Annotated in this window: 53 protein-coding genes, 2 tRNA genes and 1 pseudogene (2 of these 56 running past the window's edge); 31 read left to right on the top strand and 25 right to left on the bottom strand. The window is 58.2% G+C overall.

The annotated features are described in order from the left end of the window. The 4 genes from WC811_RS03150 to WC811_RS03135 form a co-directional block, all read left to right on the top strand. A protein-coding gene (locus tag WC811_RS03150; RefSeq protein WP_372640885.1) for a phytoene/squalene synthase family protein crosses the window boundary here: on the top strand, nt 1–402 show its final stretch. It extends 681 nt beyond the left edge of the window; only the last 402 of its 1,083 coding nucleotides appear in the window; its start codon lies off the left edge, out of view; its stop codon occupies nt 400–402. 24 nt (nt 403–426) lie between these two features. Next, nucleotides 427–2,367: a 1-deoxy-D-xylulose-5-phosphate synthase gene (dxs, locus tag WC811_RS03145; protein WP_372640883.1), complete on the top strand. Its 1,941-nt coding sequence runs from the start codon at nt 427–429 to the stop codon at nt 2,365–2,367. Between the two features lie 10 nt (nt 2,368–2,377). Beyond that, entirely contained in the window at nt 2,378–2,536 is a 159-nt protein-coding gene (locus WC811_RS03140) for a hypothetical protein (protein ID WP_372640881.1), read from the top strand. A gap of 160 nt (nt 2,537–2,696) precedes the next feature. After that, nucleotides 2,697–3,179, top strand: coding sequence for a hypothetical protein (locus WC811_RS03135; RefSeq protein WP_372640879.1), 483 nt, complete (start codon nt 2,697–2,699; stop codon nt 3,177–3,179). A gap of 69 nt (nt 3,180–3,248) precedes the next feature. Here WC811_RS03135 and WC811_RS03130 read toward each other — a convergent pair whose 3' ends face one another. Then, entirely contained in the window at nt 3,249–3,959 is a 711-nt protein-coding gene (locus WC811_RS03130) for a hypothetical protein (RefSeq protein ID WP_372640877.1), read from the bottom strand. A 201-nt stretch (nt 3,960–4,160) separates the two neighbouring features. Here WC811_RS03130 and WC811_RS03125 point away from each other — a divergent pair, with 201 nt between their 5' ends. Both WC811_RS03125 and WC811_RS03120 read left to right on the top strand, forming a co-directional pair. Further along, entirely contained in the window at nt 4,161–5,156 is a 996-nt protein-coding gene (locus WC811_RS03125; RefSeq protein WP_372640875.1) for an NAD(P)H-binding protein, read from the top strand. 202 nt (nt 5,157–5,358) lie between these two features. After that, the gene (locus WC811_RS03120; protein WP_372640873.1) at nt 5,359–5,847 is read left to right on the top strand and encodes a CBS domain-containing protein; all 489 of its coding nucleotides are present in this window, start codon (nt 5,359–5,361) and stop codon (nt 5,845–5,847) included. Nucleotides 5,848–5,964: 117 nt separating this feature from the next. Here the strand turns inward: WC811_RS03120 and WC811_RS03115 are convergent, their stop codons facing one another. The 5 genes from WC811_RS03115 to WC811_RS03095 form a co-directional block, all read right to left on the bottom strand. Then, on the bottom strand, nt 5,965–6,879 hold the full coding sequence (locus WC811_RS03115; RefSeq protein WP_372640871.1) for an alpha/beta fold hydrolase: 915 nt from the start codon (nt 6,877–6,879) through the stop codon (nt 5,965–5,967). 84 nt (nt 6,880–6,963) lie between these two features. After that, complete coding sequence (locus WC811_RS03110; RefSeq protein ID WP_372640868.1) at nt 6,964–7,425, bottom strand: TspO/MBR family protein; 462 nt, start codon at nt 7,423–7,425, stop codon at nt 6,964–6,966. Nucleotides 7,426–7,528: 103 nt separating this feature from the next. After that, entirely contained in the window at nt 7,529–8,734 is a 1,206-nt protein-coding gene (locus WC811_RS03105) for a class I SAM-dependent methyltransferase (protein WP_372640866.1), read from the bottom strand. Beyond that, a complete protein-coding gene (locus tag WC811_RS03100; RefSeq protein ID WP_372640865.1) occupies nt 8,731–9,507 on the bottom strand; it encodes a DUF1365 domain-containing protein in 777 nt (258 codons plus the stop codon). Before WC811_RS03100 ends, WC811_RS03105 begins: the two co-directional genes overlap by 4 nt. Then, the gene (locus WC811_RS03095; protein ID WP_372640863.1) at nt 9,504–10,847 is read right to left on the bottom strand and encodes an NAD(P)/FAD-dependent oxidoreductase; all 1,344 of its coding nucleotides are present in this window, start codon (nt 10,845–10,847) and stop codon (nt 9,504–9,506) included. Before WC811_RS03095 ends, WC811_RS03100 begins: the two co-directional genes overlap by 4 nt. 188 nt (nt 10,848–11,035) lie before the next feature. Between WC811_RS03095 and WC811_RS03090 the strand changes: the two genes are divergently transcribed. Continuing rightward, on the top strand, nt 11,036–11,836 hold the full coding sequence (locus tag WC811_RS03090) for a DUF1295 domain-containing protein (protein ID WP_372640861.1): 801 nt from the start codon (nt 11,036–11,038) through the stop codon (nt 11,834–11,836). A 72-nt stretch (nt 11,837–11,908) separates the two neighbouring features. Here the strand turns inward: WC811_RS03090 and WC811_RS03085 are convergent, their stop codons facing one another. The 5 genes from WC811_RS03085 to WC811_RS03065 form a co-directional block, all read right to left on the bottom strand. Continuing rightward, nucleotides 11,909–12,307 (bottom strand): DUF2177 family protein, encoded by a 399-nt coding sequence (locus WC811_RS03085; RefSeq protein ID WP_372640859.1) that lies wholly within the window; start codon nt 12,305–12,307, stop codon nt 11,909–11,911. 594 nt (nt 12,308–12,901) lie between these two features. After that, a complete protein-coding gene (locus tag WC811_RS03080; RefSeq protein ID WP_372640857.1) occupies nt 12,902–13,300 on the bottom strand; it encodes a hypothetical protein in 399 nt (132 codons plus the stop codon). 123 nt (nt 13,301–13,423) lie between these two features. Then, the gene (locus WC811_RS03075) at nt 13,424–14,059 is read right to left on the bottom strand and encodes a ChrR family anti-sigma-E factor (protein ID WP_372640855.1); all 636 of its coding nucleotides are present in this window, start codon (nt 14,057–14,059) and stop codon (nt 13,424–13,426) included. Beyond that, nucleotides 14,056–14,598: a sigma-70 family RNA polymerase sigma factor gene (locus WC811_RS03070; protein WP_372640852.1), complete on the bottom strand. Its 543-nt coding sequence runs from the start codon at nt 14,596–14,598 to the stop codon at nt 14,056–14,058. The genes WC811_RS03075 and WC811_RS03070 overlap by 4 nt, the downstream gene beginning before the upstream one ends. A gap of 191 nt (nt 14,599–14,789) precedes the next feature. Beyond that, nucleotides 14,790–15,404, bottom strand: a complete 615-nt coding sequence (locus WC811_RS03065; RefSeq protein ID WP_372640850.1) for an ArsB/NhaD family transporter — start codon at nt 15,402–15,404, stop codon at nt 14,790–14,792. 377 nt (nt 15,405–15,781) lie between these two features. Here WC811_RS03065 and WC811_RS03060 point away from each other — a divergent pair, with 377 nt between their 5' ends. The 3 genes from WC811_RS03060 (at nt 15,782) to WC811_RS03050 (ending at nt 18,913) form a co-directional block, all read left to right on the top strand. Continuing rightward, nucleotides 15,782–16,249 carry a response regulator gene (locus WC811_RS03060; protein ID WP_372640847.1) on the top strand — a complete coding sequence of 156 codons (468 nt, stop codon included), beginning with the start codon at nt 15,782–15,784 and terminating at the stop codon, nt 16,247–16,249. Next, the gene (locus WC811_RS03055) at nt 16,203–17,420 is read left to right on the top strand and encodes a sensor histidine kinase (RefSeq protein WP_372640844.1); all 1,218 of its coding nucleotides are present in this window, start codon (nt 16,203–16,205) and stop codon (nt 17,418–17,420) included. Before WC811_RS03060 ends, WC811_RS03055 begins: the two co-directional genes overlap by 47 nt. 902 nt (nt 17,421–18,322) lie before the next feature. After that, a complete protein-coding gene (locus tag WC811_RS03050) occupies nt 18,323–18,913 on the top strand; it encodes a hypothetical protein (RefSeq protein WP_372640841.1) in 591 nt (196 codons plus the stop codon). A 436-nt stretch (nt 18,914–19,349) separates the two neighbouring features. Here WC811_RS03050 and WC811_RS03045 read toward each other — a convergent pair whose 3' ends face one another. Continuing rightward, on the bottom strand, nt 19,350–19,700 hold the full coding sequence (locus WC811_RS03045; RefSeq protein ID WP_372640839.1) for a hypothetical protein: 351 nt from the start codon (nt 19,698–19,700) through the stop codon (nt 19,350–19,352). Nucleotides 19,701–20,022: 322 nt separating this feature from the next. On the opposite strand from WC811_RS03045, the gene WC811_RS03040 reads away from it, so the two are divergent. The 3 genes and pseudogenes from WC811_RS03040 to WC811_RS03030 all read left to right on the top strand — a co-directional run. Next, nucleotides 20,023–20,748 (top strand): hypothetical protein, encoded by a 726-nt coding sequence (locus WC811_RS03040; RefSeq protein ID WP_372640837.1) that lies wholly within the window; start codon nt 20,023–20,025, stop codon nt 20,746–20,748. 639 nt (nt 20,749–21,387) lie between these two features. Further along, a complete protein-coding gene (locus WC811_RS03035; RefSeq protein WP_372640835.1) occupies nt 21,388–23,031 on the top strand; it encodes a tyrosine-type recombinase/integrase in 1,644 nt (547 codons plus the stop codon). A gap of 361 nt (nt 23,032–23,392) precedes the next feature. Then, nucleotides 23,393–23,791, top strand: a pseudogene (locus WC811_RS03030) (AAA family ATPase); the annotation flags it as partial. A gap of 120 nt (nt 23,792–23,911) precedes the next feature. On the opposite strand, the gene WC811_RS03025 reads toward WC811_RS03030, so the two are convergent. Together WC811_RS03025 and WC811_RS03020 are read right to left on the bottom strand one after the other, a co-directional pair. Continuing rightward, the gene (locus tag WC811_RS03025; RefSeq protein WP_372640832.1) at nt 23,912–25,111 is read right to left on the bottom strand and encodes a tyrosine-type recombinase/integrase; all 1,200 of its coding nucleotides are present in this window, start codon (nt 25,109–25,111) and stop codon (nt 23,912–23,914) included. 203 nt (nt 25,112–25,314) lie between these two features. Then, nucleotides 25,315–25,404: transfer RNA gene (locus WC811_RS03020), tRNA-Ser, on the bottom strand. A gap of 135 nt (nt 25,405–25,539) precedes the next feature. Between WC811_RS03020 and WC811_RS03015 the strand changes: the two genes are divergently transcribed. Together WC811_RS03015 and msrA are read left to right on the top strand one after the other, a co-directional pair. Next, nucleotides 25,540–26,031, top strand: a complete 492-nt coding sequence (locus tag WC811_RS03015) for a hypothetical protein (RefSeq protein ID WP_372640829.1) — start codon at nt 25,540–25,542, stop codon at nt 26,029–26,031. Between the two features lie 116 nt (nt 26,032–26,147). Beyond that, nucleotides 26,148–26,822, top strand: coding sequence for a peptide-methionine (S)-S-oxide reductase MsrA (gene msrA / locus WC811_RS03010; RefSeq protein WP_372640826.1), 675 nt, complete (start codon nt 26,148–26,150; stop codon nt 26,820–26,822). Nucleotides 26,823–26,891: 69 nt separating this feature from the next. On the opposite strand, the gene mepA is transcribed toward msrA, so the two are convergent. Beyond that, nucleotides 26,892–28,412: a penicillin-insensitive murein endopeptidase gene (mepA, locus tag WC811_RS03005; RefSeq protein ID WP_372640824.1), complete on the bottom strand. Its 1,521-nt coding sequence runs from the start codon at nt 28,410–28,412 to the stop codon at nt 26,892–26,894. Between the two features lie 276 nt (nt 28,413–28,688). Between mepA and WC811_RS03000 the strand changes: the two genes are divergently transcribed. Both WC811_RS03000 and WC811_RS02995 read left to right on the top strand, forming a co-directional pair. Further along, complete coding sequence (locus WC811_RS03000; RefSeq protein ID WP_372641742.1) at nt 28,689–29,300, top strand: alpha/beta family hydrolase; 612 nt, start codon at nt 28,689–28,691, stop codon at nt 29,298–29,300. A gap of 104 nt (nt 29,301–29,404) precedes the next feature. After that, the gene (locus WC811_RS02995) at nt 29,405–31,057 is read left to right on the top strand and encodes a lysine--tRNA ligase (RefSeq protein ID WP_372640822.1); all 1,653 of its coding nucleotides are present in this window, start codon (nt 29,405–29,407) and stop codon (nt 31,055–31,057) included. Nucleotides 31,058–31,107: 50 nt separating this feature from the next. Here WC811_RS02995 and WC811_RS02990 read toward each other — a convergent pair whose 3' ends face one another. Further along, a complete protein-coding gene (locus WC811_RS02990) occupies nt 31,108–32,898 on the bottom strand; it encodes a DUF262 domain-containing protein (RefSeq protein WP_372640820.1) in 1,791 nt (596 codons plus the stop codon). Between the two features lie 196 nt (nt 32,899–33,094). On the opposite strand from WC811_RS02990, the gene WC811_RS02985 reads away from it, so the two are divergent. From WC811_RS02985 to pdeM, 4 genes are all read left to right on the top strand, one after another. Further along, on the top strand, nt 33,095–33,448 hold the full coding sequence (locus WC811_RS02985) for a DUF952 domain-containing protein (protein WP_372640817.1): 354 nt from the start codon (nt 33,095–33,097) through the stop codon (nt 33,446–33,448). Next, entirely contained in the window at nt 33,442–34,530 is a 1,089-nt protein-coding gene (locus WC811_RS02980) for a quinone-dependent dihydroorotate dehydrogenase (RefSeq protein WP_372640814.1), read from the top strand. Before WC811_RS02985 ends, WC811_RS02980 begins: the two co-directional genes overlap by 7 nt. 123 nt (nt 34,531–34,653) lie before the next feature. After that, nucleotides 34,654–37,191, top strand: coding sequence for a ligase-associated DNA damage response DEXH box helicase (locus tag WC811_RS02975; RefSeq protein WP_372641740.1), 2,538 nt, complete (start codon nt 34,654–34,656; stop codon nt 37,189–37,191). Further along, on the top strand, nt 37,188–37,910 hold the full coding sequence (gene pdeM, locus WC811_RS02970) for a ligase-associated DNA damage response endonuclease PdeM (RefSeq protein ID WP_372640812.1): 723 nt from the start codon (nt 37,188–37,190) through the stop codon (nt 37,908–37,910). Before WC811_RS02975 ends, pdeM begins: the two co-directional genes overlap by 4 nt. 1 nt (nt 37,911) lies before the next feature. On the opposite strand, the gene WC811_RS02965 is transcribed toward pdeM, so the two are convergent. The 3 genes from WC811_RS02965 to WC811_RS02955 form a co-directional block, all read right to left on the bottom strand. Next, complete coding sequence (locus WC811_RS02965) at nt 37,912–38,706, bottom strand: TIGR02186 family protein (RefSeq protein WP_372640810.1); 795 nt, start codon at nt 38,704–38,706, stop codon at nt 37,912–37,914. Next, nucleotides 38,706–39,632 carry a sulfite exporter TauE/SafE family protein gene (locus WC811_RS02960; RefSeq protein WP_372640808.1) on the bottom strand — a complete coding sequence of 309 codons (927 nt, stop codon included), beginning with the start codon at nt 39,630–39,632 and terminating at the stop codon, nt 38,706–38,708. The genes WC811_RS02965 and WC811_RS02960 overlap by 1 nt, the downstream gene beginning before the upstream one ends. Before the next feature lie 181 nt (nt 39,633–39,813). After that, nucleotides 39,814–42,474, bottom strand: coding sequence for a sel1 repeat family protein (locus WC811_RS02955; protein WP_372640806.1), 2,661 nt, complete (start codon nt 42,472–42,474; stop codon nt 39,814–39,816). A 353-nt stretch (nt 42,475–42,827) separates the two neighbouring features. Between WC811_RS02955 and WC811_RS02950 the strand changes: the two genes are divergently transcribed. Beyond that, nucleotides 42,828–43,370: a hypothetical protein gene (locus tag WC811_RS02950; protein ID WP_372640803.1), complete on the top strand. Its 543-nt coding sequence runs from the start codon at nt 42,828–42,830 to the stop codon at nt 43,368–43,370. Between the two features lie 9 nt (nt 43,371–43,379). Here the strand turns inward: WC811_RS02950 and pip are convergent, their stop codons facing one another. From pip to WC811_RS02935, 3 genes are all read right to left on the bottom strand, one after another. Continuing rightward, complete coding sequence (gene pip / locus WC811_RS02945) at nt 43,380–44,339, bottom strand: prolyl aminopeptidase (protein WP_372640801.1); 960 nt, start codon at nt 44,337–44,339, stop codon at nt 43,380–43,382. Between the two features lie 89 nt (nt 44,340–44,428). Further along, nucleotides 44,429–46,264 (bottom strand): cation acetate symporter, encoded by a 1,836-nt coding sequence (locus WC811_RS02940; protein ID WP_372640799.1) that lies wholly within the window; start codon nt 46,262–46,264, stop codon nt 44,429–44,431. A gap of 8 nt (nt 46,265–46,272) precedes the next feature. After that, nucleotides 46,273–46,533 (bottom strand): DUF4212 domain-containing protein, encoded by a 261-nt coding sequence (locus WC811_RS02935; protein WP_372640797.1) that lies wholly within the window; start codon nt 46,531–46,533, stop codon nt 46,273–46,275. A gap of 250 nt (nt 46,534–46,783) precedes the next feature. Here WC811_RS02935 and mscL point away from each other — a divergent pair, with 250 nt between their 5' ends. Next, complete coding sequence (gene mscL / locus WC811_RS02930; RefSeq protein WP_372640795.1) at nt 46,784–47,170, top strand: large-conductance mechanosensitive channel protein MscL; 387 nt, start codon at nt 46,784–46,786, stop codon at nt 47,168–47,170. Between the two features lie 126 nt (nt 47,171–47,296). On the opposite strand, the gene WC811_RS02925 is transcribed toward mscL, so the two are convergent. Continuing rightward, nucleotides 47,297–47,602 carry a hypothetical protein gene (locus WC811_RS02925; RefSeq protein ID WP_372640793.1) on the bottom strand — a complete coding sequence of 102 codons (306 nt, stop codon included), beginning with the start codon at nt 47,600–47,602 and terminating at the stop codon, nt 47,297–47,299. 252 nt (nt 47,603–47,854) lie between these two features. On the opposite strand from WC811_RS02925, the gene WC811_RS02920 reads away from it, so the two are divergent. From WC811_RS02920 to WC811_RS02910, 3 genes are all read left to right on the top strand, one after another. Further along, a tRNA-Gly gene (locus tag WC811_RS02920) sits at nt 47,855–47,928 on the top strand. A 237-nt stretch (nt 47,929–48,165) separates the two neighbouring features. Beyond that, nucleotides 48,166–49,476: an FAD-dependent oxidoreductase gene (locus WC811_RS02915; protein ID WP_372640791.1), complete on the top strand. Its 1,311-nt coding sequence runs from the start codon at nt 48,166–48,168 to the stop codon at nt 49,474–49,476. Nucleotides 49,477–50,014: 538 nt separating this feature from the next. Beyond that, nucleotides 50,015–51,835: a methanol/ethanol family PQQ-dependent dehydrogenase gene (locus WC811_RS02910; protein WP_372640789.1), complete on the top strand. Its 1,821-nt coding sequence runs from the start codon at nt 50,015–50,017 to the stop codon at nt 51,833–51,835. Between the two features lie 145 nt (nt 51,836–51,980). On the opposite strand, the gene WC811_RS02905 is transcribed toward WC811_RS02910, so the two are convergent. Together WC811_RS02905 and WC811_RS02900 are read right to left on the bottom strand one after the other, a co-directional pair. Beyond that, a complete protein-coding gene (locus tag WC811_RS02905) occupies nt 51,981–52,157 on the bottom strand; it encodes a hypothetical protein (protein ID WP_372640787.1) in 177 nt (58 codons plus the stop codon). 149 nt (nt 52,158–52,306) lie between these two features. After that, on the bottom strand, nt 52,307–53,239 hold the full coding sequence (locus WC811_RS02900) for a LysR family transcriptional regulator (RefSeq protein ID WP_372640785.1): 933 nt from the start codon (nt 53,237–53,239) through the stop codon (nt 52,307–52,309). A 130-nt stretch (nt 53,240–53,369) separates the two neighbouring features. Here WC811_RS02900 and WC811_RS02895 point away from each other — a divergent pair, with 130 nt between their 5' ends. The 5 genes in view from WC811_RS02895 to WC811_RS02875 are tightly spaced (at most 32 nt apart) and all read left to right on the top strand, a layout consistent with a single transcriptional unit that may run on beyond the window. Further along, the gene (locus tag WC811_RS02895; protein WP_372640783.1) at nt 53,370–54,398 is read left to right on the top strand and encodes an ABC transporter substrate-binding protein; all 1,029 of its coding nucleotides are present in this window, start codon (nt 53,370–53,372) and stop codon (nt 54,396–54,398) included. Nucleotides 54,399–54,430: 32 nt separating this feature from the next. Next, nucleotides 54,431–55,306 (top strand): ABC transporter permease, encoded by an 876-nt coding sequence (locus WC811_RS02890; protein ID WP_372640781.1) that lies wholly within the window; start codon nt 54,431–54,433, stop codon nt 55,304–55,306. A 10-nt stretch (nt 55,307–55,316) separates the two neighbouring features. Beyond that, a complete protein-coding gene (locus tag WC811_RS02885) occupies nt 55,317–56,096 on the top strand; it encodes an ABC transporter ATP-binding protein (protein WP_372640779.1) in 780 nt (259 codons plus the stop codon). Nucleotides 56,097–56,122: 26 nt separating this feature from the next. Further along, nucleotides 56,123–56,896 (top strand): SDR family NAD(P)-dependent oxidoreductase, encoded by a 774-nt coding sequence (locus WC811_RS02880; RefSeq protein ID WP_372640777.1) that lies wholly within the window; start codon nt 56,123–56,125, stop codon nt 56,894–56,896. After that, nucleotides 56,893–56,929, top strand: partial view of an SDR family NAD(P)-dependent oxidoreductase gene (locus WC811_RS02875; RefSeq protein WP_372640775.1) — the start only. It continues 677 nt past the right edge of the window; only the first 37 of its 714 coding nucleotides appear in the window; it begins with the start codon at nt 56,893–56,895; the stop codon falls past the right edge of the window. The genes WC811_RS02880 and WC811_RS02875 overlap by 4 nt, the downstream gene beginning before the upstream one ends.

Below are 56,929 nucleotides of genomic sequence, written 5' to 3'. Positions count from 1 at the left end.
CGAGCAGATCCGGCCATTGCGGCACTACCGTTGTCATGCCGCCCAGGCATCAGAGCAGCACGGCTTCTCTACGCGGAAATCGGCAACGAACTGCGCCGAAAAGGCTTCGATTCTGTCTCGTCCAGAGTTTCCGTGTCGACGCAGCGCAAACTGCAGCTGTGCTGGGAAGCTCTGTCAGCCATCCAATCACGCCCAACCCCAATGTTGGGCGGCCACCTCAGTGAGGCAGAATTTGTGGTCACAGCTGTGACGTCAGCTCACGCCGCGCGTTGGCGCGACGAACCGCCTGGCTGGTGGAATATCCGCGGCCGCGCACTGCGGTTGATCGACATCTTCGAACAACTAGAGCGCAGAGAACGCACCGAACTCCGTGAACTGACCGATAAAGAACTCGTCGCGTAGTTTGGGCGAACGTGGGGTCGCAAAATGAAAGACTATGAAGCAGTAAGTGAACCCTCAACGACGCCGATACTCGACAAAGTCAGAACGCCGGGCGATCTTCGTCGACTCCCGCAGGCGTCGCTCGCACAGCTTGCCAGCGAGCTGCGCCGCGAAACGATCGAAGCGGTCTCGGTGACCGGCGGTCACCTCGGCGCCGGACTTGGCGTAGTGGAATTGACCGTCGCCCTGCACTACGTCTTCAATACTCCAGACGATCGCCTGATCTGGGACGTCGGCCACCAAGCCTACCCGCACAAAATCCTCACAGGGCGCCGAGACCGAATTCGAACGCTCCGCCAGACGGGCGGTCTCTCGGGATTTACAAAACGTAGCGAAAGTCCATTCGATCCCTTCGGCGCGGCGCATTCGTCGACGTCAATTTCGGCGGGATTGGGAATGAGCATCGCTCGCGACCTCAAAGGCGATGCCAATAACGTGATCTGCGTGATCGGCGATGGCGCGATGAGCGCCGGCATGGCTTACGAAGCGATGAATAACGCCGGGACGCTCGACGCCCGCCTCATCGTGATCCTCAACGATAACGATATGTCGATTGCGCCCCCAAGCGGGGCTCTCTCGAAATATCTGGCGCGAACGACCTCGAGCGGGACCTACATACATCTTCGAGACATCGCGAAGCAACTTGCAAAGAAGCTTCCCAAACAATGGGAGCGGCGCGCAGCGCGACTGGAAGAAATGTCACGCACATATTGGTCCGGGGGCGCATTGTTCGAAGAGCTGGGCTTTTACTACGTCGGTCCGGTGGATGGGCATGACATCGAACAGTTACTGCCGGTTCTCAAAAACGTCAGAGACACGAAGCAAGGTCCTATCCTCGTTCACGTCGTCACCAAGAAAGGCAAAGGTTACGTACCCGCAGAAGCGGCCCCAGATAAATATCACGGCGTCGTCAAATTCGACGTCATATCCGGAGCGCAAGCCAAATCGAAGGCGCAGGCGCCGTCCTATACGCGCGTTTTTGCCGACAGCCTTATCGCTGAAGGCAGAAAAGATGAACGCATCGTCGCGATTTCTGCCGCCATGCCCGAAGGAACTGGGATCGATCTTTTCGCCCGGGAATTTCCAAATCGAGCGTTCGATGTCGGCATCGCAGAGCAACACGCTGTAACGTTTGCGGCGGGACTCGCAGCTGAAGGTATGAAACCATTTGCTGCGATCTATTCAACCTTCCTGCAGCGGGCCTACGATCAAGTTGTTCACGACGTCGCGATTCAACGATTGCCTGTGAGATTTGCAATCGATCGGGCCGGATACGTCGGAGCCGACGGACCAACACATGCGGGAACGTTCGACCTAACGTTTCTAGGCTGTCTTCCGAATTTCACCATTATGGCTCCCTCTGACGAAGCGGAGCTTTACCATATGGTCGCGACGGCAGCCTCGATCGATGACGGACCTTCTGCGTTCCGCTATCCGCGCGGCGAAGGGAGCGGCGTAGCCCTCCCTGTCGAAGGTGTGCCGCTTCCAATCGGTAAAGGACGCATCCTCCGCGAAGGATCAAAAATAGCCCTACTATCTCTTGGCGGACGTTTGGGGGAATGCCTCATAGCGGCCGATTTACTTGCCGCAGCGGGATTATCCACGACCGTTGCCGACGCTCGCTTTGCCAAGCCCATCGACCAAGACCTCATCACACAACTGGCACATCACCATGAAGTGCTGATCACGGTCGAAGAAGGTGCCATTGGAGGATTTGGCTCACACGTGATGCAGTTCCTAAGCATCAACGGCATGTTAGACGGCAAAATTCGCATGCGATCACTGATTATGCCGGACGTTTTCGTCGAGCAGGACAGTCCGACTGTGATGTATTCAAACTCTGGCCTCGATGCAAAAGGGATTGTGTCGGCTGTCTTCAACGCCTTGGGGCGGGAGACGATAACAACAGGTCTTCACGCTTCATAGGCGGGACAAAATGAGCTTCGGCGTGATTGAAATGGCTCTTGTTTTCGGCGCTGCGCTCGCGTTCGGCTTCTGGGAATTGTTCAAGATACGGCGCGAAGTCCGTCGCGGCAGAAAGCGAGTAGAGGTCGGCCATCAGGCGACGCGCGATACCAATTCCGCCGGCGACTGAGAAGTCTCGCTGAGATCTGCGGTGAATTCATAAGCCCGACGAACACAAAGAGACCACAACCCCAATCGCATTTTAATGCCTACCCGTATTGACGACTGCCGCAGTTTGGGACGAACCTACACGATCTTCGATATATCGACTGCTCCAAGGAGTGATACACATGGCCCTGGCGTCGAGTTACAATTTTTGGAGCGTAGGTGGATTGATCTACGCGCTCGCGGGTATCGCGCTTATTTGCAATGCGGTATTTCTCACTCCGCCGCCGTCGCGACTGATTAAAACGACAAGCGCCGGTGAGATATCCGCGGAACTAAGGCGGATGTCGAGGCAGTGGCTGGACACCCGCGTGGGCGCAGCATTGCTCGTCGTCGGATTTTTTCTCCAAGCAACGGGCGCAGTTGGCACTTCGACTTTAAACACGCCGGCTGTCTTCGTTTTGCTCGCGCTGGCAGTTTTCGCAGGCTATTACGCGCTGTCGAGAGACCTTATGGCAGAAGCTTTGATACTGGCCGGAACGCCTCCCGCAGTGTCCGAAGCAACTGATGATCCAGTAACGATTGTGCCGTCTACCGCCGATATTACGGCGGACACGTCGTCATCAGACTTTCCCCTTGAAGAGCGGCAAAGCCAAACTGCGGCCTAATCAAATTCAATAGGCTCAATGAACCTCGGCCGCTTGTACGCGGCTTGGAAATTGGCCCATCGAGCGTGACTACCTCCGTTCAGGAACGTGCGACCCGCCGCTGCCCATCGCGCTGTTGGGGCCTCCAATTCCATTTAGGAAGAAAATGCCGGCAGCATTTGCCACAATGATCCATAACCATAGAGCAAGTCCGCTGCGCTCGCCCTCGCCTGATCCGGATACAGCTGGCGTTTCACCTTCAGACGAAACGGCGGTCTCGGATTTTGGCATTGTATTGTTCCCGCTTGGCGGAGCTACCTCGCCGAGCTGCGCCACGATATCTCCCTGTTGATCGACGGCAACCGGCTTCTTTTTGCCATCCGCCATCGCGGTTCCGCGCCAAATGCCTTTATCATCGAGTGAAAGATTGCGAACGTCCTTGAAACCGCTCGCTTCGAACTTCTTCATCGCGTCCTCTTTCGCAAGCGGATGTGTGCCCGGCGTCAAATCGCCTTTTCCAAAATCCTTGGTGTTCGCAGGGCTCTGCGTCGCGACTCCCGAGAAATCGGTTTTGCAGTACGAAAGAAATTCATCACGAGACAGCGTGTCCGGTTGAAGAAGATGGCCGCCACCCTTTTCCACCGAAGCGATATAGCTGTTTTTATCTTCAGATCGCGAGAGCGAACCATTAGCGTCGACGTCGGCCGTCTTCCAAAGACTCTGACACTGTTGGTCAGTTGCAGCGCTTACGGGGCTCGTGACCAGCATAAGTGCAGGCAAAACGATGATGCTGCGAGACATGATGAATCTCCGTTGCTCTCGAACTCGCAACATCGCCTGCTCACAAATTGTTCCGCAGGCTTCGCAAAAAGGTGAGCGACGCGACGAATAGGAAATCTCAAGTGATGACGTCGTGCCTAAGCGTTGTCGTCTGTCGCCTAGACGTTCGTCATGGTCAGTGCAAAAATGAACCTTCCTTCTTCTTGGTAATTGGCGAATCTAGTGGCCTCTTCTCGACGCGTCATCGTTCTAGGAGGGACAGGCACGGCCGGCCGCGCGGCCGTACGAGCATTGCTGCGCCGCAACCACGAAGTGGTGTGTTTCTTGCGCCTCGACGGCGCAAGCGAGAGAATGAGATCGGACGACGATGTCGCCAATTCTCTCGCAGGCGCAACGCTTCGCTATGGCGATGTAACGAATCCAATATCGCTATCTAGCGATGGGTTTTGCGGTGAGAAGTTCGATGTGCTGGTTTCGTGCCTTGCGTCGCGAACCGGAGTACCACGAGACGCATGGTCCATCGATTATCAAGCGCACATTTCCGCTCTGAACGAGGCAAAAAAAGCCCGCGTTTCGCACATCATTCTACTATCAGCAATCTGCGTTCAAAAACCACTATTGGCGTTTCAATATGCCAAGCTTGCGTTTGAAAAGGCACTGATCGGATCCGGTCCCACATACTCGATCGTCAGGCCTACCGCCTTCTTCAAGTCGCTCTCCGGTCAGATCGATCGCGTAAGAAAGGGTAAATCCTTTCTGCTATTTGGCGATGGGATGCTGACGGCATGCAAACCAATTAGCGATGACGATCTGGGCGAATTTCTTGCCGGATGCATCGAAGATGAAAGCCGTCACAATTGCATTCTGCCTGTTGGAGGCCCAGGACAAGCGACCACGCCGAAGCAGCAAGGCGAGCAACTGTTTCGTTTGCTGGGATACGAGCCAAAGTTCCGATATGTGCCTGTCCCCGCCATGGATGCCATTGCTTGGACACTGACTGCAGTCGGACGCATCCTTCCTTCTATAGCCGAAAAAGCCGAGTTGGCGCGCATCGGGCGATACTACGCCACTGAATCAATGCTGGTTTGGGACCCGGTGACAGAACGCTATGATGCCGCCGCTACTCCTTCCATCGGCACCGAAACGTTATTTGATTTTTACGCGCGCGTGATCAGAGACGACGTCTCCGTCGAACGTGGCGATCACGCCGTGTTTTGAATTTCGCCGCAATAACTCTTCTTGTGCAACCGCACACAAGAACCAATTCGATCGGGAATTTTCTTAAACAATGGTGCGACGCAAATAAACTTTTCCGAGCTAATGGCCGACGCCGGCTCGCGATCATACTGACCATGTGTAAATAAGTTTATTCACTTCTCTTGTAACGAACACTTGACGAAAAGATCCAATGAGGCTTCGAATGTCATTTCTTACGAAACTTGGGCAACAGGCACAGGAAAATCGGGAGAAAACAATGAAGGTTTCAGACATTCTGGAGGAGAAGGGCAACGAGGTTATGACCGTGCGGCCCAATGATAGCATTTACGATATTGCGCGACGGTTGGAGCACGAAAAGGTAGGTGCACTTGTCGTTAGTGCGAATGGCGACTCGTTGGACGGAATTATCTCTGAGCGTGACATTTGCAAGGGCGTCGGTTTGTACGGCCCTAAAATCAGTTCATTGCTTGCGGCGGATCTCATGACCCGTGAGGTCATTACCTGCGGGTCCGATGATCGGATTTCAGACGTCGCAAGGGTGATGACCGAGCGTCGTATTCGGCACGTTCCTGTCAGAGACGGCGCGCGAATTGTCGGCATGATAAGTATTGGTGATATTTTGAAACACCGCCTCGACGAAGTTATTCTCGAGACGCGCGTTCTCCGGGACATTGCCATTTCGGGTCGATAAATTAAATCACGTTGCCATCGGCCGCGCGGATGCCACGTTCATGCAGCATCGGCCGGCCAGACTTTGGTTCCATGATTTTCTCGACCTATCGCTTATCAAAGTGCGACTTGATCTTCGTCATTTGTCGAGAAACGCCCGCACCGGCGACAAAGAACTCAATGGATCTTCTTCCTGCGGTACGTGTCCAAGATTGGGCAAGATGACGAGTTTTGCTTCCGGCATCGCTCTAATATAGTCAGCTGAATTCGAATCCGGTATCAGGTTATCCTTTTGCCCCCATACGATAAGCGTCGGCGCTTTTATAACTGCAAGCAGCGGCTCCGGCGGTTCTAATCTAGTCTGTTCCATTCTGGCAATCATCGCGCTGCGAACGCCAGGTGCCAACATCAAATCGTAGTAGCGGTCGACCATCGCGTCGGTTAGGCGACCAGGTTCGGCATACGCTGGAGCAAGGTTTGCCTTGAGAAATGTTCGAGGCAGCACATATTTCATCATCCTCGCCAACAAGGGAACCGCCGGTGCTTTCCCATACTCATATCCGGGGCTGGCAAAGCCGTCCGGCGAGATGAGAACAATCTTGTCGACTCTCTGCGGATATCGCGCCGCAAAGTGCCAAACGAGCCTGCCACCAATGGAGTTTCCGATCAGGCTCGCCCGTCGAACGGAGAGATTGTCCATCAAGGCCGCGAGAAGATGCACACCGCGTTCTTCCGTGTAGTCGCCCGTCGGGTCGGCGCCCGTTAATCCAAAGCCTGGAAGATCATACCGTATCACGCGATACTTGTCCGACAGTCCGCGCGCCCAAGGCTCCCAAGTGTGAAGGCTTGAGCCGAACCCGTGAATGAGAATGACAACCGGGGCATCTGGCGATCCACTTTCGCGAACATGAATGCGGAGCCCCTCAACGGCGAGATAGTCGGCCGGCGAACGGAGATACTTTGCCTCAAGAGTTGCCCGAGATTTATCAGGCGTCCAAAGCCATGCGCCGACTGCGAGGCATGTGACCGACGCCGCAGCTCCGATTCCGAGCAATATTGAATTCCTCCGCAACTTCGACTCATCATTTTAAAAGTTTGAAGCAACAGCCTTCGAAACCTACCGCGAATCGGCAGCCGATCAGGCCGCAGAACCGTTACGCTGCAGAATCTCGAAATTGAGCGCCGCGGCAAACGCGACCCAACCAAGATAGGGGATGAAGAGCAGGGCCGCAGTCGAGCTTATTGGCCGCGCGATAATGAGAAATGCCAGTATCGTTACAAGCATTGCCATGGCGTCCATGAACGCCCAGCCGATGCGATGACGACCAAACATCAGCCATGACCAAGCCGCGTTAAATCCCAAATTGAGACACCAAACTGCAAGAGCAACACCGGCCCCTTCGACGCTCCAAACCAGCCAACCGGCGACCGCGATCATGATATACAAAATAGTCCAAGCGGGCCCGAACAACCAATCGGGTGGTGTCCAGCTTGGCTTTTGAAGCGTCGAATACCAATGCCCTGGCATGAATTTAACGCCGCTCAGCGCAGCTGCAGCAACAATTCCTAAGAACGGAAACAAACTCAACCAATCGATCAATTCCGTCCTCCTGCACGTTTGGTCGGAGAACTCGGTTCGGATTGATATCATCGCCGTGTCCTCCCTAAGCTCGAACGCTGCGGGAGGCTCGGGCGTTGCGCGCTCACCGAACAAACTTAAAGAGGTTTACGTCTACCGACCCGGACCAGAAACCGACTTCACAATACGCAAGATAATATTCCCACATGCGTTTGAACCTTTGATCGAACCCCATGCTTTCAATATGCGGCCAGGCACGAAAAAAGCGGTGCTGCCATTCTGCGAGTGTCAAAGCATAACTCGTTCCAAACGCTTCTTGCTCGACAAGCTTCAAGCCATATGCACTTGCCAGTTCCTTGATTAGCGCTCCCGTCGGCAGCATCCCCCCCGGGAAGATATAACGCTGAATGAAGTCTGGGTTTTTCCGATAATTGATGAAGCGCTTTTCATCTATCGTAATGGCCTGCAAAACGGCGACCCCACCCTCCTTGAGAATACTGCTTATCTTCGCAAAATAAGCCGGCCAAAATCTCTCACCCACGGCTTCGATCATTTCGACGGAGGCGACGCGATCATAGCGCCCCACCACATCGCGGTAATCCTGTATTCGTAAGTCGGCAGCGTTTCTCGCATCCTTCATCCGACCATGTGCGTACGCGAGCTGTTCGCGCGATAGTGTCAGACCTGTAACATGGCATCCTTTACTGACGATGCGCTGCGCAAGCGCACCCCAACCAAAACCGATCTCAATAACGCGCTCGCCACCTTCAAGGCCGAGCAACTCGATCACGCGCTCGAGTTTGCGATTTTGCGCCAGTTCCAATGTGTCGTCCTGCGCGTAGATAGCGGAGGAATAGTTCATCTCGGCATCAAGCCAAGCCTTGTAGAACGAGTTGCCGAGGTCGTAGTGAGCAGCGATATTTCGGCGGCTGCCACCGCGCGTATTTTCTCGCCGCAAATGACGAATTCGATTTTGCACGCGAGTGAACAACGAACTTGAACCGGCGCGAGCAAGCACTCGCTCGTTCGCCATCCCCCAAGAAAGCACTGCTTTCAGGTCCGGTGTCGACCACTCGCCCGCGAGATAGGCGTCTGCGAAACCTTGCTCTCCATCGAATAGAATTCGCAAAAGCCCGATCCACGAGTTGACCTCGATGATGGCCTCTGGACCTATGGCATCGCTCCGCCGGATTATGACTCCACCGTCAGGGAGCGACAGGTACAATCCTCCCGCTTTGATTTGCGGAATGCGTCTCGAGATGGCCTTCGCGAGACGCGAGCGCGTCGAAGAATGTTTGCCCATGCACACATCTACGGTCGTTTCATTCATGTGGATTTCCTGACTGGAAGATCGCGATGCCGAAGGGCTGCGGAACTATGAGCGTGGACTTTGAGGCCCTTGAAATATAGGCGCAGGGCGTGCCAGTGAATGGCTGCCATCACCTTCACGGTGAGAAAGGGAAACGCGAAAAGAGCAGATAACAAAGAGCCGTCGGTGAGCGCGCGCCTCGCGCCGGACAGAGCAGTTAAGATCACGAGGCCCGCATTGTCGTGGGCGCGGATCGATACATTGATGCCCCTGCCCGGCGGTGCAACGCTAAACGAATATCGCAAATCCATCCCGAGAAAGGGCGACACGTAGAAAGCCTTTTCACATTCCTGATTGATGCTGGCGCCTCCACCGTTGATTGGGATCACATAGCTGTGCCGTTCTCCGAAAGTATTGTGAACCTCGTAGACCATGGCCTTCAGCTGGTTCTTTGTATCATGGCAAAAATAGAGGCTTAGAGGATTGAAAACGTATCCGAAGATGCGAGGCATCGACAACAACAGGATCTTACCTTCCGCCTGAACATTCGCTTGCGATAGATGCCCTAGGATCTGCGCGCGAAGTGAGGCCGTTCCCCCGTCACCGTGGTCTCGATCGCAGAAACAAAGCGCATTGAAGCGGTTGCGCGAAAATAGCCAAAGCGTCTTTGCCAACTCGTCGATTTCGTCGATGTCGAGAAGCAGCCAGAACACTCGGTAGCGCAACACGTGAAGAACGGGACGGACTCTGCGATGCATGACGGAGCCGGAGTAGAGAGCCGAGTTCAACGTCATGCTGCAACCTCTGACGGTCTGGTTGGACCAAGAATAGAGATGCGGCCGGATTCATTGGCGACTGACCAGGGGCGTCGGCAATAAGGGTCAATATGTTCTGCGACCGCCAGCCCAGCTTGCAACCCGTCTTCGTGAAAACCATAGCCAAAGTACGAACCACAAAACCAAACGCGGCGCCGGCCCTGAAGTGACCAAAGCCTCTTTTGCGCTGCAATAGCGGAACTATCGAATAACGGGTGCTCGTAATCGGTCTCATAGAGAATGTCGCGCGGCGCAACCCGGGGATTAAGAGTTAGAAAAAGTTGCCGCGTCGTGCCGAGGTTCTGCAAGCGATTCATCCAATACGTTATTGTCGGAACCTCGTCGCTGCCGTCGGTCGACTGAATATAATTCCAACTCGACCAAGTTCGACGTCGTTTTGGCATGAGCGAGGCATCCGAATGCAGAACGGCACGGTTTCGACTGTATCGGAATGCGCCGAGCGCTCCGCGCTCTTCGACGCTTGGATCGACAATAACAGCCAGAGCGCGATCGGCATGGGTTGCGATGACGACATGATCGAATTTTTCAACTCGACCATTTTGATCACGAACAAATACCACCTGCTCGGCAGATTTGACCGCGGTGATCCCGTTTCCGCGCTGGATGCGTTTTCGAAATGACGACGTAAGGGCCGCGACGTAATTTCCACTGCCCCCGGTTACGGAGCGCCACGCTGGCCTGCCGGTCAACTTCAGCAAGCCGTGATTTTCGTGAAACCGAATGAAGCTGGCCGCCGGATAATCCAGGATTGCATCTGGCGACGTCGACCAAATGGCGCCGGCCATGGGCAAGAGATGGTCGTCTCGGAAGGCCCTCCCGTACTGCGTTTCGTCGAGATATTCGCTCAATGTGATCGACCGACGTTCCAGATCCGGAAGATCCAACGGAGCACATCGATAGAACCTGCGGAGATCCCTCAACATCGACCAAAATCGAGGATTGACGACATTGCGCGGTTGGGCAAAGAGGCCGCGAAGGTTCGTTCCGGAATACTCTAACCGACCGCCTCGAAGAGAAATCGCCAGCGACATCTCTGCGAGTTGTGTTTGCACGTTGAAATGTTCAAAAAGGGCGGTCAAATTTGGATAGTTTAGCTCATTGTAGACGATGAACCCGGTGTCTACGGATGACTCGCAGTTGGGCACGGACACTGAATTCGAATGTCCACCTATTCTCTCATCTTCCTCGTAAAGCGTTACCGAGTGCCGCTGACTGAGAAGCCAAGCAGCCGACAGCCCAGAGATGCCGCTGCCAACCACGGCAATATTTAGGACTGTCTCGCGACCAGAGTCATACATTCAAGCTCTCGCGACACTTCCCAGGAGATTCTTTTGTGAGCTAAGGGGATTACGGACCCGCAGCGCACTTGGATCACCTCGCGATGATCCATATCTTCGCCAGCACCGTATCCGCTAAGTGCGACTGCTAAAGTGGTTTCAGTAATCCCAGCTTTCGCGCTAAAAAATGCGATCCTTATGTGGGTCTAATGACGAACCTATCGTTGACAATCGCCGCAATTTACGCGTTCACAGCTCTCACTTTGGCTATGACGGTCGGATGGCTAATCTGGAAAAAAACGCGCAACTCGGGATGGATCGACACAACCTGGACGTTTGGCCTCGGAGTTACAGCCGTACTTGGCGCTCTCTTAGGTAGTGGGATTTCCGAAAGGGCCGTGCTCGTATCTATTTTGGTTAGTATTTGGGCTGGCCGCCTTGGTCTCCATATCGCGCTAAGAACTACGACCATGACAGATGATCCTCGGTACGCGCGGCTCATTGCGGGATGGGGCGCGGATGCGACGCGTGAGATGTATTGGTTCGCGCAAAAGCAAGCTTGGGTGAGCGTTCCCCTCGTGGTCTCAATCCTCATTGCGGCCTGGAATCCTGCGGACGGCTTTCGCCTTCAAGATTTCTTTGGCGCCGCGTTGCTCATTGCCGCCGTCGGCGGCGAAGCACTCGCCGACCACCAACTGAAGTCATTTAGAGCCGATCCGAAGAATAGAGGCCGGGTTTGCGATCGAGCTCTTTGGCGATACTCGAGACATCCCAATTACTTCTTCGAGTGGATCTGCTGGCTTGCCTATCCCGTTATCGCCATTGATCTCCGAAATGGTTACGCGTGGGGATGGTTCGCGATATCGGCCCCAATCATAATGTACTTTCTGCTTGTGCGAGTTTCGGGCATTCCGCTGCTCGAACAGCACATGCTAAACCGGTCTGGTGAAGAATTCCGAAAATACCAATCGCGCACGAACGCGTTTTTCCTGGGACCTCCAAGGTACTAGACTTGGGCCGAAGTTTTTATCGCGGTTAGCGACGTTGCATCGCGTGGACGACGCTAGCGAGGAATGAGTGCCTCAAGAAGAGAAATACCGCATCGCAGCACACGCCGCGATGCAGGCAAACCCAGTAGCAAGCGCACCCCACGCCATATCTACAATGGTCAGCGCCAAAGACCAATTTTTCAAGGTCGCATAGTTGGTAAGGTCATACGTTCCATAAGCCACGGCGCCAAAAAACAGCCCGCTCAGGAAGGCCATCCTTATACCCGACGACACGCCGGGTAATGCCCCGAAATAAACGGCCCCAACCCCGTAGAACAGATAAAAAACGATTGCGGGTGCCACCCTCATATTCGTGGCGGCCGAGTCCCCGAGAACTGGAAGATACAATTTCGGAACTGTAACGCTCAGCCACGCAAAATCCATCAGTCCGAAGACAATCAGGAACACCACATAACCGACCAGAAAAATCATGTTCACATCCGCGCATCGTCGAATTCAATTGCATACGCCTTCGTCTTTCCTACGGACAAACCGCGCATTTGGATCTTTGAACCTCCGCACGAATTGTCCTGACGAAGATCAACTGAGGATCGACAGATAGACGCCTGGCTTTGATTGCTCGGATGCCGAGTCGTAGCGGAACATTAGACCTAAGAGAACGTTCGCCTTTGCCAGAGAACAGTCGGCTCAATCTTGAGCCTCCTGGCCCATGTATCAAGATTGCAGAGGCATAAAATCAATGGCCGACCAACCGCGACGCTCCGCGCTGCGTGCAAAAATACTTGAGATGAAGGCCCATGCCCTGAAAACATAAGGTACCCGCATAGGTATGTGCGGAAAGGAGAACGCACCTCGCTTAGCTGACAAAAAAGCCCCGACAAAGGGAAGATTATTGCCGGGGCTTCGCTGAATAAGCCAGCTCGACGGCGCAGCTTGCAAGCGGCGCTGCACCGCCTAAGCGAGATACGGAGATCTTGAGAAACCGGTTCAATCAGATTTTATTTATTCAATCTTGCTGCAGCTTATAAGAGTCGCGCCTTAGCTAGTAAGCGCGAGGATCAATCCTCACGGATCTTTAAAATCGAGCAAGCCTGGCATCACCGAACCTTCTGGGCCGATCTCGGAAATCGCCTCCAGGCAGCTTTTCTGAATGATTATCCTGCACGGATTAGGGTCGTTCGGCTGAACACAGTGTTTGATGTTAGCCCAGGCCTCGTAAACTTTGGCCGCCTGTGCAGTAAACCGATCGAGATCAAGTCCGGCAAATGATGACTTAAGATTTATAGCCTTATCCGTAAGCTTCGCACCGTCGCAAATCTCGATCGCACCAAGTGCTTCGCCATATCTTGCACCCGCGTCTAGAGCTTTCGAGAATGTTTCAGATATCGCAAAGCCGCTTCCCAAGCACGTAGAGATCAACGACACCGCAACGGTTAGATTCACGGCCTTTTGTTCGGCAACCATCTCATCCTCGATCGTTGGGTTATCCGTCGAGTACGAAGGGCTGGGACAAACGGATCACATGCCCAGGGCTGAGATCTCAACGGGGAGGCAAATAGATCGAACTTTAGGCAGACCGACAGGCGCTCAAAATCCGGTAAACCTTTGAACGATCCGAGCCAAAAAACTTCTAAAAAGCATCGGCCCTTCAGACGCGATGAGACAGATGCATTCCTGACCGTTCGCGGCAGCGACAGGGCCATGCTCATCTCCCTCGTTTGCACTTGCGACGTCGCCGACCCCGTACGAGCCTGTGGCATCACTGAACGAGCCTTGCAGCACTAGTGTTAGCTCACTGCCAGTATGGCCGTGATCCGGGAGCGTGAGCCCGGGAGAAACTTTAATCAGACGCAGAAATCCCTTCGATCTCTGGGACGACGGCAGCCGATGTTGCCAAATTCCAGGGGCGATCCATTTCCACGGAACATTACTCAGGGACGGACCTACATACTTCCGCAACGGGAGCGGCACATCACCCGACAGCGATTTGCTCACGTTGCGAGACGCTGTTTTTGAAGGAACGCCCACGAAACTTCGCGCTAGCGGCGAGGGATGCATATTTTCAAGCAGCGACGCGCCTATCGCATCCATAATTGCGAGTTCTTTACGGCAACGCTCACAGAGCGAGATATGACCCGCCATGACGGCAGCTAACGCCTCGGGCATGCTTCCCGCCGAACAGCTCACAAGGTCTTCATCTGCCGGGTGATGCACGATATTCATTGCTCGTCTGTCCCCACGACGGCACGAAGCTTTAGATAAGCCAACCGAATACGTGATTTGACCGTTCCGACCGGCAGACCGAGCTGCTCTGCGATCTGGCTGTGAGATCGGCCGTCGATGAACGACAACGTAACGACCTGCAACTGGTCCGCTGGCAGAGAGTTTAGCGCGAGGCGCATTTTTAACCGCCGCTCTTCATCTGATAAGACCTCGTCCGGTTGCACATCCGTGCTCGGTTGCTGATCGTAGCCGTCGGGCAACTCGACCCACGTCTCTTCTCTACGAAGCTTATCGATCCTTAGATTACGTGCGATCGCAAAAATCCACGTCGTGACGCTCCCCTTCTCATCAGAATAGAGCGTCGCTTTGCGCCAAACCGCGAAAAGGGTTTCTTGCGCCAGCTCCTCGGCGGTATTTGCATCCGCGCCGTAACGCATCATCAAGGATTTAACGCGAGGAGCATACTTTTCGAACAACTGCTTGAATGCACGGGGATCCCTTCGGCCTGCGATCTGCCGAAGTTTATCCGAGTCCGACATCTTTCCTCTTGAATGCTCGGTCACGAACAAAATTCCTGGCACAGTCTATAACGCTGTTCCGACAGCACCACAATCTTGAGCAATGATCGGGAGCACATCGAGATATCGTACTTCATTGCGGATCGAAAATATTTTCAAATTTTCTTTATTCGATCAGATCGATCGTAGGTGCCGACCGCTCAGCGGTCGATTCATGATGTTGCGAGCATCAAGTTTCCAAGTGCAAGAAACAGGGCCGGAAGCATCACGATAGGGCCAAGCTTGAGAAATTCCCAAGCGCCGATTTCCAGGTTTTCACGGCGCAAAACGTTGAGCCACTGAATGGTCGCGAGCGAACCCGTCACAGAAAGGTTTGGGCCAAGATCGACGCGGATCAGAACCGCGATCGAGACGATGGTCGGAACCTGAGCCTGATGGACGGCGCTACCCGCAATCAGCCCGGCCGGAAGGTTGTTGATGATATTGGAATTCAGGCTAATACCGACACCGGCCACGACGCTCGCGCCACGCGCGGTTGCCGGGTGATTGAAGGCTTGATTGCGGCCGTTCTTTCTGTTGAACCCCGCTTGTCTCACGATCCCGAGGTTAATGGCATTGGCGGCGGGTACGATTCCTGCTCCAGCGATGGCGGTTGCCACCTGCGAAGTCGCGACGACCCAAAATTCCTGCGACAAAAGTATGATGGCAGACGCCATAATAGTGCAGATGCCCGCGATGATGACATAAGCGCGCTTGGACGACGTCTGGTCGATCAGCGCTCCGGCGAAGCTGCTCATCAGCATATCGGCGACACCGCCGATCGTCATCACCGTTCCAATGAGTCCGCTTTGCCAGCCATGGGCCAACAAAAGACCCCAAGGAACGGCCCTATCCCCGCCTGAAAATCGGCGTGAAGAAATTGAGACTCAGAAGAGAGCGGACGGCTTGCGGCGGTGTCGCGGGGGTTCGCTCCGAGGCCGCAGGCAATGATGTTCCCACCATGTCGCGGCGTTTCTTTTCCAGTGCGAGTCAGTACCGCCAAAAATTCCGACGGCGAATTTCGTTCCGTGTCGCGCTTCTGTGCGCCTGCCCAAATGCGGATTGCGCCACTCAAGCGCGGTATTTATCGTGAGTATTTGTGGGGAACCATAAGCCTGTGACCCAGTTTCAGATCACGCTCCTGTAGGGGCCTCAAGGGGGCTTCATGGTGTTCGCTGACATATTACGCGGTCTTCACGTCCTGGTCGTCGAGGACGAGCCTCTTATTGCTCTGGATATAAAAGACATTTTAGAGAATTCGGACGTCTCCGTCGTCGGGCCCGCAGCGCGCGTTTCTGAAGCGCTTGCGTTGCTTGCACAGAATCGTCCCGACGCCGCCGTTCTCGACGTCCGACTCCAGGCCGACACCACGACCTTTCCCGTGGCGGATTGGCTTCGTGAACAGGGTATTCCGTTCTTGTTTCAGACCAGCGATCCAGATCTGATTGGCCCGACGTATGCGGAGGTGCCAGTGCTCCGCAAGCCCTTTCAAGCCGAACAGCTTTTAGCCAAATTGTGGATCTCTTGGCGAAGACCTAGGATTAGGCGTATGAGGCTTTCTCCCCGTCCTCAGCAGTGCAGCACCCATGACATCCTCAGATCCAAAGCCCGCCGTCGTCGAACCGACTCCTAGTGTTCAGCCCAACCTTGAGGGTAGTGCGGCAAAAATCGCGACCCGTGAACGTCAGCAGGAAATTCTCGCCGAACTTGGCGTGTTGGCTTTGCGGGGGACGCCGCTCAGTGAGTTGCTGGACGAGACGACGCGTCTTGCTGCCGAGGGCCTAGAAGCCGACTTCTGCAAAATCCTTGAATACATTCCCTCCGAAAACAAGATGTTGATGAGGGCTGGCGTTGGTTGGCCGGCCGGCACGGTAGGACATGCGACTTTGGGTGCCGACCTCGATTCGCCCTCAGGATATGCCTTAAGGACGGGCAAACCCGTCATCTCAAATCAGCTGGAGAACGAGGAGCGATTTAGAACGCCAGAATTGCTGGCGGCCAATAATATCCGTCGCGCAATCAACGTCATCCTCCAAGGCGACGGCAAACCGTACGGCGTTTTGGAAGTCGACAGCACCGCCGAAGGGGATTTCTCCGAGAAGGACATCGCCTTTCTTCAAGGATCAGCAAACATCATCGGCATGGCGATCGAGCGGCAGCGTCGCGAGACCAATTTACAATCTGCCCTCGAATATCAGCAGGTGCTGGTCAAGGAAATCAATCATCGCGTGAAGAACAGCCTGCAGCTCGTGTCGAGCATGCTCAATCTACGGGCCAGCTCCCAAGACGATCGGGCGGTCTCGCAAATCCTTATCGAAACCTCGGCACGGGTCGGTGCGATTTCCCGGGCGCATGATCGGTTATACCGCAGTTCCGACGTCAAACGATTGGAGCTTTCGGCCTACCTTTCGGAAGTCTGTCGAGATTTGGAGGAAGCGATTCCCGATTGTCTCATAACTTTCGAGGCGACTGCGCCTGTTTACATGACCACGGATCGAGCCATTCAGCTGGCGATCTTATTGACGGAGCTTGTCACGAACGCCGCCAAGCACGCCTATCCGCAACGCGAAGGCCAAGTCTGGGTTAAGCTCGCTTCTAAAGATATGAACACGGTTTCGATGTCCATCCGTGACGAGGGTGACGGATTACCTGAAGGTTTTGGTACCGGCCCTGCTCGCGGCCTTGGCATGCGCCTCGTGAAGACGTTTGCGGAGCAGATGAATGCGGAGTTGAAAGTGTTACGACTTCCGCGAGGCACAGAATTTGTGTTCGCTCTGTCGCTCGATCCCGCACCGGTTGCGTAATCTATTCATCCCGGCAAAGGCATTCCTATTCTTCAATGCCAGCGTGAGCATCAACCCGCGGCAGGCCGCATAGCATCAGAAATCATAACAAAAATCAGCTTGGTTTAAACTTTGCGATGCAAAGGTGATCCTGCGCGCGCGTCCGGTCGTATACCTCTAAAATAAGAGGACGTGATCATGCTGGCACTTTTTATTTCTGCCTGTCTTACCCGCGATCCATCTGTCTGCCGGGATTTTAGAATCTCAATGGAGAGCGACGTCAGCTCGATCGGCTGTATGGTTCAGGCTCCCCTTCGATTCAGCAATTGGACACAGGAGCATCCCGGCTGGAAAATTTCTCGATGGCGATGCGGAGCGGCCAGCGAAAACAAAATATGAACTGATCGCTTCACCGATGCGGAGGTCTGAAGAACTGAAAAAAATCGTGCCGATTCGCGTGGATGACCGGCATTTGGAGATCGTCGACGAGCTTCGACGCATCGAGAAGGACATCCCCACCAGATCGGAAATGATCCGCCGTCTAATTGAGCGGGCAGGACAGAAAACCAAGCGCTGATGACTGGCGCGCGAGTTTGGCTCGTCCGCCAAGACTTATCGCAACGCGTACCTCCACGGCTTGGCTCGCAACGCCGAAGCCCGGCAACTCGTGATGGAGACGCTGGCGGCAAAGGCAACACGCGAACGGCCGGGCCATTGACGGGCTAATTCGGGATCGCAACGTCGCAAAGTTCATGACAGCCGTCGGCGATCTCAGCATCTTTGGCATCGCCAAAGCCTCGAAGACCGCGTTACCCAGATGATCGCAGACGAAGTCGAGGACGATGCCGATGACAAGCAAAACTTTTTAAAGGACGTCGCCGAACGCCTCGACGGTGCGCCCAGAAAAAACTTGGAGGTGATGCGTGAGGGAAGAAAAAGACGACGAATCGCGAAAAATCCTGTCATTCGAGGCGGCAAAAGAAAAGGCGCGGCGCAAGTCGCTTGAGAGTCTGAGCGCCGATGTCATGCGCGATCCGAGGAACTGGCCGCCCGGCTGTGATTTGCTGCGCAACGAAAAACGCACCCACCACCATAACGTTCTCTTTGCTATGTCCGCGTCGCTGCCGGATAACAAACAGGGTTTTCATTCGTTGGCTTCCATCGGCGAATACTTCTGCGACGATGAAAAAGCCGAAATGCAAAAGGCGCTTGCGGATTTAGCCGCGGAAGACCGCGTGATAATCAAAGGCGACGAAGTCATTTTGGCAGCGCTGTGGGAGCCGCGTGATTTGATCGATACCATAAACAGCGACATTGATCGGCGCGTCAGTCTTTTGGGTCCGGGGTTTGCGTTTCGCTTCCATCCGGAGAAGGGATACTATGTGCTGCTGAAGCTGGTGGAGAATAACAAGATTAAATACTTAAGCGGGCCGAATCTCGAAGCGATATATAAGTACCTGCGAGAAAATCATCCCGAGACGGATTTCTGGAACAAGGACAGTCCCCGACAATGAGCGGCGATTTCCGCGCCGACATTCTCACCGAGCTTGCGCTAAGATCACCATCGTTACCCGTAGCGTCGATTGGGACGTCGATTTTCGCTACATTTTCGAGCCGCTGACCGATCCCGAGGTTTTAGCAGCCCTCGCTCTTTTCATGGCACTTACCGAGCGCATAGCTTACTCGCTCAAGTGATTCGCTATAGCCGCCATACGGTCTTTCAAATCGTCGTCTCCACCGGGCTTCAATAGCAGCCAACGTCTCCTGAAAGCACTCCAATCGTCTCCACGCATCCCAGGAATTCGACACCCGAGATACAGACTAACCCTCCCAGATAGCGACGCTCACGACTCTAATTTCGTTATTGTCCCGAAGAAATTGGAGAGGCAAGGAAACTGCCTCACTCGTTGGAGCGGAGTGAGGATGTTACTCGATCACGACGTTAGTGGACTAATGGGGGTCGAACTCATTTCCGAAGATGCGAATGATACGCGCCGCAGCGAATGCATTTGCTGCCGTCGAACCCGAATGCCCGAGCGCAATCCTCATTTCGCCCATCGTTGCAGGAAGATCATCTAGTAGAGGCGAAAGCGCTCTAATCACCACGTTTCTGAGCGACTCAAGCGAACGCGTATTGTCTCCCAAAGCGGCAATTTCAGAGGCAAATTTCTCAGCCTGTTTCCAAAGTGGCGGCATGGCGGTCAGGGAGAGTATCAAGCCTTCAACATTTGCGGCGAGGGCGTCAGCGCCTGCTTTGTGCAGCCCAACCATTAGGATTTCGAGTTCGAACTCGTCCTCCAATATCCCGTAATAACGACCGTCAAGTTGGTTCGAATATCTTTTCATCAACGGCCGTCCGATGTGAGTGACATTCTTCCTCATCGCGTCGATATCGATATTAGGTCAAGAGCAAATCTGCGTAGACGCATCGCAGGTCAGCGCGGAGTTAAAAAACAATACCCAGACAAATGGCGTCGATTAACGACATTCCCTGTCGACCAGGGACCGCGAGCTAGGGTAAAAGGCTAGATCTAAGATAGTTGATAACTCTCCGCCGTGGACACCAACTAATTCGGACGGCCCACCTGGTATCGAACAATTTTATCAAATCCGAGATTCCAACATGAGAAAATCGCGGACGCCGGGCTCCACAAAATCAAAGCGAAGCGACGAAAGCGCGAAATACAGAAGACAGTGGGAAAAAGAGAAACGACATAATAGGCGGCGTTGCCTTGATGAGGCCGGAGATGCGTTCACCCTTCTGGCCGAACTGCATGAGCGCATGGGTCAAACCAGCAAAGCGTTGGAACTTACTTTAAGGATGCTGAAGGCGCTCGGTCTCGACGGAAAATATTGGAGAAGAAATTTAAGTAAGCTCCCCAATGCCTCCGGACGAAACCCAGATTTGCACGTGCTGCTTTATATGCAATTCGCTATTGAAAACGATGGCTGGAAACTCAACAGAGCAGCCCAGCGCGCTCTGGCCGAGTCCGGACTGTTTCCTCACATGACCTGGGCTTCTGCCGTCAAGCATTGCTGCAAGCTATGGGCTCGCTACAAATCAGGCGACTTTCTAGATGAAATGGGCCAACGCCGTGGGGAGCTTACTATTGCTGGAGGCGAACCAACCTGGGGCCACTTCTCGCATATCTGCGGCTTGCCTTACGCGGACAGCTTTACTGTGGAAAATACCGCCTTCTGGCGAAAAGCGATTAAAAGCGGGATAGTCAACCAGTTGGCAGACAACGAAGGCGATGACTTCTGGGTGAAGGTCATGGAGAAGCGATTGGTGTTGGAAATGAAAATGGAAGAAAATGAAGTGCTTTTAGTTCCAACACTTCATCTATAGTCGGCACTAGTCTTCGATCGTCGCCATTTTGGAGCAACGATCGATGTTGAGTGAAACTAAAACCCAAGTCGTGGAGCGCGCTAAATCGCGCCGCAAGTCGCCAAACAGACCGCTACTTGAGCCAGCACTACCGGCCAAAAGTTCCGCAAATCCCGCTCCTTCGGAGCAATTGTTGACCGTCGTCAAAGCGGCAGACCTTCTTGCGTGTTCGCCACGTCACATCTGGCGGCTGATGAGGCCGGAGCGGAGAGAGCTCGACCACGTCAAAATCGGTGGCATGACGCGAACGACCTTGGCTTCGGTTCTGAGCCTGATACGGCGCAACAAAACCTAGTCAGTGTAGGTCATTCGTTGTCTTCAACTGGCAGTTCGACCGTGAAAACGTCCGAACGAAACAGAGCGTGTTTTTAGCCCAGCTGGTTTCACGAAAACAGCTTCTTGTCCCCCTCAGTCATCACGAGTCACAACATGTCAGACCGCAACCTGTCACGACCCCTTGTTATACCTCCCGAAGTTCTGGCGTCTTGCGCCGATCTTATGGGTGCGATCTCCGTCGATCCTTTGCTGAGCCCGCGCAAGAAGGGAGCGCGCCGGACCGCAATCAAAACGCTTTGCCGGGGCCTCCGGAGCAGCCCCGAAATGATCACTCTTTCTCAACTCAAGCGCGCCATCGGATCGTGCCCGATGTCTGAGAGAACGAGCATCGGCGGAAGACTTTTGAGTGAAAGGGCATTGGCGCCGGGCGATTGCGGCGTAAGTTACCGCACTTTCGAAAACGTCAAAGCCTATGCGCGACAAGCGTTGGCGCCTTTTCGCAAGGGTCTGATATCGACGCGCGGCGTTGAAATGTCCGAAGACTGGGCTGCCCTGTTTCGGGATGCTGGCGACAAGACGCTTTTGATTTCTTGCGGCCGCTTTGCCAGGTGGGCGACGTTGAACAGGATCATACCCTCTGCTGTCGATCAAGTTGTCGCCGACAAATACGCCGCTGATCTTGGAGTCAGCCTCGAAACTCGCAACGCTCGGCAGGCATTCACCAGCTTCTGCCGCGGCTGGAACGGCGCAGTGGCAACCCACGACAAGTGGCCGAAACTGACTATAAACATCGGCGACCGTCGCCGGGTCTATGCGCTTGATGCATCGAGTATTGACGAGGGATTTTTGCAGGATCTCGAACGCATGCTCGTTGCATTCGGCAGTAAGCTGAAGCTTCCGGCTGGCATGGATAGTCCTTTCGAGGAGAGCACGATCCGAGAGATAAAGCGGATCTTTTATCGCCTTTACTCAGTGGCGGTCAGTAAAGTTGAACCGGCAAGAAAAGTGTCATCGATGGCCGATCTCGTTCGGACTGACGTGGTCGAAGCGATCCTCTCAGTCTATCTTGAACAGTTCGGCGAGGAGAATACCAAGTCGGCGAACAAGTACGCGCACTATCTCTACGTTGCGGCAAAATATTGGGTGAAAGCGCCCGCGCCGGACATCGAAGAGCTGCATCGCTTTCGTAAAGTGACCAAGATTAAAAGCGCGGGCATGACGGAAAAGAACCGGGCAATGCTGCGGCACTTTGAAGACGAGGAGTACGCGGATCGACTTCTCAACCAGGGCGCCGAGCATCTCAGGAGGTTCCTGAAGATCAAGGGCCCCAAGGTGAAGGACGCGTTGAACCTTCAAGATGCACTCGCTGTAGCACTCTTAACCGCTGCGCCAGTGCGCCCGCAAAACCTTGCCTCTATATCGATCGACCGGCATCTTGTGGTGGACCGCATCGGAAAGCGGGAAACCTTTCATCTCGTATTCCCGGCTTCAGAAGTCAAAAACGATGTCGACCTGGAGTTTAAGCTTCCGCCACGGGTCGTCGCGCTGCTGAAACCTTATATTTCGGTCGCATTGCCCCTATTGGCGGAAGCGGGGAATAGATACTTGTTTCCCGGGCATGGTCACCACCACAAAGTTCCGAGTGGGCATTCTGTTCGGCTCGCCCGCTGGACGCTGCACACCATCGGCGTACGGGTTACCGGTCATCGCTTTCGGCATCTCCTTGGCTTTCTATACCTGAAAGACAACCCGTCCGGCCAGGAAGTCGTTCAGAAGTTTCTGGGTCACAAAAGCATCGAGACTACAATCGCGTTCTACGCAGGGATGGAACAGGCGCGGGCTGTTGCGTTGTTTGATGACCATATGGAGCGGCTATCGAAGAGCTTAGTCGCGAGTCGAAAAACTCGTCGTCCCTGCAAGGGCGAAAAGCAATCTCGGGGAGGAAAACGCCATGCCTGGACGCGGTAAGTATAAAGATATCGCCAACTGGCCCCTCCCCGATCGAGAGGCTTGGCTTCGGGGACTCGCTCCGGCAAGTCGTCTTAAAGAAACCGGACATGCCGCGGTATGGCGACCCGCCATGGTGTCAAAGACCGCCAGAGCCTACGCGACCTGGCTGATGTGGCTGGACGAGACCGACCAATTCAAGGACGGCGAAGGGGCACCTGAGCGCATCACGAACGATCGCATCGATGCTTATCGCAAGTACCTCGAGAACGACGTCACGTCACTCGTGACGGTGAGGTCTCTCCTGCATGGGATAGATCGAGCGATGAGCGTTATCTCCCCTCGAACGAGTAGTTCGCACCTCAAGCGCTGCGCCAACTCCTCCCTGCTCTTTCAAGAGACACAGATCGAGCAACTATCTCCGGGGCAACGCGGAGCACTCCTCTTGATTTTCTACCTGCTCGTCGACACGGGCCGCAATCCCATCGTGCTCGATCAGCCCGAGGAGAATCTGGATAACGAAACCGTCGTCAGCTTGCTTGTGCCTGTACTTAACGAGGCGAAGAAGTCTCGCCAGATCATCATGGTCACGCACAACCCCAATTTGGCAGTCGTATGCGACGCCGAGCAAATTATCCATGCGACATTCGATAGGAAGAACGGCGCACGCATCTCTTACCACTCAGGATCTATCGAGGACGGGACAATAAACCGGGCGGTTGTGGACGTCCTGGAGGGCACGAAAGTCGCGTTCGACAACAGAGGTCAGAAGTATCACTGAGACCAGCCCATCGTCGCTAGTAAACGAGAAGCGGACATGAACGGTGCGCAGGTCGCTAGAGCATACGCTGACGGGAGCATGACCGCTTGCTCGGCATTTCAGACATGAGGCAGCCGCCGCTTATCTCGAAACGAAGAGAGCCCAATCCTGCATTACACAGCGCCGCTCGTCGAGGAACCTCGTTCGCCGATAGGCGGCGCGGACTTTGTCGCGATCGCTATGGGCAAGGGCTGCCTCTGAGACTTCGTCCCGGACGCCACGTTCCGCAGCCCAATCCTTGAAGGCTGATCGAAACCCGTGAGGCGTCCCGACTGCTTTTCCATCACGCATCAGTTTCGAGAGCGTATTATCCGAAAGCGGTCGATCTGAGGTGCCAGGAAAAATGAGCGGGCCGTCGTAGAGCGTCCGCGAGCGACCAAGAATTTCGATGGCGCGCTCAGAGAGCGGCACGATGTGTGTCTCCCGATTTTTCATTCGCCGACCCGTCTCGGCGCTAAAGCCTGGGATGCTCCATGTCTTCTGTGCCAAATCGATTTCTTGCCAAAGTGCACCCCGCGCCTCGCCGGACCGCACGATGGTCAATATCAGAAACTCGAAAAGGAGCCGGGTTGCCTCCGACGCCGCACTCTTTCGCAGCGTCTGAACGAAGGCCGGGACTTCACGCCATGGCAAAGCAGGATGATGATGCACGGCCCGACGCAGACTGCCGAGTTCTTGAGCAACACCGATGCAAGGGTTGGCCTTCTCGCGCGTACCGCGCAGGATTGCGCTGTCGAACGTCGCCTTCACGCGCTGCAGAACGCGCCCGGCGGTCTCGGGTTTTCTGAACCAGATAGGTTTCAGCACATCGATGACTTCACTGGCCGTGATTTCGGCAACCGGTCGTTTGCCGATCGTCGGGAACACGTAGTCCCGCATGGTGTTCTGCCATTGCTGGACGTGCTTTCCGTTCGAGAGATGTTGTTTCCGGATGGCAAAAAAATCATCGAAGGCCTGCGTAAATGACACGCCCTTGGCTTTTGAAATCCGGCGCTGCTCCTTGCGGATGTCGATGCCGTCCTTCGCAGCCTGCCGCATTGGCACGGCCTTTCTCCGAGCGTCGTCCAAGCTCACGTCGGGCCAGACACCGAGGCCGCGCTCCACACGGAGACCGTTGATCGTCAAGCGCAGCACCCAGCGCTTCGTGCCGATCGCCGTCACCACCAAACGAAGTCCGGCGCCGTCCTCGTAGAGCCCGGGAACTTTTAGTTTCGCGACCTTAAGAGCGGTCAGCCGATTTGCTGTGCGCAGTCGGGAGTGGATCGCACCATCGAGCGGCATCGGACCTCCAATCAGCCACCCTATCAATCACCCTAAAAGCAATTCATTGCCTGTCGTCGACAGACTGGAATAGGCGGCACGGAGCGAGTCTATTGCCGCATCAGATGCGAGGCAAGCGGCTAAAATATCGAGATAAAATGTCTTCTCGTGTCCCTGAGTGTCGCAAACCGACAGACAGAAGAAAGCGTCGCAATCGGTGGGAGTGGCGGAGAGAGTGGGATTCGAACCCACGAGACCCTTACGAGCCTACACGCGTTCCAGGCGAGCGCCTTCAACCACTCGGCCATCTCTCCGTCCGGGCCTGGAAGCGGCGCACTATACCGATCCGCGCTCCAAGCGCAACGGCGCCTTGAAATGATCTTCAGGAACTTGACCCCCGCCCGCCACGGCCCCAAAAGAGTCCACGGCCACACAGGCAAGTGCAATTCATGACCAGTTCCACGCTTCTCAAGGTCTTCGCCGCTTTGGCGGTCCTGTCCGCGGCGGCCTATTTTTGGCTCTGGTACGCCACCGGAGAACCGCCGACGCCTTGGTTGATACGCCTCGCCACGGCCTCTCTCCTGGTCGCGTTGGTCTCAAGTCTCGTCAACCGCGAAACCCGGCCGCGCCTGATGCTGCGGTTTCTCGCCGCGCTGTTCGCCCTGTTCACGTTGATTTCCTTCGCCGCCGACGTTTCGAGGCCCCATGGCGATGGCGACGCCGCCATCTCCCTGTTGCAGCACCTCCAAACCCTGGCCCCGGCCTTTCTCTCGGCGCTTGAGCGGACGGTCACCCGGGCGGCGGGTCAGTTCCTCTGGGACCCGGTCCTAAACTCGATCCTATCTCTACCGGCCACGATGATTTTCCTGCTGCTTGCCATCGCGTGCGGCTATCTTGGGCGCCCCCGCCGGCGAATTCGGATTTTCGCCAACGACTATTGAAGCCCGGGCCAGGCACGCCATCTGCGGTTGGAAGCGACTATGGACCGCCTGAAACGAACAAGGGTCGACCATCGTATACTGGGGCAACAACCCCAAGAATAAAAAGGAGCCAATCCATGTTCGCACGGAAACACGTTGCTATGCCGACTGCGGAGTCGGCACCGAAGGGCCGCCCGACGGCCATCCTCCCCACCAATGCCGAGCATTATCTGTTTTCCCGCCCTTTGCACGATCCCTATCCGGCCGGTCTCGAAGTCGCGGTATTTGGCCTCGGCTGCTTCTGGGGTGCCGAGCGCCTGTTCTGGCAGTTGGGCGACGGCATCTGGATTACCGCAGTCGGCTATGCGGGCGGCTATACGCCGAACGCTACCTACGACGAGGTATCCTCCGGCCGCACTGGCCACGCCGAGGTTGTCGTCGTCGTCTACGATCCGAAGGTCCTGTCATACGACACGCTCTTGAAGACGTTCTGGGAGGCGCACGATCCGACCCAGGGCTTCCGCCAGGGCAACGACATCGGCACGCAATACCGTTCGGCGATCTACACCACCACGCCCGAACAGTTCGCCGCCGCGGAGGCTTCTAAGAAGTCTTACGAGGCCGCGATCGAGAGCAAGGGCTACGGAGCGATCACGACAGAGATCAGCACGGCGCCTCCGGTCTATCTGGCTGAGGAATATCATCAGCAGTACCTAGCCAAGGTCCCGCACGGCTATTGTGGTCTGAAGGGAACCGGCGTCTCGTGCCCGGGATCGCAATCCGATGCGGAAGCTGAGCCGCTCAAGGGCTGAGGCTCGACACCGAAGACTTAAGTTGCATGACCGTCACTCTCCCTTCTAAGGACGGAGCGGCGGTCATTTTCATTTCGGATCGGCGGTCGCGGCCTTGTGCATGTGCGGGCGCAAGGCCGGGCTCTTCGACAACACCGCGGCCGAACCCTTGCTACCCGACACGGCCGATGCCTTGGCAAGCGCTGTGTTGACGGCTGCCGCTTTCGCCAATGCCTTCTTGACCTGCACCGTCGTCAGCAACGCCTCGCGCGGGATCACGATCGGATCAGGCCCCGTCGCCAAAACGGCCTGACACTCCTTCGGCAGTTCCGCGAGCATGATCGGCGGCCGAGGCGGTTTCAGCCCCGGTGGACCCGGCGGACGAGGAGCGGCCGGCTCCTTCGCGGGGATCACCTTCGCAAGCCACTGAGTGACTTCCTTTCCGCACCCGTCATCGCCCGTCGGCGGCACTTGCGGCGTACAGCCTGCGAAGCCCGCCGGACATTTGATGCGCATATGGAAGTGGTAGTAGTGCCCATACCAGGGCCGGACTTTTCCAAGCCACTTGCGATCCGTACCCGACATCTCGCAAAGCGCCTTCTTGATCGCCGGATGGACGAAAATCCGCTCGACCTCCGGATACGAGGCCGCGCGCTTGATGAGGGCAAGCTGCTTCGACGTGAAGACCCTCGGATTGACCGCGAGCCCCGTGTTGTCGAGCATGGATGTCGCTTCCAGGGTCTCTCGCTCTTTGCTGTTCAAACGGCGCTTGGGCATCGGCGTCAGCCAGAAGTCGGCATCGAGGCCGATCTGATGACTGGCATGTCCGGTGATCATCGGACCGCCGCGCGGCTGCGCAATGTCTCCGACAAGAAGTCCTGGCCAGCCGTCGAGCTTCTGCGCGTCCTTGGCGAACGTCTCGATAAGGGCGATCAGCTTTGGATGGCCCCAGTTCCGATTGCGCGACAGGCGCATCTCCTGCCATGCCGGACCGTCAATCGGAAGCGGCACAGCGCCCGAAAGACATCCTCGCGAATAACTGCCGATTGCGCGCGCTTCCATCGGCGCCGGAACCTTAGCCTCCCCGAACAACGTCTTCGCGCCGATGAACTTCGGCCAGACGGGCGGCTTCCCCGTCCGTGGCTCGGTCCCGGGAATAGGCTCGACCGTAATCGAAACCGGACGCGCCGTTGATGAAGAGCCGGCGTCAGCCGAAGCGTTGCCCGATGCGGGCGGCTTGGAAACGGATCCTGTTGTCGTGTCTTCCGTGGGCGGCGCGGCGGCCCCATCCGTTGGTGGCGCCGTGCCTTCGGGGTCTTCGCCCGCCGCTCCGCCCGTATCGGATCGTGACAACGTATGAGGCTTCGTCACGAAAGCCGGCAGCGTCGCACTTTTCGCGGCCTCGGGATGCGCGGGATCTGGTGCCGACGGGACATCGCTCGTGTCGTCGGCCTCCCCGGAATCGTGACCGGGCTCGGCGTGGGCCGTCGCGATGAAATCCAGCGCGCTCAGCGGCGCACCCGATACGTGAACATGGGCATAAAACAGCGAAACACCGGCCGCCCCTGATAGACAGGCGATCGTGAGCGCCAATACTTTCGCGGCTCTCATGCTTCGTCCCCGTTTCGTCTCGCAAAACCCATGTTAGCCCATTCTCGGGCGAAATTCAGACCCGATGTGCAATTCCAGGCTGCAGTGCATCAACTGTCACATCGATGACCCTACGATTTCAATACCGCTCAAACCCTAGTCGCTGTATTTGCTCGCCCTTATCGTATTGTGACCACTATGACCCCCGTTCAAAAAAGATCCGCCGAAACGGCCGCGAAAAGCAAACCTGTCGCTGCCTCGTCTTTCAGTGTCGAGCGCGGATCACCCGCTGCAAACATCCGTCTGATCTTAGCGCACGGCGCGGGAACGGGGATTAGTTCTCCGTTCCTAGAAGCAATGGCCGACCTTCTTGTCGAGCGCGGTATTGCGCTCACCCTTTTCGAATTCGCTTACATGGCTAGTCGCCGCGATGGCGGCGCGAAACGACCGCCGCCGCGCGCCGAGGCCCTCGTCGGCGAATATCGCGCCATGATCGCAGCAGCGAGCGCGAAACATCCGCATCAAACTCTGGTGATCGGCGGCAAATCTCTCGGCGGCCGGGTCGCGAGCCTGCTCGCCGACGAGCTTTACGCTCAAAGCGAGATCGCCGGTCTCGTCTGCCTCGGGTATCCGTTTCACGCGCCGGGAACACCCGACAAGCTGCGCGTCGAACACCTGAAAGACCTCCACTGCCCGACTCTCATCGTTCAAGGCGAACGCGACCCGTTCGGAAGCCGCGCCGAGATCGAAAACATTGAACTTTCCCATCACATCGCATTCGCTTGGATGAACGACGGCGACCATGATTTCGGCCCGCGCGGCCGTTCCGGCTTCACCCGCAAGGGAAATCTCACCGCCGCCGCGGATGCCGTTGCGGCATTTATCGCGGGGCTTTCCGCTGCGCGTTGACGCTGCCCGCCGGTCCACCTACGGTGCGCCCCTTCGCCGCAAAGCCAGCCCCAAAGCCAGCCTTTGCAACGTCTCACCTCGCGCACACGAACAGCAGCATCCCGATGACCGCACTTGTCTATACGCCCGAGCAGTCTGCCGTCAGCATCGACTCCAAGGCTTGGCCGTTCGAAGAGGCGCGCCGCCTGATCAAGCGCCTCGAAAGGCTTCCCGACGGTGCGACGAAGACCGTCCTTTTCGAAACCGGCTACGGACCTTCCGGTCTGCCGCACATCGGCACGTTCGGTGAGGTCGCGCGAACGACGATGGTGCGCCACGCCTTCGAGACGTTGACGGAAGGCAAACGCAAAACCCACCTGCTTTGCTTCTCCGACGACATGGACGGCATGCGGAAAATTCCCGAGAACGTCCCCGACCGCAAGGCGCTCGAACCTTATCTCCAAATGCCGCTGACCACGGTCCCCAATCCGTTCGGCGGCGACTATCCGAGTTTCGGCGACCATAACAACGCCATGCTCCGCCGCTTCCTCGATACCTTCGGCTTCGAGTACGAATTCGCGAGCGCGACCGAATATTACAAAGCGGGCCGCTTCGACGCGATGCTGCTGCGCGCCGTCGAGCGTTACGATGACATCATGAAGGTCATGCTGCCCACACTCGGTGCCGAGCGGCAGGCAACCTACAGCCCGTTCCTCCCAATCTCGCCGACAAGTGGCCGTGTTCTCTACGTCCCGATGAAGGAAGTTGACCCCAAGGCCGGCACCATCACCTTCGCCGACGAAGACGGTCGCGACACCACGCTGCCCGTCACCGGAGGCCGCGTGAAGCTGCAATGGAAGCCCGACTTCGGTATGCGTTGGGTCGCGCTCGGCGTCGATTTCGAGATGTTCGGCAAGGACCACCAGACGAACGCGCCGATCTACGACAAGATTTGCGAAATCCTCGGCGGCGTCCCTCCGCAGCATTATGTCTACGAGCTCTTCCTCGACGATAAGGGCGAGAAGATTTCAAAGTCGCGTGGCAACGGCCTGACGATCGACGAATGGCTGACGTATGCGTCGCCCGAGAGTCTCGCGCTCTTCATGTTTCAGAAACCGAGAAGCGCCAAGCGTCTTTACTTCGACGTCATCCCGCGCGCCGTCGACGAATACCTGCAGTTCGTATCAGCCTATCCGAAGCAGGAAGCCAAGCAGCAGATCGAAAACCCCGTCTGGCACATCCACGCGGGCGCGCCGCCGAAGCCGGAAATTCCGGTGACGTTCGGATTGCTGCTCAATCTGGTTTCCGTCTCGCACGCCCACAACAAGGACGTGCTGTGGGGCTTCCTGCGCCGCTACGCGCCAGGTGCCGAACCTGAGACCGCCCCGGTTCTCGATAAGCTCGCCGGTTACGCGATCCGCTACTACGACGACTTCGTCAAGCCGACGAAGAAGTTCCGCGCGCCCGACGACGTCGAGATCGAAGCGCTTAGGAATCTCGACAAAGCGCTCGCGGCTCTGCCTGCGGGCGCCGATGGCGACACAATCCAGACGGCGCTTCTCGATGTCGGCCGCGCCCTGCCGCGCTATCAGGATTTGACAAAGACCAGTCCCAGTGGAGGACCCGGCGTGAAACTCGATTGGTTCCAGGCGATCTATGAAATTCTGCTCGGCCAGGAGCGCGGGCCGCGGCTCGGAACGTTCATCGCTCTGTACGGCATCACCGAAACTCGGGCGCTGATCGCGAAGGCTCTCGCGGGCGAACTTGCCGCCGCATAAAGACGCTACTTAGCAACCACACCGGGAGCGGGGGCCGCAGTCCCCGCTTGTCACGCGAGGCGCCGCAGCTCTTCCACGGGTTCCTTCGCCGCAGGTGCGACGGGCACAGCTGGCGGTGCCTCGCGCACCGCCGATCTCTGGCCGAGAAGGTCGACGCGCCAAAGCCGGTCGATCACCCCGATAAGGCGCAACTCGCGTGCCTCGATCTGCGGCTTTCGCCATTCCGCTTCTTCCAAAACACCGCGCGTGATCGCGAGCAGCGGAACCTTCGTCGAGCCCTTCGCGTAAATCGCCTTCTTATCGTCCCACGATGCGTTGCGCGCTCTATCGTTCTCTTGCTGCGTGATGAGCACGAGATTACCGAGGCTCTCGACGAGTTGCGCGCGTTCTTCCGTGCTCGCGAACACGTTCCGCCAGGAACTCGACGCCGCCGGCCGTTGCGGCAAAACGTGCTCGATCGTGTAGAGATCGGGATCCACCATATCCATCGTCCCCATCAACTCGTCGCCGAGGCGTAGCAACAGCAGCTTGCATACTTTCGGATTGCGCTTGTGAAAATCCTTGAGGTGAAACGCCACGCCGCGAACCTCATCACGCGACATCTGCAAGACCGGATGCGAAGCATCGATCGGCGCGCCGGACCGCATGACCTTGATGAGTTCGGCAAAGCGGCGCACGCGCTTGCCGGAGCCCGCGCACAGAAGGCGCGTCAGCATCGCAAGCCGCTCGATCTCGCCCAAGAGAAATGCGGCTCGTCCGGGATCGGTCTTCCAATCCTTGAGCGCCACGATCGCGGCCGGCGCCCAATCGGCTTCAGGAAAGCGGTTGAGATAGGTGAGCGTCCGCTGCATCTCGCGCGGCAACACACCCTCGCCATTGCTGCGCACAAGCACGTATGCTTTGGCGAACGGCAGAAAGACGTCTTTGAAGAACGCCTCCGACCCGCCGCTGTCGCGAATGACCTGACGCACGCCGGAAACGATCTGCAGGCGACCGTGACCATAGATCGTACGCAAGTGACCGAAAAACGCTTCGAAGCCTTCGCCGAGCGCCAGGCTCATGTCGTCCCACATGGCGACCGCCCACTTCGCGTCGCCCGTCGACATCCGTGCCAGAATGTCCGACTTCAGGATGTCGTTGCGCTGGAGTTTCTTGCCGCGTTCGTTCAAGACGACGAACATCTGATGCGACCGGTCGATATCGTTGCCGACGATAACGACCACATAGCAGCAATCCGCGATGAAATCGGTAAGCTTCCGCCTCGCGCTGTTTGTCATCTCCGACAAAACCGCGTGCAAGCGATCACGCACATCGAGCAGCGTTGTCTCCGGGAGCGAAGGCGCCGCGAGATAGGTCGGCAGCACCGAGCTTCCCGGCAACAGAATATGGTCCTCGAACACGGCGCGCTCACGCGTCGAAAGATGCATCCGAAACCGCTCGGTCCGGAAGAAGCGGGTCCCAAGTTGTGCCACGAGCATGGTATGCACGCGCTTACCGACGGTCTTGCGCGCATCCGTTTCTAGATCACGAAGAAGCGCCAGAAGCGTCATCAGCGTAACCAGACGCTGTTGTCCGTCGATCACGCCGAATTCGCGAGGCGTCATCTTTGGCGAGAGCTTCACGGTTTCTGCGCCCGGCGCATCCATCAGGACGACGGCGCCGAGAAAATACGTCTGGTCTGCCTCACCGTCGGAGGAAATACCGGCAGCCTCCATCAAATCATCGAGAAGCTGTTCGGCCTGCTCGCGCCCCCACGAATATGGCCGTTGAAACAGCGGAATGTTCAACAGATACGGACCGGAGAACAAATCCGAAATTGAAAGTGACGCCGTCGGATACACGAATTCTAAAACCCCTTGCCTGCCATTCCCGACCGACCGCTCGGCCACCACCCGCCACATAACCCCCCGAAACAGAAAACGGGTTGCGAGCTTAGCCAGCCGTGATAGCAACGGCAGTACATCTGCGCCACACCCCGCGTGCGACTGCGTTCTAATGATACCCTTTCGAAAGCGCCTTCAAAGTTCAAATTTTGTAATGCAAAACATCGTACTCAAAATTGTCACCGTCTGCGAATGGTCCAAAGCAACCACGTCGGGAATTTATGCAGGCTCACCGGATGATCTTCGGGACGGTTTCATCCATCTTTCGTCTCAACATCAACTTCGCGGCACATTAGAAAAACATTTCAAAGACAAAGGTGATCTTGTTCTCATTGCATTTGAGGCCGCGACGCTAGGCCCCCAACTCAAATGGGAACAATCTCGTGGGGGAGATCTTTTCCCGCATCTCTACCGTAATATATCAGTTTCAGAGGCGCTTTGGCAGCGCGCGCTGCAAAACGACGAAAACGGCGTTCCACAAATTGACGAGGAGTGGTTCGTGTGCTGAAAAATTTCTACAGGCTGGCACGGTCCGCGTTATTTGCCCTCGGCCCCGAAGAAGCTCATGAAGCATCTCTGAAGGCGTTGGAGTGCGGCGTTTACCCGCGTGCATTGTCTACCGACGACCGCGTGTTATCGCAATCGGTCTTTGGTCTCGAATTTCCAAACCCTATCGGCATTGCAGCAGGTTACGACAAAGATGCGCGCGCGCCTGACGCCGTACTCGGCATGGGCTGCGGCTTCGCCGAGATCGGGACGATAACGCCGAAGCCGCAAAGCGGCAACGAGCGTCCGCGCGTCTTCCGTCTCCTTGACGACAACGCGCTCATCAACCGGCTCGGCTTCAACAACGGCGGACACGCAGCCGCCTTGGAACGTCTCGAAGCTCGGAAAAATCGCGGCGGTATCGTCGGCGTCAACATAGGCGCCAACAAAGACAGCGACGATCGCGGCGAAGACTACGTCCTGGGATTGGTGCGCTTCAATTCCGTCGCCAGCTACTTCACAGTCAACATCTCGTCTCCGAATACGCCGGGCCTCCGCGACCTGCAGGCGCCTCAGGCTTTGGACGAACTTCTGACGCGCATCATGGCGACGCGAACACGCCTGGTGAAGGACGGCGCGCTACGGCGTCCCATCGTCGTCAAGATCGCGCCCGACATCGCCGAAGACGACATCGCGCCGATCGTTGAGCGCCTCCTCGCACATCGCGTCGACGGCATCGCCGTTTCGAACACGACGCTGGCGCGCAACGGCGTCAAATCGGCTGCCGCCCACGAATCCGGCGGCCTCTCCGGCCGGCCGTTATTCTCCCGCTCGACCGCGATGCTTGCGCGCGTCTTCCAGGAAACCGATGGCAAAATTCCTCTGATAGGCATCGGCGGCATCGACAGCGGCAAACGGGCTCTCGAAAAAATCGAAGCCGGCGCCACATTATTGCAGCTATACACGGGCCTTGTGTACGAAGGCCCTGGCCTCATCGGTGAAATCAAATCATTCCTCACCGAAACACTGCGCACCGGCGGCCAATCAAGCCTCTCAGCCATTCGCGGCCGCCACGCCGACTACTGGGCGAAACAGCCGCTTTAGGAATTTCGGAACGAAGTCTGATACGTGCCGCGTAAAGACACAGACAAACCGCAGCAAAAGTCGCGCCCATCGACGCCGCGGGCAACGCGCAAGCCGCGCAGCGCCGCATTGGCGACGCCGCCGATTGAAAAGAAATCTCGTCCACGGCGAGCCGCTCCGGCAACCACTCATCTGCCGCCCGAAATCGCAGCCTGGTTCGCACGCCGCGGCTGGACACCGAGGCCACACCAGCTTGCATTGCTCGAAGCCGCCCGCGAGCGACGCTCGACGCTTCTAATCGCTCCGACCGGCGCCGGAAAAACGCTCGCCGGCTTCCTGCCGAGTCTGATCTCGATCAGCAACCGCGATCGCAAGAAAACCGGTGCAGGCCTTTACACCCTCTATGTCTCGCCGCTGAAAGCCCTCGCCGCCGACGTCGAGCGAAACCTCACGCTCCCGATCGAAGAAATGGGTCTCAAGGTCCGCACCGAAACGCGCACCGGCGATACCTCCGTTGCGCGGCGACAGCGCCAGCGCGTGAAACCACCCCAGATCATGCTGACGACGCCCGAGCAGGTTGCGCTGCTCTTGAGCCACCCCGACGCGCCCTATCTTTTCGCCGATCTCGATACCATCATCCTCGACGAGCTTCACGCCCTTGCCGCGTCCAAGCGTGGTGACCTGCTGGCCCTCGATCTCGCGCGTCTGCGCAAGCTCGCCCCTGATCTCATGACGATCGGCCTCTCGGCGACCGTCGCCCGGCCGACCGAACTTCGCGGCTACCTTGTCGCGCAGACGGAGCCCGAAATCGCAACGCATCTTTCCAACATCGTGACGGTCAAGGGCGGCGCCAAGCCCATCATCGAAATCCTCGAAACCAAGAACGAGATTCCGTGGACGGGCCACACTGCCCGTTACGCGATGCCTGAGGTCTACGACGCGATCCGCGCGCACAAGCTGTCCCTGGTTTTCGTCAACACCCGTATGCAAGCCGAATACGCTTTCCAAGAACTCTGGCGCATCAACGACGACAGCCTGCCGATCGGCCTTCATCACGGCTCGCTCGAAACCACCCAGCGTAAGAAAGTCGAAGCCGCGATGGCCGCTGGCCGCTTGCGCGCCGTCGTCGCCACCTCGACGCTCGATCTCGGCATCGACTGGGGCGACGTCGATCTCGTCATTCATCTCGGCGCCCCCAAGGGCGCGAGCCGCCTGTTGCAGCGCATCGGCCGCGCCAACCACCGCCTCGACGAGCCGTCTGAAGCGATCCTCGTTCCCGGCAATCGCTTCGAAGTGCTCGAATGTCGAGCCGCCCAACAGGCCGCCGAAGCCGGCGACCAGGACGCCACGCTGTCAAGAAGCGGCGCGCTCGACGTCCTCGCGCAACATCTGCTCGGCATGGCCTGCGAAGCGCCGTTCTCTCCCGACGAACTTTTCGACGAAGTGCGCTCCGCCCTTCCCTATGCCGGATTGACGCGAAACCAGTTTGATCGCACCGTCGATTTTGTTTCGACCGGCGGCTACGCGTTGAGATCCTATGAGCGCTTCGCCAAGCTGAGACCCACTGGCGACGGCAAGCTCCGCGTCGCCAACCCACGCATCGTGCAACAATACCGATTGAACATCGGCACCATCGTCGATGCCCCGCATCTGAAAGTGCGCCTCATCGCGCATCGCGGCGCCAAACGAACCGCGAGCTTCGGCGGCCGAATCCTCGGCGAAGTCGAAGAATATTTCGCCGAACAGTTGACCCCAGGCGACACCTTCGTATTCGCGGGGCAGGTGTTACGCTTCGAAGGCATCCGCGACACCGAAGTCTTCGTCACGCGCGCCGCCACCGAAGACCCGATGGTGCCGAGCTACGACGGCGGCAAGTTCCCGCTCTCGACGCACTTGGCGCGGCGCGTTCGCGACATGTTGGCGGACCCGAGCGTTTGGTCCAGACTTCCCAACCCCGTCGCCAATTGGCTCGAGCTGCAGGCCGAATTCTCCGTCATGCCCGCGCCGAACGAAGTGCTTATCGAAACCTTCCCGCGCGGCAACCGCCATTTTCTCGTCGCCTATCCGTTCGAAGGCCGCCTTGTGCATCAGACGCTCGGCATGCTTTTGACGCGGCGTCTCGACCGCATCGGCGCGCGGCCGGTCGGCTTTGTTGCAAACGATTATGCGCTGGCAGTCTGGGGGCATGGCGATATCTCGGGCCTCATTTTGAGCGGCCGTCTCTCGCTCAGCAAACTCTTCGATGAAGACATGCTCGGTGACGACCTCGACGCATGGCTCGCCGAAAGCGCGTTGATGAAACGCACGTTTCGCTTGGCGGCCGTCATCGCCGGACTCATCGAGCGCCGCCATCCCGGCAAGGTCAAATCCGGACGCCAGGTGACGATCTCCACTGACCTCATCTACGACGTTCTCCGCCGCCACGATCCCGAACACTTGCTGCTCGAAGCCGCCTGGACCGACGCCGCCACGGGCCTCCTCGACATTAAGCGCCTCGGCACGTTTCTCGCTCGCATAAAGGACCGAATCAGGCACCAAATTCTTGATCACGTATCCCCGCTCGCCGTGCCGGTGCTGTTGGAGATCGGGACTGAGCCGGTTTACGGTCAGGATCGCGACGCAGTCTTGCGAGCGGCGGCCGACGAATTGATACGCGAAGCAACGGGGGACGCCGGGCAATGAACATGCTGAAGCCGGAGCGGATCGGGCTCGACGATTTCGCCGACCAGCCCGTGAACATTTGCGGCAAAGCCTTCCTCGCCCATAAATTCGGAGCGCTGTATTGGCCTGCCGAAAAGGCGCTCATAGTTTCCGATCTTCATCTCGAAAAAGGCTCCGCGTTCGCGGCCCGTGGTCAGATGCTGCCGCCTTATGACACGCGCGAAACGCTGAACAAGCTTGCAGCCCTCATCGACCGCTATCAGCCCGAAGCGGTGATCTCTCTCGGCGACAGCCTTCACGATTCCGACGGCGCCGCCCGTATGGATGCGACCGACCTCGAAAGCCTGCACATGCTGCAAGAAGATCGCGATTGGATCTGGATCACCGGCAATCACGATCCCAAGATCGGCCGCGCACTCGCAGGCTATGTGACGAAGGAAGTCGTTGTCGGCGGCATCGCTCTACGGCACGAACCGCGCCCCGGCGCGGCGACGCACGAGATCGCCGGGCACTTCCATCCGGCCGCACGTCTGGTGTTCCACGGCACATCGCTGCGCCGCCCCTGCTTCGTCGGCAATCGCCTTCGCCTCGTCATGCCCGCGTTCGGGGCCTACACCGGCGGACTGAACATTCTCGATATCGCATTCGAGCCACTGTTCGGCACCAACGGCCTCGACGTCTGGATGCTTGGGCACGAGGGTCTCTATCCGGTCGCGCCACGACTGCTGCGCGACGACTGAGCTATGCAGGCTTGCGGAACGCAAACGCCGCCGCGAGCCCGGACCCCGCCGCCAAAAGCACCGTGACGATGCCGTAAATCAGCGGCTGCGACATTGCGGCCTCGTGAATGTATCGCTCGATGCCCTCGCGTTGCAGCATCACGCGGTTGCTGTATTCGCCGAGCATTTTTCCCTCTTTGAATAGGTAGACATGTGCCGTCAGCGGCCCGACCGGCACGTTCGGCGGCAGCGCGATCGTCGCCCGGAAAAGACTGCGGCCGATGAACGACACGCCGAAATCCGATTTGACGTAAACTCGCTCCTGCTCCTTGAGCCGGATCAGCGCCTGCTTGAACGCTTGAAGCGTTGCGTCGTCCGTTGCGTCCGTCCGGCTCAGCGCCGTGCGAACCATGCGCACATGATCGAAGCCGATGCCGTGTGCGTCGAGCACCGCCCGGTCCGCGACTTCGTCAACCGGACGCGTCGAGGCGATCGCATAATAGCTCGGCACCGAGGCAAAGCGCATCGACTGCGTATTGACCCAAATGCCGCCAACGCGTGACTTCATGCGCACGACGACCGGCGCCGGAATGCCTTCGACCACAACGATGACGTCGTAAGTCCCTGCCTCCGGGCTAGGCTGCACGCTGTTCTCGACGGCGCCAAAGACGAGAATTTCAGTACCGGTAAAACTCGATGTGATCGCGACTTGCCGCGTCGATGCGTCGGCCTCAACGCTCTCTTTCGGCGCATCCGCCAGAGCGGGACCCACCGCACAAAACACCAGCGCCACGACCGCCGGGAGATACCTCAGCATCACGATCCTCCCGCCACGGCCGCGAGCGAGAACACGTCTTCGGGTGGCATAACGAGATCGAACGCCATACGCGCCGCGACCAGCAGGATCACCGCGCCGAGCAGAACGCGCAAATGCTCGCCGCGCAATTTCTCGCCGACCATCGTCCCGAACTGCGCGCCGACGACGCCACCCGCGATCAAGATCAAGGCGAGGACGATATCGACCGTCTTGTTCTCGACCGCATGCAAAATCGTCGCCAGCGCTGCCACGAACACGATTTGAAACAGCGATGTGCCGATGACGAGCCCCGTCGGCATCCGCAGCAGATAGATCATCGCCGGAATGATCACGAAGCCGCCGCCGATGCCCATGATCGCCGACATGCAGCCGATGAACATGCCGATAACAATCGGCGGCAATACGCTCATATAAAGTTTCGAGCGCGGAAACCGCATCTTGAACGGCAACCCTTCCAGCCAATTGTGCTGACCGGATTTTCGCGACGCCACGACGCCAGTCGCTTTCACCCGCCGCGACGCGTTGATACCCTCGACCAAAATGATGGTGCCGACGATGCCCAGAAAGACGACGTACATGATCGCAACGGTGAAATCGAAATATCCGGCCTGACGCAGGATTTTCACCGCGCCGACCCCGATGTACGTGCCGGAGAGGCCACCGGCCAGCATGACGAGGCCCATCTTGATATCGACGTTGCCGCGCTGGTAATGCGTAATAGCGCCCGAGACCGACGACGCGACGACATGCGACGCGCTCGTCGCCACAGCCACTGCCGACGGCACGCCGAGAAACGTGAGCAGCGGCATCAGCAGGAAGCCGCCGCCGACGCCGAACAGGCCCGAGAGAAAGCCGATGCTCATTCCGAGGGCCAGATAGACGAGGACGGAAACCGACATCTCGGCAATCGGCAGGTAAAGGGTCATCCTTGGATCCGGAACGGCCAGCAGGGCGGAATGGGCGGGCGTTTAGCAGAGTTCCTGTCAGGGGACACCAATCGGCGCCTCACGGCAACCACGGTTCCGACATTTGCGGTTTCATGAGGCTTCCGCGCCGATCCCCTGGCGTAGGGCAAAGGCCCGACGCCCACGGGCTTAACACCGCCCCCTAGCCATTAATCCCGTTCTTTGGGTCTTTCTTCCAAAGCTCGCCCGCCACGAGCGCATCATTGATGGTGCGATCCGTCGGCATGATCGTCCACGCCGCCACCAACTTGTCGGTTTCGGCAATCTCCTCGGCAGTCAACTTGCCGCGAAGGACATCGCGCCGGCGGGTCGCATCGGCATCGCCCGCACGCGCCGCGAGCGAGAGCCACATGAACGCCGTCTTCTGATTGCGCGTCACGCCGAGACCGTTTTCATAGAGAACCGCCAGATTGTATTGGCTATCCGGCAGACCCCGCTTGGCCGCTTCCTCGAACCACAGCGCGGCGCTGGTGTAGTCCGGCGAGCGATCGGTCTGGTTGGCGCTGAGAACAGCGAGGTTATGCATGGCCTTGATGTTGCCCTGCTTGGCCGCGAGCAGATACCAGTTGGTCGCCTGCCCACGGTCGGCCTTCAGACCAAGGCCGCGCTCATAGAGCGTCGCAAGACGGTACTGCGCCTGCGCGAACCCCTGATCGGCCGAACGCCGATACCATTTCGCGGCCTCGGCGAAATCCTGCTTCACGCCTTCGCCTTCCGCGAAGCGAGCCCCGACCTCGAACTCGGCGGAAGGATCGCCTTTGGACGCCGCAACACGAAAAGAGAGCGGCCCAATCATGGCCGGTGGCATATCGATCTGGCTGGCTTTTGCGTCACCGGACGGCAGCGCATCGTTCTGCCCGCCAGCCCCCTCGGTCTCGGCCTCGGTCGGAACCATGGAGGCCGGCACCAACACCGCTTCACCCGGCCGTGCCGCGGCGTTTCCAAGTTCGCCCGACAGGTTCGCCATCGCCTGGTGACGTCTCGCCTGCTGCAGCTCAGCCTCTGAGACGTGATCATTGAGATCGACGGCGACGCCAAGCATCGGCAAGGTCGTCCGCGACTGCGATGCTTCATCGTTCGACGCGGTATTCCTGCTGTGGTCGTCGCCCCCCGGCGCCAAATCGCCACGCGGACCGTTGCCATCCGGCGCCGGCAACGCTGAAGGTTCTTTCGAATCCGTCGGCGCGGACTTTGCTGCATCCGACGCGCCCGCGTCCGTGCCTTGCGCCGGCGCAAGCTGATGCGTCGCGACCGGATTCGTCCTGTTTTCGAAGCCAAACGTGCACCAAAGACCAGCGAGCGCAACGAGCACCAGACCGGCGACAATCATCAGACGAGGCGACGGCGCCGTCGGTCCGGACGTGTTCGCGGGCACGCTCGTCGACCGCCGGATCGGTCTGCTTCCCCCCGCCGTAGTCTTCGTGCCACGCGACTGAGACGGCAATGACGAAGCAGACACGTCGCCCTCGGCTGTAAGCCGCGCCTGGGCGCGGCGTGCGTCCGCAATGAATTCCTGCCGAAGCTTTTCGCTCCTGAGCGCCATCTCTTCGGGAGACATCTCGCGATCATAGGGCTCCGAGAGCGGAGGTGGCGAGGCCGTTCCAGGAAAAGAAAAAGCAGCGCTTGTTCGCGTTACACCGAACGCATCGGATCGTCCGCCGCTCGTCAAATCTTCATCGCGAAGAACGTCGCTGCCGAACATCTCCGTTGCACCGCCGAAGCCCGCGTAGCTCACCGGGGCCTCAGGCTCGAAGCCGCGCAGGGGCGGCGGCGGCGTGAATTCCACGGCTTCGGCCCGATCGAGAAGCCGCACCATCGCCTGCTGCATCGTGTCGAGAAGCGCCGCCGTCTGCTCGCCGCCCTGACGGTTCTCCCTCATGAGTTGCTGGATCAGCGGACGCAGCTCATCGGCAGCCGAATTTTTGTCGTCTGCGTGTCTCGCCGCGAAGCGGTGCGCCGTCTCTTCCGCCACTGCGCGCGCGACGGCATCGATATCGGCGGATTTCGCGTGCGACGCCGCCGCCTGCATATCCGCCAGCGTCCTCGATACGCTCGCAAGCTGAAACTCGATCGTATTCAACCGCTCAAGTTGATCGCTTGTCTTCTCGAGACGAAGCACCACCGCTTCCATGTGCGCTCCGATCTGCCGGACGGCAGAGAAGTCGTCATGGTTCGCAGATCCGCCGAAGGCCTTCGCGAACTGCGCCTCGAATTGATCGAGACGTTCACCGAACTCTGAAAGCCCGTTCTCGGGCTTCACATGGGCGAGCGAATATTCAATGCCTCTCGCAATCTCGGCGAACCGGCTTTCGAGCCACGCTTCATCGATACGCGACGCGCCACTCGTGCCCGAACCGGCTTCACCGGACGCCGTACCCGTAACTCCGTCAGCGAATCCATAAGGTCGCGCGAGCGCATCGGCCTCGCCCTGGTTCCACGGATCGACCGCATCGCTGCGCGCACGCGGCGCGGAACCTGGATAGCCTGCCGATCGATCGGCCGTTCGCGATTCCTTGCCGGTGTCCGCGAGCCGGTGCGCAAGTTCGCCAATGCCCGCCTCGATCTGCTCGAACGCCGGCGCGAATTGATCTGGAATGCGCGCGCGCAGCGTATCGGCCTCGCGGCCCATGCCGGAAATTCGGTTTTGCATTTCATCGAGAGCGGCGGTGTGCCGGCGGTCGGCGTCCTGAAGCTGGGCGGCAATCGTATCGAGCATCGATTTGAGCTCGTCGCGGCCGTCGTCACCGGACTCAATCGGGTCCGTGTCTCCCCGGCGCTCAGCGCTCATTTCCGAATTCGACATTTTCCCCTCGAGACGGCGCGATATTTGACGGTCCGGCAGAGTGCAATGTCAGCGGGCTCAGGACGTCAGGGGGTCCGTGCCGCGCGGGGCAAATGCGATCATGGGCGGACGCGGCACAAAAGAGCTCAGAGGCAAACTCTTGAGCGCGGCCAGTAAACGTCCGGTTAAGAACCGTCTCAAAATGTTAAAAATTGCGATATTTCAATGCTTTATTCGAATAAACTTTTAGCCGGGCGAAGCCAATATTGTGATTGTGATGCGAACTGATTCGTTCGGGCGGCTCCGTCGTCCGTCTTGCCACACTCCTCCGGTATGACCATGTCGAACCCGGCGCCACTGCGGAGGAGTTTGAAATGAACCTGAAGGCGACGCGAGCGGTCACGCTTGGACTATTCCTTCTCCCAGCTTTGGCGACCGCCGCAGTTGCAGAGCCATCGACCGACGCTGGCGACAGATTCACGATGTCGCCGGTCGACGGCGGCTTTCTGCGTCTCGACAAACGAACCGGCGCTGTCGCCATGTGCGCCAAGAACGGCAACGAATGGGCCTGCAAGCCGGTCGCCGACCAGACGTCGAACGGCCCCGCAGACAAATTTTCGCACCTGGAGTCGGAAAACCGCGACCTCAAGGATCGCGTAAAGGAACTCGAAAAACTTCTCGAGACGAGACCGCTCGGCGCGCCTCCTCTCGATGGCCCGCAGGCGGAAGGCCCTCCTGGCGGCAAATCGCAATTGCCGACCGACGAGGAAGTCGACCAGGCGCTGGACTACATGTCGCGTGTCTACAAAAAGATCCGCGAACACATCAAGGATCTCAACAAATCGCTGCCGCCGGACGAGCAAATTCCGCCGCCGTCAACGCCCCCAGCGCCACCGGCTCCGAAAGGCTCCCTCTAGCGGATCGCTTTAAACCGTGAATTTGCGCGTCGCGCGGATGAGTTCGTGAATGATGCCGGGCTCCGTCATGGCATGTCCCGCGTCGGCGACGATCCGGAGATCGGCCACGCCCCAAGCCTTGCTCAGCATCACGGCGTTCTTCGCCGGCGTCACGACGTCGTAGCGCCCATGTACGATAACACCGGGAATGTCTTTCAGACGGTGGGCTTCGAGAAGCAGTTCGCCGTCGCGACGGAAAAAACCGGCATTGACGAAGAAATGGCTTTCGATGCGCGCGAAGGCGAGAGCGTAGGAATCGGCGCCGAACCGCGCCACACGATCGGCTTCGGGAATAAGAGAGAGCGTCGTCCCCTCCCATATGCTCCAGGCTCGCGCCGCCGCGAGACGCAGACTGAGATCGCCCGACGTCAACCGGCGATGATAAGCCCCGATCATGTCGTCACGTTCGGCTGGCGGGATGAGCCGCTGGAACTCCGCGAACGCCTCGGGAAAAATCCAACTGCAGCCGTCCTGATAAAACCAGCGAAGCTCGGCCTGCGTCAGCAGGAAAATGCCCCGCAGCACCATCGAGCTGACGCGCTCGGGGTAAGCCTCCGCGTAGGCAATTGCGAGTGTCGATCCCCACGAGCCACCGAAAAGCTGCCAGCGCCCGATGCCAAGTTCGGTGCGAATGCGCTCGATATCCGCGACCAGATCATGCGTCGTGTTGTTGTCGAGCGAAGCGTTCGGCGTCGAGCGACCGCAGCCGCGCTGATCGAAGAGCACGATCCGGTAACGGTCTGGATCGTGAAACCGGCGCATCGTCGGGTTGCTGCCGCCTCCCGGGCCGCCGTGTAGAATGATGACCGGCAGCCCGTTGGGATTTCCGCATTCCTCGACATGGAGCGTATGCCCGCCGCTGACAGGCAGGCGGTACTCGCGAAATGCCACGAGCGGCGGATAAAGATCGAGACGGTCGCGAATGGTCATGGATTGCTCTTTAGAGGGCGCGGACACCGGGAGCAATCCCGGACGATCCCACAATCGGCGCCGATCCGGTGCACGACATCGGCGCGAAACTATGTGCGCGCATGTTTCCTCAGCTGGAGCCGTTGCATCTCGCGATCATAGATGATCTCGCCCCCAGGAACCCGAATATCGCGCACGATCTCGAGCCCGTGACGGCTTGCATCGGGCCTCATCAGGCTCGTAGCCAATGCCAGAACGAACGAAACCGGCAAGCCGAGGATGCCCGCAATCGGACTCGGTGTCGAAAGCATACCCATCTCGCTGATCAGGATAGCGAACGCCGCCGCCGCGAAGCCAGAAACGACGCCGATGATCGCGCCCCCAACCGTCAGTCTCTTCCACCAGATCGACAGGACCATGACGGGGAACAGGCTGGCCCCGGTAATCGATAGCGCCCAGATCACGAGCTGCAATGGATCGGTCGGCGCTGCGATCGAAAGCATCGCGCCGCAGAACGCGACGATGGCGACGAACCCGCGCACGATCCAGACCCGCCTTTGCGGCGTCATCGGCTCCCACGACATGCCCTGAACAACGTCTTCGCCAAGAACGGCGGCAAGCGAAACCGTCGTCGCGCTCGCGGTGACAAGTGCCGCAGCAAGTGCGCCAGCCATGAGTAGGTAAGTGAAGGCTGACGGCAGCCCAACCGCAAGCGGTAGCGCAAAGAGCACACCGTCACGATCGAACTTCAAACCCTCGAATCCAAGCCGCGTTGCCGTCTGATCGAAGGCAACGATATGCTGTGCGGCAGCCTGAAACAGCCATTGCGGCAGCGGTCCCAATCGCTCGCTCATGACCGCGTCGAGCGTGAAATCGCGCAGAAAGACCGCAGCCGACGAAACCGTGAGAAGCGCAAGCCCGCAAAACACTGTCGCCCAGCCGAGCGATTTGCGCGCCTCGTAGACGCCGGGTGACGCCGCCACCCGCGGCAGCAACCAAGGCGCCGCGCTGACGCCCGTCGCGATGGCGAAAATGCCAATTATGAAACCCACCGGACCAATGGCCCCGAACGGCTGCGTATAAGGCTTCGTGATGGCCGCGAAACCTTCATGCGGCAGCTCGAATGCCAGCGGCCAGATATTGATGAGCTGCAGTCCCTCGTTGACTTCGTTCCGCACGAGGCCACGAACCATCGGCCCGTTGGCGAGCTGTGGAATGGGGAGGCTCGTCACTATGACGCTGACCGTCGTGGCGACGCCGAGCAACGCTAGGAAGAGCGCGATCGATTGCGCAACGCCCACCCAGGTGAACGAGCGCTTGCCCCCAGCGGCGATCGAGATTGCAATCGTCAACGCCAGCATGAAGATGAGGCTGTCGGTGTTACCGCCCACCAGACGATGGGCAACGCCGCCGCCGATGCGAAGCTCGGCCGAGAGAACCAGCAGCATCGGCACCGCCGCCACGCCCGCCGTGATGACCCTCAGTCCGCGGCTCTCGAACCGCCGCCCGAGATAACTCGGCACCGTGAAGGCGCCGAACTTCCGATAGAAGGGCGCGAGAGCGATCGCCATGATGACGAAGCCCGTCAACGTCCCCATCAAGAGCACGAGCGCATCGAAACCTGAGAAGAAGAAAGCGCCCGTTCCGGCAACGATGAGCGTTCCGCCTAGCGAGGAAGCCCCGAGCAGAAGCCCGGTATAGGCCGCCGGAACCCGCCGTCCCGCCGCGAAATACCCAAGAACGTCGTTAGTCCCAACGCACAAGCCGATGACGCAATAGATGAGAATTGGCCCCGCGAAAAAGACCACGCTCAGAAAGTGTTCATCGAACTTCAGTTGCTCGAAGATCAGTACGAGAAGAAACAGCGCCGTATAGAGGGCCGCGAAAATACTGAAATACGTTCCGAGGCGCGGATTGATCACCCTCGCGCGTGCGCTGAACGCCATGCTCCGCCTCACATATCTTCATGGGCGCCGTGCCAGTGATCGATGGCATTCTGGCGATTGACGTAGCTTGCGACGGTAACGAGAGCGATTACGAAAAACCCGTGAGCGGCGAGAAAGTAACCCAGCGGGAACCCGAGAAACCTGCTGGCATTCAGTTGCTCGGCATAGAGCGGCAAAACGATGACAAGCGCGAGAAACGGTATGATGCTCGCAAGCACCTGCCACTTGGTGTGCCGCCAGTAGGGCTTGCGTTCCTTCCGCTCGATCATCCTATCTATCCGATCCCCAAAAGGCCCCTGCACCCGCGGCACACGACCTTAGCCCAAAATTCGACTTATTATGACCGCCCGCCAGGGGATTTGTCCAATGGTCCCCGTGCCGTATTAAGCCAAGGTTTCGTTGTCGTCCGGCTCGTCATCCCCTAAAATTTGCCGCGGGAATCGTGCGGCAGCCTTCCGGGGCGGGGGGCGCGCCATCCCTGGACGGCCACGGCAACATCAGCAGGGAAGGACAATCGGCATGAGCATAATCGACGAGTTCAAAGAATTCGCCATGAGAGGCAATGTCATCGATCTTGCGGTCGGTGTGATCATGGGCGCCGCCTTCGCCCCCATCGTCGCGTCCCTGGTCGACAACGTGGTGATGCCCCCGATCGGCTATATGATGGCCGGCATCGACTTCTCGAGTCTCGCCGTCGCGATCCCGACGCCGACCGATCCGGTGCAGATCAGATACGGAATCTTTCTCAACGCCGTCATCAAGTTCATCATCACCGCGTTCGCGATCTTCCTTCTGGTCAAATTCGTGAACACGATGAAAAAACCCAAGGCAGCCGCCCCAGCAGGTCCGACGCCGACGGAGGAGTACCTCAAGGAAATTCGCGATCTCCTTGCGAAGCAGGCCTAGCGAGCCTCCAACGAAGAAACCTTTGCGGGCGCGCCGATATCTTGGCCGATATCCAGGCTGGCATATTGGTCGCCAACCTCGCGCGCTCGCAAATTTCGGCATCGGCAGCATGAGGCCGGACGCCCGCTACTTGACGTTGTATTGCACTTGCTGATCGACCCAGCCGCTGACGCTCAGACTGACGGTCGGCTTCTTTTGTTCATCAATGGCCGTGCGGGTCGCATCGAGGTCCCTGACCCGAGCGTCGAGTTCCGAAGATGATGCATTGCTGCCGGATCTGACGGCCTGGTCGATCTGCTGATCGAGCTTGGCGGGCACTTGCGCCCCTCGGGGCGCGTCAACGGTTCCCAAGTCCTCGGCAGACGCAAAACTCGGTAGCGAACAAGCGGCCAGCAGAGCAACGACGCACAACTTAAAAGCGGCGAACCTCATCGTCTCCCCCCAAAGAACTGGCCCACTCTATCACCTCGCCGGCTTCGCCTCCGATCAATTTATGTGACCGGACCCGAGCCGAACAATTTCCGTTGTCGTCGCTGAAATCTCGACCGACACGTTCGCCGCCACTCTCTCTTTTCGCCCGCACAACACGCGGGGACGATTCCCGAGGGACAGAACAGTGTGTTTGGGTGGTATGGGTTGCGAGAAAACTGGGAAAGTGTCAAAACCCCGAAAATCACGGGCCTCGCGGGCGTAGTTCAATGGTAGAACGGCAGCTTCCCAAGCTGCATACGTGGGTTCGATTCCCATCGCCCGCTCCAGCCATTATCTCAGTGGCCTAAAATCTTCCGGCCAATTGGCGCCCGGCTCCGCTGGCGGCAATTCCAGTTCGTGGCAACGGTTCGAAGTCACCCCTTGCGCTTGTCGCCCCCTCTCCGCCTTCGACATCGTTCCCGTGGCGGAGATGATGTCACAAATGACGATCCCATCGGACTCTTCTTGCAAGCGTGTTGGCCGGGCGGTTAGCCTTCCGGAGAATGGCGTAGAGGAGATCAGCTTTGAGACGTCGCTTTGAGCGCTACTGCGGAGACGGCTCCTATCCTCCGAGTTACTATGCCGCCAGCGCAAATCCGTCGCCGCGACGTCCGGCGCTGACAGAATCGATAGCCGCAGAAATCTGCGTCATCGGCGCCGGCTACACCGGCCTCTCAGCCGCCCTGCATCTGGCGGAAGCCGGACATAAGGTCGTGGTTCTCGAAGGCGCGCGCGTTGGTTGGGGCGCCTCCGGTCGCAACGGCGGACAAATCGTCAACGGGCTAAACGCAAGCCTCAACACCATCGAACGCCGATACGGCGGGGAAACCGCAGCGTTCGTCGGCCGTCTGGTTCAAGAAGGCGGAAAGATCATCCGCGGGTTCGTGACGAAATACGGCATCCAATGCGACCTCAAGGATGGGAATCTGTACGCGGCCTACACCGCCAAGCAGATGGACGAGCTTGAGGCAAAAAAGAAGTTGTGGCGCTCACACGGAATGGACGACCACGAATTGCTGGATCGTGAAGGCATTCGGCGTCACATCGGCTCCGACGTCTACTACGGCGGCATGATCGATCGCACCGGCGGACATATGCATCCGCTCAATCTCGTGCTTGGCGAAGCGGCCGCGTTGGAAAGCCTGGGCGGCATCATTCACGAAGGCACCTGTGTCGTGTCCGTCGATCAGCGTGGTGCCGTTCCGGTCGTAAAAACCGAGCAGGGCGAAGTCCGCTGCAGGACGCTGATCATTTGCGGCAACGCCTATCTCGGCAATGTCGTGCCGGAGCTAATGTCTCGCGTGATGCCGGTCTCCACTCAGATGATGGCAACCGAGCCGCTCGGCCCAGAGCGCGCCGCGCAGTTGCTGCCGACCGGACTGTGCGTCGAGGACATCCGTTACATCCTCGATTACTTCCGGCTCTCCGCCGACAACCGGCTGATTTTCGGCGGCGGTGTCGTCTACGGCGGCACCGACCCCGCCGATGTGATCGCTAAGCTCCGTCCCAACTTGCAAAAGGTCTATCCCCAACTCAGCGGCGTAAAGATCGACTATGCATGGAGCGGAAATTTCGCGCTCTCGTTTTCCCGCGTGCCGCAGATGGGCCGGCTCGGCCCCAACACGTATTTCGCCCACGGCTACAGCGGTCACGGCGTCACCGGCTCGCATTTGTTCGGCCGAATTCTCAGCGAAGCGATCCAAGGCGAAATGGGCCGGTTTGATGTTTTCGCAAAATTGCCCTGGTATCCCTTTCCAGGAGGACGAATGTTCCGCGACCAGTACTCGGCGCTCGGGTCTTGGTACTACGCCTTGCGTGATCGTCTCGGTATCTGACGGAAGCGCGGAGCGATTGAGCGGCAAGGAGCGCCGCCCAAATTCGCGATTAATTTGTCATCACATAGACTCGGAAATGATCACGTCCTGCGATCGCAGCGCGGATAGAATTATTATCGATCAAAACACGCGCACGTCGCGCTTCGCAGTTTCCCTCTTCACGAAACGCAACGCTGTTATGCCGAGCGATGGGGCTGATTTCGCTCACCAATAGGGAATTCGGGAAAACGCGGCGAATTGCTATGGCACGATTTCCAATTGTCGCATCTGACCATCGGCAATCGCTGTTGACGCGTTGCAAAATATGAACTTGATTGCGCGAAGTTGCGACGCGGACTTCTTCCCGTTGCCGCAACACCCTGAGAAGACGTTCAAATCCCGAACGGCAACAGCGACGATCATCGAATCGCCGCTGCCCGGATATATGACAAAAACAATATAAAAAAATGGGAACTTGGATGCCGGCTTCAGCCGGCGGTTGTGCACGGCTTTCGGCACGAGCCGGAGGCATGTCAAGTCGTGAATTTGGAGGACTTAAATGCGTGGAAAGATTCTAGCAGTGGGGTTGGCTTTGTCCGCTTCGCTGTGTTCGACGGCTTGGGCCAACGAAAGCATCATCAAGGCGACTCAGGACCCGAACAACTGGGCGACTCAGAATGGCGACTATGCCGGTCATCGCTATTCAAAACTCAATCAGATCACGACAGATAACGTCGGCCAGTTGAAAGTGGCTTGGACGTTTTCGACGGGCGTTCTTCGCGGCCACGAAGGCAGCCCGCTCGTCATCGGCGATACGATGTATATCGTGACCCCGTTCCCGAACGTTGTGTTTGCTCTGAACCTTGCCGACGAAGAAAAGATCGTCTGGAAATATATCCCTAAGCAAGATCCCTCGGTCATCTCCGTCATGTGCTGTGACACGGTCACCCGTGGTCTCCAGTACGCCGACGGCAAGATCTTCATGTATCAGGCCGACACCACGCTTGTCGCGCTCGATGGCAAGACGGGCAAAGAGCTTTGGAAAGTCGCCAACGGCGACGCGAAGAACGGCGAGACCGGTACCTCCGCTCCGATGATCGTCAAAGATAAAGTTCTCGTCGGCATCTCCGGTGGTGAATATGGCGTCCGCGGCTCGCTGACGGCATATGACATCAACACCGGTAAGAAGGTCTGGCGCGCCTACTCGACGGGTCCGGACAGCGAAATGCTGATCAGTCCTGAGAAGACGATGTCTCTCGGCAAGCCGGTCGGCAAGGATTCCTCGCTCAAAACCTGGAGCGGCGATCAGTGGAAGATCGGCGGTGGTACGACCTGGGGCTACTTGGCCTACGATCCGGACCTCAACCTGATCTATTACGGAACGGGCAACCCCGGTTCGTGGAACCCCGTCCAGCGCGCTGACAAGGACGGTAAGCCGATCGATCTCAAGTGGTCGATGACGCACTTCGCGCGCGATCCCGACACCGGCGTGGCCAAGTGGGCCTACCAGATGACGCCGTTCGACGAGTGGGACTACGACGGCATCAACGAGCCGATCCTCGCCGACATCGATGTCAAGGGTGAGAAGCGTAAAGTCGAAGTTCACTTCGACCGCAACGGCTTCGCCTATACGCTTGATCGCGCCACGGGTGAGCCGCTTGTTGCCGAGAAGTACGATCCGGCCGTCAATTGGGCCTCGGGCGTAAACCTCGACAAATCGAGCCCCGACTACGGTCGTCCGATCCGCGTGAAGAAGTACTCGACCTTTGCGCATGGTACCGACTTCGACACGAAGGGCATCTGCCCTGCGGCACTCGGCTCAAAGGACGAACAGCCGGCTTCCTACTCGGAGCTGACTGGCCTGTTCTACGTTCCGGCCAACCACGTCTGCATGGACTACGAGCCATTCAAGGTTTCGTATCAGGCTGGTCAGCCATTCGTCGGCGCTACGGTCTCGATGTTCCCGGGCCCGGATAAGCCGGAGCGCATGGGCACCTTCCTCGCTTGGGATGCCGGCAAGGGCAAGATCGTCTGGTCGAAGCCGGAGCAGTTCTCGGTCTGGTCAGGCGCTCTGACGACGGCTGGCGGCGTTGCTTTCTACGGCACGCTCGAAGGCTACTTCAAAGCTGTCGACCAGAAGGACGGCAAGGAGCTGTTCAAGTTCAAGACGCCGTCGGGCATCATCGGCAACGTCTTCACCTACATGCAGGGTGGCAAGCAGTACGTCGGCGTCCTCTCGGGCATCGGCGGCTGGGCAGGCATTGGCCTCGCGGCCGGCTTGACGAATCCGAACGACGGCCTCGGCGCTGTCGGCGGGTACTCGGGCCTCGCCTCGTACTCGAACCTCGGCGGCTCGCTCACCGTGTTCGCGCTGCCTTAATCGAAAGCGTGATGGCCCGGCGAACCGCCCGGGCTATCTCAGCGTTGAGAAAACAAAAATTTAGGGAGAGGACGAAGGTCCTCTCCCTTTTTTGTTTTCGCAAAATCGCGGATGCGCGTCGAAAGCGCCGGACCGTTACGTCCCGTTATGCCGCCAATTTTGTCTGCGGCTTCACATGCGCGGTACGCTCCGGCATGGCGTCGACCGTCGTCTGCGAATCCTTCCAGCTCTTCCAGCTCCAAGTGCTGTAGCTGAGCCCAATTCCGAATATGAAAAACGCCGCGATGCAAAGCGCCAAATAATAAGACTCAATCGTCGTCATCGTTGCCTCCTAAAAAACTGAGGCCAGTCTAAAATCTGGCGCTCCCTCCGAATTGACCCGCATCAATTCGACGGCAGGACGAGCCCGCGATATTGCGGGCCAGATCAGAGTTTCCCCGATATTCGCCGCAATCTTCCCAGCGCCTGAAGTCAGGCGGCCTTGCCCGCGCCGCCGCCCCTGCGCGTTTGATTGGCGTGCTGGCTGAGAAAGCGCACAAAACTGCGCACGAGCGGACGGTCGCCGTCGCTCTTGCGGTAAGCCGCGAAATGGCTCGATACGAACTGATACATTTGCGGCCTGAGTTCGCGCATGAGCCCCTGCTTCGACCAGCTCTCTGCAATGTGGCGCGGCAAAAATCCGATGAAGTAGCCAGACAGGATGAGCATAACCTGACCCTCCATCTGCACCACCTGCCCGGTCGCGCGCGGATGATCGGCGCGATAGAGATCGTCGAACTGCCGGTAGCCGCGGACCGAAAACTGCGCCTTCCCGATCGCCTCGCGCGTGATCGCCGACGTCGGCGCATCGAACAGCGGATGCCCCTTGCCGCAGTAAAGACCATGTGGCTCGCTGTGCAGCGCGACGTACGTGACGCCCGGCGCCTTCTGCGAGAAAGGTCCGATCACAACATCCCGGCGGCCGTCCGCAATCGCTTGCTCGAGATAGTGCGGCGTGCCGAGTTCCAGATCGATGTAGACGTTCTCCGCGTTCTCCATGAAGCGGCCGACGACGTGCTGCAATCCAAGCGCCGAATTCGTCACGATGCCGTCGACGATGCCGATCCGAAGTCGGCCGACGAGCTGTCCGTTGTATTGACCGACCCGCTCTTCGAACGAGCTGATCTCCGCAAAAAGTTTTTGGGTTGCGACATAGGTCGCCTCTCCGAACGCCGTCAGGCGAAAACCCCGTCGTCCGCGCACGCACAATGGCGCCCCAAGCTTGCGCTCAAGCGCCGCAAGATGGGTGCTCAACGTCGGCTGCGATAGATTGAGCGCGATCTGAGCATCGGCGAAGCTTCCGGCCTCAACTAGGGTCATAAACACCCGTAAAAGGCGAATATCGATGTTATCGAGCCGACGCATCGGGACACCTCGCATAAACAAGCATAAGTTACATCGACAGTTTTCAATGTATCGTTCAAATAATCAATATTTCCATGGATGTTATTTTACCCAACTCTATCCACGACAAATGGTGTCGTTAGCGAGGGTCATGACCATGCATATCGGAGTAGGTTTCCGGCGGCTCGCCGGCGTCGGGCTTGCAGTCGCGCTATGGACCAGTGCGTCGATCGCCGCAGTCCAGGCCGACGAGAAAATTCGCATCCTCTGCCCGACTTGGAGCGGCTACGCTCCCGTCTTCGTTGCGCAGGAACTCGGCTACTTCAAAGCGCTCGGCATCGACGTCGAAATCAAATTCGAGGATGAGCGTGCCAACGTCATGGCGGCCATGGCCCGCGGCGACATCGACATGGATATGCGTACCGTCGGCGAATATCAGGGCAAGCCGCGCGACGCTAAAACACCGGGCGTCATCATCGGCACGATCGACGAGTCGCTTGGCGGCGATGGCGTCATCGCGCCGGGAGACATTACCGCCGTGGAGCAGCTCAAAGGCAAGACGGTCGCGTCCGAGCCGAACATTCCCGGACGCCTGCTGCTCCAGATGGCTTTGAAGAAGAAGGGCCTGACTCTCGCCGACCTCGACGTGAAACAGATCGCCACCGCCGACACCGTCGCCGTCTTCTCCGACCCGTCGATCTCCGCCGTCGTCTCCTATCAGCCGAACCTGTCCCAGGCGATCGATAAAATTAAGCAGCGCAATCCGCACCTGCTCGTCTCTTCGGCACAGTTCCCCGGCATCATCGTCGACGTGATCATCGTCCGTCAGGAAGAACTGAAGGCGAACCCCGAAAAGTATAAGAAGTTCATGATCGGCATCTTCAAGGCTATCGATTACTTTAACAGCAACAAAGCCGACTTCATCAAGCTTGCGGCGCCTCACTTCAACCTGACGCCCGACGAGTTCGCCGCCTCGATCGAAGGCAGCCTCGAATACACCGGCTACAAGCAGACGGAAGGCTACTTCGGCAAACCCGGCGCGCCCGGATCGCTCTATAAGGTCTTCGATGAGGTCATGCAGTTGAACCTCGAAAACGGCGCGGCCGACCACACCCTCAAATCCGCCGAGCAGATCGACAGCGCGATCGTCTCGGGCATCACCGAAGCCGACCTAAAATAAGCTGAAGTGAACGAGACGAGCCGGACGAACACGTGACGAGCAAGGCGACAATATCGACAGCGGTGGATGTGGCGAGCGCACCGGCGGCAACGCCGGGCTCGCCGCCTTCCCGCGTCCGGAAGCGGACGCGGAACCAATTCTTCGCGTTCCGCGGTACGCTGTCGAAACGCGCGCGAATCCTCACGTCCATAAGCGCAAGCTTGTTCGTCATCGCTGTGTGGGAAATTTCAACCCGGCTCGGTTGGATCAATTCGCTTTTCCTGCCGCCCCCAAGCGTCACCGTCGAGACGCTGTGGATCATGATCACCCAAAAGCATCTCATGTGGAATGCCGGCATCTCGACACTCAGGGTCTGGAGCGCGTTCGCACTTTCCGTCGTCATGGCGGTTCCGATCGGCATCGCCATGTCGAGCTTCCGCGGCGTCGGCGCTGCTTTGGAGCCGATCATCGATTTCATTCGCTATCTTCCGGTGCCAGCGCTCGTGCCTCTGAGCATCATCTGGTTCGGGGTCGGCGAAACGACGAAGATTTTCCTCCTCTGGCTCGGCACGTTCTTCCAACTCGTGCTTCTGGTCGCCGACGACATGCGCCGCGTGCCGCAGGAATATGTCGAAATCGCCTACACCGTCGGCGCCCGCCCCCGTCAAATGCTGACGGACGTTGCCTTTCGCGCCATGCTGCCGACCCTGTTTGACAATCTGCGCATTACGCTCGGCTGGTGCTGGACCTATCTCATCATCGCCGAGATCGTCGCCGCCGATAATGGCCTCGGCTTCGTCATCTGGGCGGCTAGACGCTACATGAATACGTCCGAAGTCATGGCCGGTGTCGTGACCATCGGCGTCATTGGGTTGCTGACCGATCAGATCTTGCGCCTGATCCACAAGCGCCTGTTCCGCTACCTTTGAGAGGCGAAACATGGCACCCGCCCCATATCTTGTGTTTGACGGCATCTCGAAATATTTCGGTGACCTTGAAGTCGTCGCGCCGACGTTCGACCTCACCGTCAAGCGCAATGAGTTTATCGTCTTCCTCGGCCCATCAGGATCGGGAAAGACGACCTTGATGCGCATGGTCGGCGGCCTCGAAACACCAAGCACCGGCGAGATCCGGCTCCGCGGCCTGCCGATCGATGAACCTGACCGCGATCGCGGCATGGTCTTTCAATCCTATTCGTCCTTCCCCTGGCTCACCGTTGCCGAGAACGTCGCCTACGGCATGAAGTACCGGCTCGACATGACGCCGGAGCACAAGAGGAAGCGCCTCGCGCATTACCTCGAACTCGTCGGCCTGACGGATTTCGCTGACGCTTACCCGAACAAGGTCTCAGGCGGCATGCGCCAACGCATCGCCATTGCCCGCACGCTCGCCGCCGGCTCCGACGTTCTTCTCATGGACGAACCTTTCGGCGCGCTCGACGCGCAACGCCGCGAGGATCTCCAAATCGAGCTTCGCCGCATCCAGCAACAGGATGCGAAAACGGTGATCTTCGTCACGCACGACGTCGATGAAGCCGTTTTTCTCGCCGACCGCATCATTGTCTTCTCGAAGCGCCCGGCGCGAATGCTGGAGGAAGTCGACATCGCCGCCGAGCTTGGGACTGCGCGAACGCTCGAACTCCGCGACAGCGAGCATTTCTTCAAGCTGAGAACCCAAGTCCTGAAATTCGTCCGCGCTGCGGCTGGCCAACAAAACTAGAGCTTGCGAGCGCCGTGAGAAAGCCGATGTCGATCAACCTCGAAAACAAAAGCGTCCTCGTGACCGGAGCGAGCCGTGGAATTGGTTTCGGCATCGCGGAAGGCTTCGCTGAGGCCGGCGCAGACTTGGCAATTCTCGCTGACGATGAGACGGTCCACGATGCCGCCTCACGCCTATCGAGAGCTTACGGCCGTCCCGTTCGCAGTTTCGTCGCCGACATCACCGACAAGTCTGCCGTCGTGAAGGCGTTTTCAGAAATCTCGAAGCTCGACGTCTTGGTGAATAACGCCGGGCTTGAATTGATCACGCCACTCACCGACCCGAGCGACGAGGTCGACGCCACGTTCGCCCGCATCATGGATATCAACGTCCGCGGCACCTGGAACGTCACGCGCGCCGCGCTGCCTCTTCTCGGCCCCGACGCGCGCATCATCAACACCGCGTCGGTCTGGGCCAAGAGCGCTGTCGGCGAATTCGCCGCCTACATCGCGTCCAAGCACGCCGTCGTCGGCTTGACGCGCACTTTCGCGCGCGAGCTTGGGCCTCGCGGCATTACGGTGAATGCGGTCTGCCCGGGATGGGTCCGCACCGTCGCGTCGGTACGCTCCGCGAAAGTCATGGCCGAACGCTCCGAGCGCAGCGAAGACGACATTTTCGCCGACGTCGTCGCCGCCCAAGCGCTTCCCGGCCTGATGGAACCGGCAGACGTCGCCGGCCTCTATCTTTTCCTCGCGAGTGACCTCGCGGCCAACATCACAGGCCAGGCCATTGGCGTCGATCGCGGAGAATTTTTAGGATGAGCACTGAATTCAAAGGCCTTAAGGTCGTCGTGT

It is taken from the genome of Hyphomicrobium sp. (assembly GCF_041659645.1).
Classification (GTDB): domain Bacteria; phylum Pseudomonadota; class Alphaproteobacteria; order Rhizobiales; family Hyphomicrobiaceae; genus Hyphomicrobium_B.
Note: the sequence above shows the minus strand (reverse complement) of the source record. Positions and strands in the feature narration are given on the sequence as shown.

What these genes read in the sequence shown, in the direction of transcription:
- dxs (WP_372640883.1), top strand. Translation starts at nt 427, where the DNA reads ATGAAAGACTATGAAGCAGTAAGTGAACCCTCAACGACGCCGATACTC.
- WC811_RS03140 (WP_372640881.1), top strand. Translation starts at nt 2,378, where the DNA reads ATGAGCTTCGGCGTGATTGAAATGGCTCTTGTTTTCGGCGCTGCGCTC.
- WC811_RS03135 (WP_372640879.1), top strand. Translation starts at nt 2,697, where the DNA reads ATGGCCCTGGCGTCGAGTTACAATTTTTGGAGCGTAGGTGGATTGATC.
- WC811_RS03130 (WP_372640877.1), bottom strand. Translation starts at nt 3,959, where the DNA reads ATGTCTCGCAGCATCATCGTTTTGCCTGCACTTATGCTGGTCACGAGC.
- WC811_RS03120 (WP_372640873.1), top strand. Translation starts at nt 5,359, where the DNA reads ATGTCATTTCTTACGAAACTTGGGCAACAGGCACAGGAAAATCGGGAG.
- WC811_RS03105 (WP_372640866.1), bottom strand. Translation starts at nt 8,734, where the DNA reads ATGAATGAAACGACCGTAGATGTGTGCATGGGCAAACATTCTTCGACG.
- WC811_RS03100 (WP_372640865.1), bottom strand. Translation starts at nt 9,507, where the DNA reads ATGACGTTGAACTCGGCTCTCTACTCCGGCTCCGTCATGCATCGCAGA.
- WC811_RS03095 (WP_372640863.1), bottom strand. Translation starts at nt 10,847, where the DNA reads ATGTATGACTCTGGTCGCGAGACAGTCCTAAATATTGCCGTGGTTGGC.
- WC811_RS03090 (WP_372640861.1), top strand. Translation starts at nt 11,036, where the DNA reads ATGACGAACCTATCGTTGACAATCGCCGCAATTTACGCGTTCACAGCT.
- WC811_RS03085 (WP_372640859.1), bottom strand. Translation starts at nt 12,307, where the DNA reads ATGATTTTTCTGGTCGGTTATGTGGTGTTCCTGATTGTCTTCGGACTG.
- WC811_RS03080 (WP_372640857.1), bottom strand. Translation starts at nt 13,300, where the DNA reads ATGGTTGCCGAACAAAAGGCCGTGAATCTAACCGTTGCGGTGTCGTTG.
- WC811_RS03075 (WP_372640855.1), bottom strand. Translation starts at nt 14,059, where the DNA reads ATGAATATCGTGCATCACCCGGCAGATGAAGACCTTGTGAGCTGTTCG.
- WC811_RS03070 (WP_372640852.1), bottom strand. Translation starts at nt 14,598, where the DNA reads ATGTCGGACTCGGATAAACTTCGGCAGATCGCAGGCCGAAGGGATCCC.
- WC811_RS03065 (WP_372640850.1), bottom strand. Translation starts at nt 15,404, where the DNA reads ATGACGATCGGCGGTGTCGCCGATATGCTGATGAGCAGCTTCGCCGGA.
- WC811_RS03060 (WP_372640847.1), top strand. Translation starts at nt 15,782, where the DNA reads ATGGTGTTCGCTGACATATTACGCGGTCTTCACGTCCTGGTCGTCGAG.
- WC811_RS03055 (WP_372640844.1), top strand. Translation starts at nt 16,203, where the DNA reads ATGACATCCTCAGATCCAAAGCCCGCCGTCGTCGAACCGACTCCTAGT.
- WC811_RS03040 (WP_372640837.1), top strand. Translation starts at nt 20,023, where the DNA reads ATGAGAAAATCGCGGACGCCGGGCTCCACAAAATCAAAGCGAAGCGAC.
- WC811_RS03035 (WP_372640835.1), top strand. Translation starts at nt 21,388, where the DNA reads ATGATCACTCTTTCTCAACTCAAGCGCGCCATCGGATCGTGCCCGATG.
- WC811_RS03025 (WP_372640832.1), bottom strand. Translation starts at nt 25,111, where the DNA reads ATGCCGCTCGATGGTGCGATCCACTCCCGACTGCGCACAGCAAATCGG.
- WC811_RS03015 (WP_372640829.1), top strand. Translation starts at nt 25,540, where the DNA reads ATGACCAGTTCCACGCTTCTCAAGGTCTTCGCCGCTTTGGCGGTCCTG.
- msrA (WP_372640826.1), top strand. Translation starts at nt 26,148, where the DNA reads ATGTTCGCACGGAAACACGTTGCTATGCCGACTGCGGAGTCGGCACCG.
- mepA (WP_372640824.1), bottom strand. Translation starts at nt 28,412, where the DNA reads ATGAGAGCCGCGAAAGTATTGGCGCTCACGATCGCCTGTCTATCAGGG.
- WC811_RS02995 (WP_372640822.1), top strand. Translation starts at nt 29,405, where the DNA reads ATGACCGCACTTGTCTATACGCCCGAGCAGTCTGCCGTCAGCATCGAC.
- WC811_RS02985 (WP_372640817.1), top strand. Translation starts at nt 33,095, where the DNA reads ATGCAAAACATCGTACTCAAAATTGTCACCGTCTGCGAATGGTCCAAA.
- pdeM (WP_372640812.1), top strand. Translation starts at nt 37,188, where the DNA reads ATGAACATGCTGAAGCCGGAGCGGATCGGGCTCGACGATTTCGCCGAC.
- WC811_RS02965 (WP_372640810.1), bottom strand. Translation starts at nt 38,706, where the DNA reads ATGCTGAGGTATCTCCCGGCGGTCGTGGCGCTGGTGTTTTGTGCGGTG.
- WC811_RS02960 (WP_372640808.1), bottom strand. Translation starts at nt 39,632, where the DNA reads ATGACCCTTTACCTGCCGATTGCCGAGATGTCGGTTTCCGTCCTCGTC.
- WC811_RS02955 (WP_372640806.1), bottom strand. Translation starts at nt 42,474, where the DNA reads ATGTCGAATTCGGAAATGAGCGCTGAGCGCCGGGGAGACACGGACCCG.
- WC811_RS02950 (WP_372640803.1), top strand. Translation starts at nt 42,828, where the DNA reads ATGAACCTGAAGGCGACGCGAGCGGTCACGCTTGGACTATTCCTTCTC.
- pip (WP_372640801.1), bottom strand. Translation starts at nt 44,339, where the DNA reads ATGACCATTCGCGACCGTCTCGATCTTTATCCGCCGCTCGTGGCATTT.
- WC811_RS02940 (WP_372640799.1), bottom strand. Translation starts at nt 46,264, where the DNA reads ATGGCGTTCAGCGCACGCGCGAGGGTGATCAATCCGCGCCTCGGAACG.
- WC811_RS02935 (WP_372640797.1), bottom strand. Translation starts at nt 46,533, where the DNA reads ATGATCGAGCGGAAGGAACGCAAGCCCTACTGGCGGCACACCAAGTGG.
- mscL (WP_372640795.1), top strand. Translation starts at nt 46,784, where the DNA reads ATGAGCATAATCGACGAGTTCAAAGAATTCGCCATGAGAGGCAATGTC.
- WC811_RS02925 (WP_372640793.1), bottom strand. Translation starts at nt 47,602, where the DNA reads ATGAGGTTCGCCGCTTTTAAGTTGTGCGTCGTTGCTCTGCTGGCCGCT.
- WC811_RS02910 (WP_372640789.1), top strand. Translation starts at nt 50,015, where the DNA reads ATGCGTGGAAAGATTCTAGCAGTGGGGTTGGCTTTGTCCGCTTCGCTG.
- WC811_RS02905 (WP_372640787.1), bottom strand. Translation starts at nt 52,157, where the DNA reads ATGACGACGATTGAGTCTTATTATTTGGCGCTTTGCATCGCGGCGTTT.
- WC811_RS02900 (WP_372640785.1), bottom strand. Translation starts at nt 53,239, where the DNA reads ATGCGTCGGCTCGATAACATCGATATTCGCCTTTTACGGGTGTTTATG.
- WC811_RS02895 (WP_372640783.1), top strand. Translation starts at nt 53,370, where the DNA reads ATGACCATGCATATCGGAGTAGGTTTCCGGCGGCTCGCCGGCGTCGGG.
- WC811_RS02885 (WP_372640779.1), top strand. Translation starts at nt 55,317, where the DNA reads ATGGCACCCGCCCCATATCTTGTGTTTGACGGCATCTCGAAATATTTC.
- WC811_RS02880 (WP_372640777.1), top strand. Translation starts at nt 56,123, where the DNA reads ATGTCGATCAACCTCGAAAACAAAAGCGTCCTCGTGACCGGAGCGAGC.